This window comes from Celeribacter persicus, from assembly GCF_003050785.1.
GTDB classification, from domain to species: Bacteria; Pseudomonadota; Alphaproteobacteria; order Rhodobacterales; family Rhodobacteraceae; genus Celeribacter; species Celeribacter persicus.
The window spans coordinates 168,979-216,549 of sequence record NZ_QAOH01000007.1 but is presented as its reverse complement, the minus strand read 5'-3'; the positions used below and the strand labels follow the sequence as shown (position 1 = coordinate 216,549).

The 47,571-nt window shown below is 61.8% G+C and carries 40 protein-coding genes (1 of these 40 only partly in view); 25 read left to right on the top strand and 15 right to left on the bottom strand.

Going from position 1 to position 47,571, the window contains the following annotated elements; genetic code table 11:
• Positions 1-99, top strand: a 99-nt coding sequence (locus C8N42_RS22170; protein WP_146168266.1) for a hypothetical protein, incomplete at its 5' end; no start/stop codon positions are given.
• Between the two features lie 292 nt (positions 100-391).
• On the opposite strand, the gene C8N42_RS11465 is transcribed toward C8N42_RS22170, so the two are convergent.
• Positions 392-3,040, bottom strand: a complete 2,649-nt coding sequence (locus tag C8N42_RS11465; RefSeq protein ID WP_211309183.1) for a cation-translocating P-type ATPase — start codon at positions 3,038-3,040, stop codon at positions 392-394.
• Between the two features lie 313 nt (positions 3,041-3,353).
• Between C8N42_RS11465 and C8N42_RS11460 the strand changes: the two genes are divergently transcribed.
• Entirely contained in the window at positions 3,354-6,014 is a 2,661-nt protein-coding gene (locus tag C8N42_RS11460; RefSeq protein WP_107816716.1) for an alpha/beta family hydrolase, read from the top strand.
• A 91-nt stretch (positions 6,015-6,105) separates the two neighbouring features.
• Here the strand turns inward: C8N42_RS11460 and ftsH are convergent, their stop codons facing one another.
• Positions 6,106-8,007, bottom strand: a complete 1,902-nt coding sequence (ftsH, locus tag C8N42_RS11455) for an ATP-dependent zinc metalloprotease FtsH (protein ID WP_170109278.1) — start codon at positions 8,005-8,007, stop codon at positions 6,106-6,108.
• 198 nt (positions 8,008-8,205) lie between these two features.
• Here ftsH and C8N42_RS11450 point away from each other — a divergent pair, with 198 nt between their 5' ends.
• The gene (locus tag C8N42_RS11450) at positions 8,206-8,892 is read left to right on the top strand and encodes a GTP pyrophosphokinase (protein ID WP_170109277.1); all 687 of its coding nucleotides are present in this window, start codon (positions 8,206-8,208) and stop codon (positions 8,890-8,892) included.
• A 62-nt stretch (positions 8,893-8,954) separates the two neighbouring features.
• Here the strand turns inward: C8N42_RS11450 and C8N42_RS11445 are convergent, their stop codons facing one another.
• From C8N42_RS11445 to C8N42_RS11400, 10 genes are all read right to left on the bottom strand, one after another.
• The gene (locus tag C8N42_RS11445; RefSeq protein WP_107816698.1) at positions 8,955-9,272 is read right to left on the bottom strand and encodes a hypothetical protein; all 318 of its coding nucleotides are present in this window, start codon (positions 9,270-9,272) and stop codon (positions 8,955-8,957) included.
• A gap of 25 nt (positions 9,273-9,297) precedes the next feature.
• Positions 9,298-10,002 carry an orotate phosphoribosyltransferase gene (locus tag C8N42_RS11440; protein ID WP_211309182.1) on the bottom strand — a complete coding sequence of 235 codons (705 nt, stop codon included), beginning with the start codon at positions 10,000-10,002 and terminating at the stop codon, positions 9,298-9,300.
• A gap of 14 nt (positions 10,003-10,016) precedes the next feature.
• Complete coding sequence (locus C8N42_RS11435; protein WP_107816697.1) at positions 10,017-11,282, bottom strand: Zn-dependent hydrolase; 1,266 nt, start codon at positions 11,280-11,282, stop codon at positions 10,017-10,019.
• Positions 11,279-12,217, bottom strand: coding sequence for a dihydroorotate dehydrogenase (locus C8N42_RS11430; RefSeq protein ID WP_107816696.1), 939 nt, complete (start codon positions 12,215-12,217; stop codon positions 11,279-11,281). The genes C8N42_RS11435 and C8N42_RS11430 overlap by 4 nt, the downstream gene beginning before the upstream one ends.
• Positions 12,217-13,059, bottom strand: coding sequence for a dihydroorotate dehydrogenase electron transfer subunit (locus tag C8N42_RS11425; protein WP_107816695.1), 843 nt, complete (start codon positions 13,057-13,059; stop codon positions 12,217-12,219). The genes C8N42_RS11430 and C8N42_RS11425 overlap by 1 nt, the downstream gene beginning before the upstream one ends.
• A gap of 14 nt (positions 13,060-13,073) precedes the next feature.
• Positions 13,074-14,357 (bottom strand): TRAP transporter large permease, encoded by a 1,284-nt coding sequence (locus tag C8N42_RS11420; protein WP_107816694.1) that lies wholly within the window; start codon positions 14,355-14,357, stop codon positions 13,074-13,076.
• Complete coding sequence (locus tag C8N42_RS11415) at positions 14,354-14,845, bottom strand: TRAP transporter small permease (RefSeq protein ID WP_107816693.1); 492 nt, start codon at positions 14,843-14,845, stop codon at positions 14,354-14,356. The genes C8N42_RS11420 and C8N42_RS11415 overlap by 4 nt, the downstream gene beginning before the upstream one ends.
• Before the next feature lie 99 nt (positions 14,846-14,944).
• Positions 14,945-15,952 (bottom strand): TRAP transporter substrate-binding protein, encoded by a 1,008-nt coding sequence (locus C8N42_RS11410; protein WP_107816692.1) that lies wholly within the window; start codon positions 15,950-15,952, stop codon positions 14,945-14,947.
• Between the two features lie 142 nt (positions 15,953-16,094).
• Positions 16,095-16,976 (bottom strand): helix-turn-helix domain-containing protein, encoded by an 882-nt coding sequence (locus C8N42_RS11405; protein ID WP_211309181.1) that lies wholly within the window; start codon positions 16,974-16,976, stop codon positions 16,095-16,097.
• Positions 16,977-17,142: 166 nt separating this feature from the next.
• Positions 17,143-17,961: a helix-turn-helix transcriptional regulator gene (locus tag C8N42_RS11400; protein WP_107816691.1), complete on the bottom strand. Its 819-nt coding sequence runs from the start codon at positions 17,959-17,961 to the stop codon at positions 17,143-17,145.
• 190 nt (positions 17,962-18,151) lie between these two features.
• Between C8N42_RS11400 and C8N42_RS11395 the strand changes: the two genes are divergently transcribed.
• The 12 genes from C8N42_RS11395 (at position 18,152) to C8N42_RS11340 (ending at position 32,826) form a co-directional block, all read left to right on the top strand.
• Positions 18,152-20,299, top strand: coding sequence for a TonB-dependent siderophore receptor (locus tag C8N42_RS11395; protein WP_170109276.1), 2,148 nt, complete (start codon positions 18,152-18,154; stop codon positions 20,297-20,299).
• Entirely contained in the window at positions 20,289-21,899 is a 1,611-nt protein-coding gene (fes, locus tag C8N42_RS11390; protein ID WP_107816689.1) for an enterochelin esterase, read from the top strand. The genes C8N42_RS11395 and fes overlap by 11 nt, the downstream gene beginning before the upstream one ends.
• A gap of 164 nt (positions 21,900-22,063) precedes the next feature.
• Positions 22,064-23,503 carry an AfsR/SARP family transcriptional regulator gene (locus C8N42_RS11385; protein ID WP_245890065.1) on the top strand — a complete coding sequence of 480 codons (1,440 nt, stop codon included), beginning with the start codon at positions 22,064-22,066 and terminating at the stop codon, positions 23,501-23,503.
• A 97-nt stretch (positions 23,504-23,600) separates the two neighbouring features.
• Positions 23,601-24,833: a cytochrome P450 gene (locus tag C8N42_RS11380; protein WP_107816688.1), complete on the top strand. Its 1,233-nt coding sequence runs from the start codon at positions 23,601-23,603 to the stop codon at positions 24,831-24,833.
• Positions 24,834-24,835: 2 nt separating this feature from the next.
• The gene (locus C8N42_RS11375; protein ID WP_211309180.1) at positions 24,836-25,903 is read left to right on the top strand and encodes a PEP/pyruvate-binding domain-containing protein; all 1,068 of its coding nucleotides are present in this window, start codon (positions 24,836-24,838) and stop codon (positions 25,901-25,903) included.
• A 68-nt stretch (positions 25,904-25,971) separates the two neighbouring features.
• A complete protein-coding gene (locus C8N42_RS11370) occupies positions 25,972-27,783 on the top strand; it encodes a PEP-utilizing enzyme (protein ID WP_107816686.1) in 1,812 nt (603 codons plus the stop codon).
• 63 nt (positions 27,784-27,846) lie between these two features.
• Positions 27,847-28,452 carry an HD domain-containing protein gene (locus C8N42_RS11365; RefSeq protein WP_107816685.1) on the top strand — a complete coding sequence of 202 codons (606 nt, stop codon included), beginning with the start codon at positions 27,847-27,849 and terminating at the stop codon, positions 28,450-28,452.
• A 9-nt stretch (positions 28,453-28,461) separates the two neighbouring features.
• Positions 28,462-29,901 (top strand): aldehyde dehydrogenase family protein, encoded by a 1,440-nt coding sequence (locus tag C8N42_RS11360; RefSeq protein ID WP_107816684.1) that lies wholly within the window; start codon positions 28,462-28,464, stop codon positions 29,899-29,901.
• Positions 29,898-30,518, top strand: coding sequence for an HD domain-containing protein (locus C8N42_RS11355; protein WP_107816683.1), 621 nt, complete (start codon positions 29,898-29,900; stop codon positions 30,516-30,518). The genes C8N42_RS11360 and C8N42_RS11355 overlap by 4 nt, the downstream gene beginning before the upstream one ends.
• Positions 30,511-31,272, top strand: coding sequence for an SDR family NAD(P)-dependent oxidoreductase (locus C8N42_RS11350; protein WP_107816682.1), 762 nt, complete (start codon positions 30,511-30,513; stop codon positions 31,270-31,272). The genes C8N42_RS11355 and C8N42_RS11350 overlap by 8 nt, the downstream gene beginning before the upstream one ends.
• Before the next feature lie 9 nt (positions 31,273-31,281).
• Complete coding sequence (locus C8N42_RS11345; protein ID WP_107816681.1) at positions 31,282-31,596, top strand: 2Fe-2S iron-sulfur cluster-binding protein; 315 nt, start codon at positions 31,282-31,284, stop codon at positions 31,594-31,596.
• 3 nt (positions 31,597-31,599) lie between these two features.
• Entirely contained in the window at positions 31,600-32,826 is a 1,227-nt protein-coding gene (locus C8N42_RS11340; RefSeq protein ID WP_107816680.1) for an NAD(P)/FAD-dependent oxidoreductase, read from the top strand.
• 46 nt (positions 32,827-32,872) lie between these two features.
• Here the strand turns inward: C8N42_RS11340 and C8N42_RS11335 are convergent, their stop codons facing one another.
• Positions 32,873-34,627: an FAD-dependent oxidoreductase gene (locus C8N42_RS11335; RefSeq protein WP_107816679.1), complete on the bottom strand. Its 1,755-nt coding sequence runs from the start codon at positions 34,625-34,627 to the stop codon at positions 32,873-32,875.
• A 185-nt stretch (positions 34,628-34,812) separates the two neighbouring features.
• Here C8N42_RS11335 and C8N42_RS11330 point away from each other — a divergent pair, with 185 nt between their 5' ends.
• A complete protein-coding gene (locus tag C8N42_RS11330; protein WP_107816678.1) occupies positions 34,813-35,763 on the top strand; it encodes a LysR family transcriptional regulator in 951 nt (316 codons plus the stop codon).
• Here C8N42_RS11330 and C8N42_RS11325 read toward each other — a convergent pair whose 3' ends face one another.
• A complete protein-coding gene (locus C8N42_RS11325) occupies positions 35,764-36,435 on the bottom strand; it encodes a TetR/AcrR family transcriptional regulator (RefSeq protein WP_107816677.1) in 672 nt (223 codons plus the stop codon).
• A 302-nt stretch (positions 36,436-36,737) separates the two neighbouring features.
• Here C8N42_RS11325 and mhpA point away from each other — a divergent pair, with 302 nt between their 5' ends.
• From mhpA to C8N42_RS11280, 9 genes are all read left to right on the top strand, one after another.
• On the top strand, positions 36,738-38,384 hold the full coding sequence (gene mhpA / locus C8N42_RS11320; RefSeq protein WP_107816711.1) for a bifunctional 3-(3-hydroxy-phenyl)propionate/3-hydroxycinnamic acid hydroxylase MhpA: 1,647 nt from the start codon (positions 36,738-36,740) through the stop codon (positions 38,382-38,384).
• A 129-nt stretch (positions 38,385-38,513) separates the two neighbouring features.
• A complete protein-coding gene (locus C8N42_RS11315; RefSeq protein ID WP_245890061.1) occupies positions 38,514-39,590 on the top strand; it encodes a maleylacetate reductase in 1,077 nt (358 codons plus the stop codon).
• Positions 39,591-39,629: 39 nt separating this feature from the next.
• A complete protein-coding gene (locus tag C8N42_RS11310; RefSeq protein ID WP_107816676.1) occupies positions 39,630-40,895 on the top strand; it encodes an ABC transporter substrate-binding protein in 1,266 nt (421 codons plus the stop codon).
• A gap of 63 nt (positions 40,896-40,958) precedes the next feature.
• The gene (locus C8N42_RS11305; RefSeq protein ID WP_107816675.1) at positions 40,959-41,678 is read left to right on the top strand and encodes an ABC transporter ATP-binding protein; all 720 of its coding nucleotides are present in this window, start codon (positions 40,959-40,961) and stop codon (positions 41,676-41,678) included.
• Complete coding sequence (locus tag C8N42_RS11300) at positions 41,675-42,388, top strand: ABC transporter ATP-binding protein (RefSeq protein ID WP_107816674.1); 714 nt, start codon at positions 41,675-41,677, stop codon at positions 42,386-42,388. The genes C8N42_RS11305 and C8N42_RS11300 overlap by 4 nt, the downstream gene beginning before the upstream one ends.
• Positions 42,385-43,248: a branched-chain amino acid ABC transporter permease gene (locus C8N42_RS11295; RefSeq protein WP_107816673.1), complete on the top strand. Its 864-nt coding sequence runs from the start codon at positions 42,385-42,387 to the stop codon at positions 43,246-43,248. The genes C8N42_RS11300 and C8N42_RS11295 overlap by 4 nt, the downstream gene beginning before the upstream one ends.
• Before the next feature lie 9 nt (positions 43,249-43,257).
• A complete protein-coding gene (locus C8N42_RS11290) occupies positions 43,258-44,301 on the top strand; it encodes a branched-chain amino acid ABC transporter permease (RefSeq protein ID WP_107816672.1) in 1,044 nt (347 codons plus the stop codon).
• 28 nt (positions 44,302-44,329) lie between these two features.
• Entirely contained in the window at positions 44,330-45,166 is an 837-nt protein-coding gene (locus tag C8N42_RS11285; protein ID WP_107816671.1) for an intradiol ring-cleavage dioxygenase, read from the top strand.
• Between the two features lie 10 nt (positions 45,167-45,176).
• Positions 45,177-45,509, top strand: coding sequence for a hypothetical protein (locus tag C8N42_RS11280; RefSeq protein WP_107816670.1), 333 nt, complete (start codon positions 45,177-45,179; stop codon positions 45,507-45,509).
• Between the two features lie 177 nt (positions 45,510-45,686).
• On the opposite strand, the gene putA is transcribed toward C8N42_RS11280, so the two are convergent.
• A protein-coding gene (gene putA / locus C8N42_RS11275; RefSeq protein ID WP_107816669.1) for a bifunctional proline dehydrogenase/L-glutamate gamma-semialdehyde dehydrogenase PutA crosses the window boundary here: on the bottom strand, positions 45,687-47,571 show its 3' portion. It continues 1,523 nt past the right edge of the window; 1,885 of the gene's 3,408 nt are visible here — the last part of the coding sequence; its start codon lies beyond the right edge, outside the window — the gene reads right to left on this strand; its stop codon occupies positions 45,687-45,689.

Below are 47,571 nucleotides of genomic sequence, written 5' to 3'. Positions count from 1 at the left end.
ATGGTCCTGATCGAGGTGCAAACCGGCTCCTATGTGGGCGAGGACGACATCATCCGCTACGAAGACGTCTACGCCCGCGGACAGGGCGAAAAGGGCTGAAACCCGCACACCGCCAGCGCGGGGGGGGGGCTGACGATCAGGGGTGCCGGAAGTCACATCTCCGCCGATTGCGACGGGTTGAAAGGTGTTGGAGAGTTTTGTCATGAAGGCACGGGACAAGAGAGCGGGGCTGAAATTGTTAAGAAAAGCAGGGTAACCGACAAACTCCGATCCTACGGCGTCGCGTTACGTCAAATCGGGAATGCGCATCGTCAGTAAACGGCGCGCTGACCCAACACCCGCGCCGAGAATTTGCCTCTCCCATTTCACCTACGTCATCCCGTAGCTCAGTTTACGCTTTGGATTTCTGGGGCCGAAGGCGCATCATGGTTTGCCAGAAAACTGTCGGTAGCGCGCTCAGGCCGAGAATAAGCGTCCACATCGTCGCGTCCGGGGCCGAGAGGCCAAGAATGTTCGCAAGTGCGGGCAGATAGGCCGGGATGACCAGAAGGACCATACAAAGGATGAGTGCGGCCCATATCCACGGATTTCGGGTAATCTCGTTATTGAATAAAGGCACTCTGCCCGAATGCATATTGAACACCTGCCAAAGCTGGGCGCAGGCGAGGGTAAGGAAGGTGACGGTCACGGTTGCTTCCGGGCTGAAGCTCAGAGATGTGCTGATCCACATGGCTCCGAAAACGGCGGCACTCATCATCAGGCTTTGCGTGGCAAGCCGGACCCATTGCGCGCGTCCCAGAATGGGCTCTCGCGGGTTGCGGGGCGGTCTGTCGAGCACATCGCCCTCGCCCTCGCCGAGGGCCAGTGCAAAGGCGGGGAAAACGTCGGTGATCAGGTTCAGATAGAGGATTTGCAACGGCAGGATCGGGAGGGGCAGCGACAGCAGCACCGCGATCCCGACAACCAGCACTTCCGTGAGATTGCAGGCCAAAAGATAGGCGGCGAAACGGCGGATATTGCCGAAAATGACCCGCCCTTCGCGGATCGCGGCAACGATGGTCGGAAAGGCGTCGTCGAGCAGGATCATTGCAGCAGACTCGCGGGCCACATCTGTCCCGCGCAAACCCATCGCGACGCCGATATCCGCCTGACGGAGTGCCGGCGCATCGTTGACGCCATCTCCGGTCATCGCGACGATTTCGCCTGATGCCTGATAGGCACGCACGAGGTCGAGTTTTTCTTTCGGGCTCACCCGTGCGAAAATACCGATCCGGGCGAAGTCATCCGTGCCATTGGCCGTCAACTGGGCGACTTCGACGCCTTCGACCACATTGTCTGCCTCACAGCGGAGCCCGACCGTCCTGCCAATGCTGCGCGCCGTATCCACATGGTCACCGGTGACCATCACAACCCGGATGCCCGCACGGTAACAGGCTTCGATCGCGCCGGGCACATCGCGGCGAGCCGGATCTTCGAGCCCGATCAGTCCGAGAAACGTCAGGCCTTCATATGGCGCGGCATCCGGTCTGGTCTCCGCTTTGGCCGCGCAGGCCAACACGCGCAAACCGTGGTGCGCAAGTTCCGCAGCCCGTTCGAGCCAGATTTTTTGATCTTCCGGTCCAAGGGGTGCGAGTTGCCCCTCCGGTGAAATAAAATGGCTGCTTTGCAACACCGCCTCGGGCGCCCCCTTGATGGCGTAGAGATAGTCGTTGTCGTGCCTGTGGACCGTGGCCATTCGTTTGCTGGTGCTGTCGAAAGCCACCTTCCGCACAGCGGGGTATCGCATCAGAAGGTCCTTGCGGGAATGTCCTTCTTCGAGACCGGCACGCAGCAACGCCACCTCCATGGGATCGCCTGCGCCCTCCGCCTCGGGCGTGTCGAGGGCCGCGTCATTGCAGAGAACGGCGACTTTGACCAGAGCGGCAAGCTGTGCATCGTCTCCGGGTTTGCTCCCTTCTGACGTGCTGTTCGTGCTCACCTCTCCCGAAGGCAGCCAAAACCGGCGGACGGTCATCCGGTTCTCGGTAAGCGTCCCGGTTTTGTCGGTCAGAATGACGGTCGTCGCCCCCAGAGTCTCCACGGCTGACAGGTGTTCGACCAGCGCGTTCTGGCGCGCCATCCGCCACATGCCCCGGGCCAGGGTGAGCGTTGCGACGACAGGCAGACCTTCGGGGATGGCAGCCACGGCAAGAGCAATGGACGCCTCGGCCATCAAAAACGCATCTTTGCCGGTCAGAATGCCGATCCCGGCGATCAATAGGGTCAGGGCCACTGTGGCCCAGACGAGTTGGGAGGAGAGATGGGCCAGTTTCTTTTCGATCGGCGACGTGCCTGCGCCCGCTTCTGCGACGAGTTTGGAGACCTGACCGATTTCGGTGGCAAGCCCGGTTCCCGTCACGACGCCGAGCGCACTTCCGGCGGTCAGTGCGGTTCCCCTGAACAGCATGGAATTCCGATCCGCCAGCCTTGCGGCTTCCGGCACCGGGGCTGCGTCTTTGGCGACGGCCACGGATTCGCCGGTCAGGGTGGATTCGTCGACCTGCGGGTTTGCCCCCTCGATCAATCGCAAATCCGCGGGAATGGCATCGCCTGCATCGAGCAGAACGATGTCTCCCGGAACCAGTTCGTCGGCGGGAATCATTCTGTCATGCCCGTCGCGGCGCACGCGCGCCTTGAGGGTTTCGAGAGCTTGCAGCCCCTCGATGGAACGGGCGGCTTTGAATTCGGTGAAGAACCCGATGAGTGTGTTGAGGCCGAGGACGATCACGATGGCGACCGCTTCTTCCACTTCCCGGAACAACGCAGCGAGCACCGCCGCACCGGCCAGAAGGAAAACGACGGGGCTTTGCAACTGCCTCAGGAGGAGGGTGACGATTCCGACCTTGCGTTTGGTTGCAAGCGTGTTCGGACCGAAACGCGCGCGCCGGTGCAGGACCTCGGATTCGGAGAGCCCTTTGCCAGCCGTCACCCCAAACTCCGCAAGGACGTGCTCTCCTGTCTGCGCGTGATAGCAGACGCCTGAATCGTTTTGCCGGGGCACTTTGCGGTCTCCTGACTCGCAACATTGAGATGTGAGAAAGCTAGGAAAAAATTCGGGGTGAGCCAATAACTTCGATCAAATTTAGGCCGGTATGGTTGCGGCATATTGTATGTTGCCATCCACGTGGACAGCGAGAGCGTGTCCGCGTTCATGATCGCAGGCGCCACAAGGTATTCTCCTGTCCTCCGATCTTCCTCAGGGCTCACATTGCGCGACATCAACCGGAGGTGCCTTGCTCTGTGTTACACTTAAAAGAACTGGAATGGCGTGGGCCTGAACTGCGTGACAGGTGTCGCATGAAGGGGAGGATGGCATGTCTTATGATGGCGACCGGTTCAAAGACCGTTCTGAGGCTGGACGGTTGTTGGGAGAGCGACTTGCGGACATGGGCTTGGAGCGCCCTGTCGTTTATGCCCTTCCACGGGGCGGCATCCCCGTCGCGCTTGAAGTTGCGAAGGCGCTCGAAGCCCCTCTCGATTTGATATTCGTCCGCAAAATCGGAGCCCCGGGCGCGCCGGAGGTTGCGCTTGGTGCCATCGTTGACGGAGAAAATCCACAGACCGTTATTAACGAAACTGTCCGGCAGAGTTCCCACGCCGATGCAAGCTATCTCGAACGGATGCGGGCGCAGGAGTTGAAAGAACTTGAACGGCGGCGTGCCCGCTATCTCGGGGACCGCAAACAAATCGCGGCCAAAGGGCGCACCGCCATTCTCGTCGACGACGGTCTGGCAACCGGTGCAAGCATGAAAGCCGCTTTGCTCGGGCTTCAGAAACAAGGCGCGGCGCGTGTCGTGATCGCGGTTCCGGTCGCGCCCGTCTATGTGCTGCCGGAATTCGAAGAATTGGCGGATTATGTGCTCTGTCTCAATCCGGCGCGCCCATTTTACGGTGTCGGAGCGTTTTATGAGGATTTCCATCAACTCTCTGATGAGGAGGCGGTCAGTCTTCTGCGGGAAGGATGGGAAAGGCACTTGGATGCCGCGCCCGTCCGGTCGATGTCGATGCGCCGTACCGTGTCCGTCCCGCCCTACGGTCTGGAGGGCGAGTTGACGGTCCCGGTCGATCCGCGCGGGCTTGTGCTTTTTGCTCATGGCAGCGGGTCGAGCCGTCTCAGCCCGCGCAATCGTTCGGTGGCTGAGACGCTGAACGCATATGGTTTTGCCACGCTGCTTTTCGACCTTTTGACATCGGAAGAGGCCGAAGATCGGCGCAATGTCTTCGATATTGCGAAACTCGCCGAACGCATCGTCGATACCGTGCTCTATGTCGGTTCCGAGCCTGATGTCGCAGACCTGCCCCTTGGTCTTTTCGGCGCAAGCACCGGGGCGGGGGCCGCTCTTGTCGCCGCCGCCGAGCTTCAGGAGCGGATCGGTGCCGTCGTTTCCCGAGGCGGTCGACCGGATCTGGCGGGCGGGCATCTTGCGGATGTGACCGCCCCCACATTGCTGATCGTGGGGGGCGACGATCACGAAGTGATTGCACTCAATCGCAAGGCGCAGGGCCAGTTCTCTTGTGAGACGATGCTGAAGATCGTCCCGGATGCGGGGCATCTCTTCGATGGGGTGGGGCAACTCGAAACGGTGTCGGAGATGGCAGCGGACTGGTTCGCGCATCATCTTCGTTTGCCTCCGGAGACGGTGCATCCGAAAGAGGAGCGGCACCTGACGGACAGAGCGGATATTGTTGCCGCGATACGCCGTGCCATGCACGCTTTGCCAGCACCCGAAACACCGGAGTTCGCCGAAGTCTTCGATCAATACGCCGCAGCAAAGATCGTCCTGCTGGGCGAGGCCTCGCACGGGACTTCGGAATTCTATCGTGCACGGGCCGCGATCACACAGAGATTGATCGAAAAGCACGGTTTCACCCTTGTTGCCATCGAAGGCGACTGGCCTGACGCGGCAATCATTGACCGTCACATTCGGGATCTGCCGCCAAGACCGTCGCACAAGCCACCCTTTTCGCGTTTTCCGGTCTGGATGTGGCGCAATCGCGAGGTCGAGGATTTCATCGCCTTCCTGCGACGTCACAACACCGATTTGCCTGTGGGGGAACAGGTCCGGTTCCGGGGGCTCGATTTGTACAGCATGACCTCGTCGATGGCTGCGGTGCTGGACTATCTCGAAAGGGTTGATCCGCAAGCGGCGAAGGAGGCGCGTACCCGCTACGAATGTATCGACCCGTGGTCGCATCAGCTTGCGACTTATGGCCGGGCCTCCCTCAGTCGCGGTTATGCGCTTTGTGAGGAGCCGGTGTTGCAAAACCTGCTCGGGCTTCTGGAAGAAGAACTCAGCTATTCCGCGAGGGACGGTGATGACTTCTTCGATGCGGTTCAGAATGCGCGTCTGATTGCAAATGCCGAACGCTATTATCGTGTGATGTATTACGGCTCGCATAAAACCTGGAATCTGCGAGACCGTCATATGTTCGAAACACTCGTACGCACGCTCGATCAGATGGGCCCCGATACCAAGGCCGTCGTCTGGGCTCATAACTCCCATATCGGCGATGCGCGGTTCACCGATATGGGACGGGCCCGGAATGAGTTGAATATCGGTCAGCTCTGTCGCGAAACCTACGGGAAGGATGCTGCGCTGATCGGGTTCGGCACGCATGCGGGCACGGTGGCCGCCGCGTCGGAATGGGATGCGCCGATGGAGGTGAAAACGGTGCGCCCCTCACGATCGGACAGTTTCGAAGCGCTGTGCCATGAGGTCGGAGAACCCCGCTTTCTTCTTGATTTCGGCGAGCGGGTGTCTCCCGCACTCCGTCGTGCGCTTTCCGAACCGTATCTCGAACGCTACATCGGGGTCATTTATCGCCCTGAAACGGAACGCTGGAGCCATTATTCCCATGCAACCCTTCCGGATCAGTATGACGCGTTCGTTTGGTTCGATCAGACAAAAGCCATAACCCCGATACCGGTCGAAATGTCAGAGGGCGCTGATGAGACTTATCCTTTCGGGCTATGAGCCGGGCCGGATATGGAATGCGGTTGGCGCAGAGGCCGTCGTGGCGCCGTGATCGCTGGCATCTATCGCGAGTTTTCGCGAAAGGAAACGATCAGGTCGTTTCCGTGCAGGATACGGTCTCGGGAAGCCTTGGTGTTTCCTTGCCGCCTGAGCTGAGACAGGCCTCGATTTGTTCGAAGTTCAAGACCTCTATGGCCTCCAGTTCCCGGATCAGGACGCGCATCCCGCGCTCGTGCGCAGTGATGATATCTGTGGCTGCCTTCTCGGCGCGTTTCAAAAGCTTCATGACCTCGTCATCGACCTGAGCGGCGGTCGCGTCCGCGTGTTCGCGTGGCTGCGCAATCGACTGGCCAAGGAAGGGATGATCTTGGCTTTGGCTCAGATCGACAGGCCCCAGATCGTCGTTCATCCCCCAGCGCGCGACCATCGAACGTGCCAGCGCAGTGGCGCGCCTGATGTCATCGTCGGCCCCCGAACTCACCGTTCCCAGAAGTTTCTTTTCTGCGGCGCGCCCTGCCAGAAGGATGATCAACTGGGCGCGCAGATAGCTTTCAGACAGAGTGTGATGCTCTTCGCGCTCCAGCATATGCGTGCCGCCAAGGCTCTGACCGCGAGGAATGATCGTGACCTTGTAGAGCGGATCTGCCTCCGGCGTGAAATATGCAGCTATCGTATGGCCCGCCTCATGAACCGAGAGGCGATGTTTTTCTTCGGGCTGAATGGCCAGAGTGCGCACAGTGCCCATCAGGACTTTGTCGCGGGCCTCCTGCAAATCCTGTGCGGTGATCGAACCGGCGCTGCGGCGCGCCGCGTTGATCGCGGCCTCGTTCAGCAGGTTCTTCAGGTCGGCGCCCGAAAATCCCGGCGTGCCCCCCGCGATGTCATCGAGGTTGCCCGGATCGTCCAGAGGCAGATCGCGGGCATGAATGTCGAGAATGGCTTTGCGCGCAGCACGGTCGGGGAGGTTCAGTGTCACATGCCGGTCAAACCGCCCCGGTCGCAAGAGGGCCGGGTCAAGTACGTCAGGGCGGTTCGTTGCCGCGAGGACGACGACCGCCTCCTTACCGTCGAACCCGTCAAGTTCCGCGAGAATCTGGTTGAGAGTTTGCTCGCGCTCGTCATGTCCTCCGCCAAGACCGGTTCCCCGTGTCCGCCCGATGCTGTCGAGCTCATCAATGAAAATCACGGCGGGGGCCGCTTTGCGTGCGGCCTCGAACATTTTTCGAACCCGCCCCGCACCGACCCCGACAAAGACCTCTATGAACTCCGAGCCCGAGGTCGAAAAGAACGGGACATCCGCTTCTCCGGCAAGAGCTTTGGCCATAAGCGTCTTGCCGGTGCCCGGCGGTCCCATCAACAGGACACCGTGGGGCACTTCCGCGCCGACCTTCTGGAACCGCTCGGGCTCACGTAGGAATTCCACAAGTTCGGCGACTTCCTTTTTGGCTTGATCCTGTCCCGCCACATCGGCGAACGTCGTGCGTTTCGTCGATGTGCTGGGCTTTGAAAACCGGCCACTGAAGAGATTGCCGACCGCTCCCTGGCCAAACCCGTCGCCAATCTGGCCCATCATGCGCCGCTGAAACCAGAAATATAATGCGAGGATCAGTATCCACGGCAGGAAATAGCTGAGGAGCGATGTGCCCTTTGGTGCTTGTGCCGTGATCTCGACGTCCTGCGCTTCAAGCAAAGGCAGAAGCTCCGGGTCGCCCTGAGAGGGCGTGACCGCACGGTATTTTTGCGGGGCCTCGTCACCGGTCTCGCTCGTGTCGATTGTGATGGCATGGTCCTCAAGCAACGCTTGTCGCGCTTCGCCGCTCCGGATCATCTGTTTGATTTCCGTATAGGACACGTTTTGATAGCTGTCGGCGGGGGCGTTGAGCATGAAACTCAAGAGCACGATGATGAATAATGCCCAAGAGACAATCGTCATCCATTGTCCGGATCTGGGTGGCTCGCCATCGCCGGGCGGGTGCGGTGCTGCGTTTGCCATGCCTTCTCCTCCATGTGAGCGACATTTTCAGGAATATCCTCCCGTTGGGCGATGACCTATGTCAATGCCCTGTGCCGGTATCCGAATGCGGGCAGCATCGGTTCGCCTCGAAACGCGATGTCGCCGACGCATCACCATCCCGCTTGCGGAGCCATATCCGCAGTGCGATGTTTGGCGCGTATCATTCGAGAGACCCCGATGACCTTCAAGCTGGAACTGATCCCCGAGGCTGTCGCCCGTTATCGGCGCGAGCGGGACCGGTTTGTGAAACTCGCCGATCGTGTTTCCGAGATATGCCGGAAGGATGTGTGCGAACGATATGCCATCCGGGCTCAGGTGACGTTTCGGGTGAAAAGCGAGAAATCCTTTGAGAGCAAACTCAAGCGTTTCAGGAATGAGGGCAAACGCCATTATCAGACCGTGGATGATATTTTCGCCGATATCAGGGATATCGCAGGCGTGCGCATCTCCGCGTATCTGGAAGAGGATTGCGAAGAGATTATCGCACGACTTCCCGCCGTATTTCGCGGGCCTCATGGGCAAGGCGACATCGAGGTGGACCGCAAGGACAAGAAGACCCCCGAAAATCAGAATTTTTACTGGGCGATTCATGCCCAGGTCAGTCTGCCCGATGAGTTTCTGCCGGGCGGATACGAGAGCCTCGGGGATCTGAGTTGCGAGGTGCAGGTGTGCACATTGATCGCCAATGTCTGGAACGAGATCGAACACGGGATAGGCTACAAGTCCGAACTCGGTGCCCCTTCGGAGGAGGAGAAGTATCACCTTGCCGAGCTTGGGCGTCTGATGCGGCAAGGCGATGTGACGATTGCATCTCTCGTTGCGGCCCGAGAGCGCCGTATCCGGGCAAGGCGGGAGCAGTCGTAGGCACAACGGTCAGAGCGGTCTGTTGGCTGAGGCCGAACCGCTCTGCCGCATTGCTGTCAGGTTCAGCGGGTGCGGGCTATCCGTGCTTTCACGATCGCGTTGAGGACCGCCAGCTGTTCGGCCTTGCTGTCCTGTGCCACCGCTTCGAGCGCGCGGATGTCGTCCTGAAAGGCCATGAAATTCTGTTCGAGCTCTTCGCTGGACAAAGGCTGGCGTTCGTGACGGTCGACGAAGGTTTCGGCACTCGTGGCGAGGAAATAGAAGGCGGCGGCGTGGTCCGGTTCCGCCAGCGCGCGTTCGAATGCCGCTTTCGCGACGGCGGAATAGGCGTGAATGCCACGGCCTTTTTCGGTGATCAGATCGAGGAGGAAGGTGAACATCGGTGTCTCCTTAAAACATCGGGGGTTAAAACGTCAGGCTGCGGGCACCACCATGGGCGGCAGACCAGTCCAGCGGGGCGTCGAGAAAAGCGGCAATGGTGTCGCGCTGTTCCGGGGTGAAACGGTCATGCGCGCGGGCCACGTCGAGAATGTCTTTCCAGGTGGCCAGCGCATGAAGGCGAATGCCCGCACGCTCCATCGCGGCGCGGGTTTCGGGGAAGATGTCATACTGGAACAGCATGAACACGTCCCGCACGACAAGACCAGCAGCCCGCAGCGCCTCGCAGAACCGCAGTTTCGAGGCCCCGTCGGTGGTCAGATCCTCGACCAGAAGCACGCGCTGGCCGGGTTCCCATATCCCTTCGATATGCGCCTCGGGGCCGAAACCCTGCGCCCGTTTGCGGACATATTGCATCGGCAGTCCGGTCTCGGCGGCGATCCAGGCGGCGAAGGGAATGCCCGCGGTCTCGGCGCCGGCGATGGCGTCGATCCGGTCGCGCCCGATCTCGGCGTCGATCACCTCGGAGGCAAAGCCCATGAGTTTTTCACGCACCGCAGGGACGGAGATGACCTTGCGCACATTGATATAGACCGGGCTCGCAATCCCTGAGGACAGGATGAAAGGACGTGTTTCCGCCACTTCGACGGCGCGAATATCGAGAAGGGCAAGCGCCGTGCGTCGGGCGAAATCGGTGCGGGTTTCGGGGCTTAAGGGCATGGTTGAAGACATGATGTGAGGCTCCTTCATGATGCGGCCTCCATATAACTGGCGAGGATGTCCACGCCCACCATGAAATCGGCGATCTCCATCGCCTCGTCGGGATTGTGCGAACCGTTGCGGTTGCGCACGAAGACCATGCCGGAGGGCACGCCCGCCTGTGCGAACACCGCCGCGTCATGACCGCCGCCCGAGGCCATGGAGAACGCCTCTCCCGTGACGGACGCCATGGCGCGTTCAAGTCCCGAGACCAGTGCCGGGTCCATCAGGGCAGGGGCAACGGCGACCTCGGGACCAAGCTCGAAACGCACGCCGCGCGAGCGGGCGATGTCGGCCATTTCGTCCTTGAGATAGCGGCGCATCTGATCGAGCGTGCCTGCGTCCTGCGACCGGATGTCGAGGGAAAAGGTGATCTCGTCGGGGATGCGGGCAATCGCATGCCGCGTCGGATCGGTGCCGACGACGCCGGAGGTGAGAACGAGATCCTGGCCGGTGTTGAGCAGGTGCTGCCATGTGCTGTCGAGCCGGTGCATCAGCTCGGCAAAGGCCAGAACCGGGTCGTGGCGATAGGCGCGCGGCACCGCGCCGGAGTGACCGGCCTGACCGATGCAATGGATGTCACGATAGCGGAAATTGCCGCGAATGCCGGTGACGACGGCGGCGGGGATATTGCGTTCGACCAGAAGCGGGCCTTGTTCGATGTGCAACTCAAGATAGGCCTCGATCCGGCTCAGATCGCAGAGCGGTTCTTGCGCTTGGATCGGCGCGGTGTCGATGCCGAGGGCTTCGAGATGCGCGCCGAGCGACCGCCTGTCACCCTTGTGCGCGGCATGAAATTCGCCCTCGGGCAATGTGCCGGTCAGCAGTTTTGAGCCGATGTAACATGCCCCGAACCACGCACTTTCCTCTCCGCGCATGGCGAGAACCTTGACTGGACGGGAGAGCGCGCGCAGGCCGCGTCGTGCTGCGATCAACACCACCAGCCCGGCGATCACACCGGCCAGCCCATCGTAATTGCCGCCCATGGGAACGGAATCCACATGGCTGCCGATCATGGTGAACCTATCGGAATCTTCATGCTCTGGAAGAGAAAACAAAAGGTTACGACCCAAATCTTCAGTGACGCACAAACCTTCCGTCCGGGCGCGTTCGGCGAGATAGGACAGCGTTTCGGTTTCCCTGGCGGAAAAAGCCGGACGGCTTACCCCTGCGGCATCGGCGGAGAGGGCGCGAATGTCCTCGAACATCTCGGAGGCCAGAGCGGCCAGGTCTTCGGTGCGGTGGTGTTTCATTCGAACACCCCGGCCTCGGGGGCTTCGATGCTGCCGATGATTTCGTCCAGAGTGGCGATGCCGCGTTCCGTCATCCAGCCATGAAGCTCGGTGATGAGACGGGCCATGACGGTGGGCGACTGGAAGGTCGCGGTGCCGATCTGCACCGCACGCGCACCCGCGATGAGGAATTCGAGCACATCGTCCAGCGTCGCAATCCCGCCGCAGCCGATCACCGGAATGTCGCAGGCCCGCGCGCATTGATAGGTCATCCGAAGCGCGATGGGCTTGATCGCCGGACCCGACATGCCGCCCATGACATTGCCGAGGCGCGGACGGCGGCTGCCGATGTCGATGGACATGCCGAGCATGGTGTTGGCGGTCACGAGCGCGTCGGCGCCGGCGGCTTCGGCGGCGCGGGCCACTTCGACCGGCTCACCGGTGTTGGGCGTGAGCTTGGCCCAGAGCGGCAGATCGGTTTCCGCGCGCAGGCGGGTGACGACCTCATGCGTCGTGTCGGGCCGCATGGCGAAGGCGTTGCCGTCGGCCTCGATATTGGGGCAGGATATATTGGCCTCGATGGCGGTGACGCCCGGTAGGCTGACCTCGCCGCAAAGCCGCGCGAATTCATCGACGGAATGCGCCGAGATCGACACCACCAGAGGGGATTTGAAGGCGGCCCAGTAGGGCAGCATCTCGTCGCGGAAATGGTCGATGCCTTTCGACGGAATGCCGATGGCGTTGATCATGCCCGATTGCATGTCACAGACGCGGGGCGTCGGATTGCCGGTGCGGGTGCCGTGCATGATGGTCTTGAGCACATGCGCGCCCAAGACATCGAGATCGAACACATCCGCGAGGTCCTCGGAGAAGGTGCCGGAGGCGGGCATGATCGGGTTTTTGAGCGTCAGCGTTCCGATGTGGGCACTGAGATCGACGGGGTGCAGGTCTTTCATCAGATCGCCTCCGCAATGGGGAAGACCGGGCCTTCGCGGCAGACCCGGCGCTGAATGATGCGGTCGCCAACCCGGAAACTGCGCACGCAGGCCTGACACATGCCGAGACCGCAGGCCATTTGCTGTTCCATGGCAATCTCGCCGGGGATGCCGTGGGTGTCCCCGAGGTCTTGCAGCAGGCGCAAAAGGCGCGAGGAGCCGCAGGTGTAGAAGGCGTCGACCATGCCTTGTGCGATCCGGGATTCGATGAGCGGGCGTAGCGCTTCCGGTGTGGAACTGCCGTCCTGATCGTGGACAACGATCACCTCGGCGCCGAAGCTCTCGAACAGGCCGACGGACATGGCAAGCTCGGGGCGACGGGCGGAGCAGATCGCGGTCAGCTTGCGGCCCTTCTCCTGCGCCATTTGCGCGAGAGGGGCGAGAGTGGCAAGCCCGACCCCGCGCGCGACCAGCATGAGGTTCTGCCACTCAATGGGCATCGAGAACCCGTGTCCCAGCGGGCCGAGCACGTTGAACGCATCGCCGGGGCGCAGAGTCGCGAGACCTCGTGTCCCGGCTCCGGTAACCTTGTAAAGAAACTCCAGACGCCCCGTGGCCTTGTCATAGCCATAGATGCTCATCGGTCGGCGCAGGAACGGATGCTCGCCCTTGGGGGCGGGGCAGAGCAGTTGGAAAAACTGGCCCGGCTGGCAGTCGAGAATGGCCTCGGGGGCCTCAAGCACCAGTCGGCGGTATTCACCGTTCACGGGCGTATTGGAGCGCACGAGACAGGTGGCTTCGGAACAGCGGGGCCGGAGCCCCTGCGGCACAGGGACGGACACAACGGTCGGAATCTGGGTCATTTGTCTGCCTTTTCTCAGCCGTAGATCAGCTTGGGAATGAAGAGGGAGATTTGCGGAATATAGGTGATGAGCAGAAGCACGATCAGGTTCACCAGCACGAAGGGCCAGACCCCTCGGATGATGTCGGCCACGGGTTTATTCAGCGTCGAGGAGGCGACGAAAATATCGAGCCCGAAGGGCGGCGTGATCATCCCGAGGCTGACGTTCAGCGTCACCAGCATGCCGAAATGCACCGGGTCGATGCCAAAACTCATGGCGACCGGGTAGAGCGGGGGGACCAGAACCAGAAGTGTCGAGTTCGGGTCGATGAACATGCCCGCCACGAAGAACAGCACGTTGACCGCGATCAGAAAGGTGATCTTGCCCGCGCCGGAGGCTTCCAGAAAGGCGATGATCTCATTGGGGACTTGCGCCAGCGTGACGAAGAAGGAGATCAGTCCGCCCATGGCCAAAAGCACAAAGATGATCGAGGTGTTCACCGCACTGTCTTCGGTGATTTTGGCGAGGCCTTTGAGATCGAGCGCGCGGAACACGAACATTTCGACGAGGATCGCATAGACCACGCTGACGGCGGCGGCCTCGGTGGGGGTGATGATGCCGGAATAGATGCCACCCAGGATGATCACCGGCATGCCGAGCGCCCATTTCGCCTCCCAGATCGCTTTGAGCCGCGCGGGCCATGGCAGGCGTGTGTCGTGTTGGACACCATCGCGCGCCGCCTGAATGCGGACGTAGACGGAGAAGGCGAACCCAAGCAGCAGGCCGACGGCGAGACCGCCCGCGAAAAGCTTCGAGATCGAAGTGCCGGTGATCCAGCCATAGACGATCAGCGTGATGGAGGGCGGGATCAAAAGCGCGGTTTCCGCCGAGGACACCAAAAGTCCGAGGCTGAATTTGTCGGAATAGCCCGCCCGGCGCAATTCCGGGTAGACCATGCGGCCCATGGCGGCGACGGTTGCGGGGGCGGAGCCGGAGACCGCGCCGAAGGCCATGCTGCCGCCGACGACGACGTGTCCCATGCCGCCTTTTGTGTGGCCGACGAGCGCCTTGACGACTCTGATGAGCTGGCGCGCGATCTGGCCGGAACCCATGAGGTTGGCCGCGAAGATGAAGAAGGGGATCGCCAGAAGTGTCGAGTGGTCGATGCCGCCGACGATCTTCTGCACCACCGCTGCGTCGGGCAGGCGGGCGTAGAAGGCTTCTTTATAGGCGAGTGCCGGGATGCTCAGGACGAGCAGCATCTCGAATCCCGCGACCAGAAGGACGATGGCGAGAACGATGATGAGGGCGAAGATCATTCGGCGGCCTCCCGATAGCGGTCAATGAGGCCCAGAAGGCTCAGCCCGTAGCGCAGGCCCAGAAGCACAAAACCCACGACCGGTGCGAGGTAGATCACGCCCATGGGGACGCCGAGGGTCGGGGATTTCTGGCCGGATTTAAGGACGAACTGCACCAGATCGAGCGCCAGCCATGCGACATAGAGACTCATGCAAAGTCCAACGAAATCAATGAGTTTCAGAAGGGCCTTGAGTGCGGGTGAGGGCAGGCGGTCGCGCAGATTGGTGATCCCCACATGCTTGCCCCGCTCCAGCGCCAGTCCCAGCGCCAGAAACACAAGAAACAGGTTCATGATCCGCACGGCCTCTTCAATCCAGGCAAAACGGCTGGCGAATGTGCCACCGATTTCGCGGGTCACGACCGAGCCGGTGTAGAGAAACACCATGATCAGGAAAAGGGCGATGAGAACGGTTCTTTCGACCGTTCGGAGCAGATTGAGAGCTTGCATGAGAGGGCTTTCGATCACCGTGGAAGGAGAGCTCCGCACCCAGTTCTGAATGGGCGCGGAGCAGAGAGACCCGGAAGGGGAACCGGGTCCGTCAGGGGTTTAGAGCGCGCCGTAGGCTTCGGTATAGATGTCGAGCAGATTCTGGCCTGCTTCGCCGGTCTTGGCGACATAGGCCTCGGAGGCCGGCCCGAACATCACATCACGGAACTCGGCGCGCTCGGTTTCATCGGCGACGCGCACATTGGTGCCGGCTTCCTTGATGGTCTCAAGCGCGGCTTCGACGGCGGCAGCCTTATGCGCGGTCAGATCGGGGATCACTTCGGCAAAGGCGTCCTTGATGATGGTCTGGTAATTCTCCGGCAGGCTGTCCCAGAACATCGGGTTGAACAGGATCACATCCTCCATCGCGCCGTGATCGGAGACCACGAGGTTTTTCTGTACCTCGTAGAACTTCATTGCCTTGATCGTGTCGAGCGGGTTTTCCTCGCCGTCCACGACGCCGGTTTGCAGCGAGGTGTAAAGCTCGCCGAAGGGCAGCGCGATGGCGGAGGCGCCGAGCGCGTTGAACTGTTCGATCAGGATCGAGCTGTCCATGACGCGGAATTTCTGACCGGCGAAATCGGCGAGCGTGTCGAGCGGTTCGTTCGAGGTGAACTGTTTCTTGCCGTTGGGCCAGAGGTCGATGGCAACCATGCCCTTGTCCGAGAAACTGTCGAGCAGCGCCTGACCGAAGGGGCCGTCGCGCAGCGCTTCGGCTTTTGCGGCGTCTTCGGGGATCAGGTAGGGGATGTCGAGGATCGACACCAGCGGGTTGAAACCGCCGAGGAAGGCTGCGGGGGCGACGGTGCCCTCAAGCGTGCCGAGTTGCACACCCTCGTTCATCTGGCGTTGATTGCCGAGCTGGCCCTGCGGGAAGATCTGGAATTCCACATCGCCGTCCGTGCGTTCGGAGACAAGCTCCGCCACCTTTTCAAGATGGATGTGGCGACTTTGCTGTGTGCTTTCGAGATGGCCGATGCGGGCCACGTAGTCCTGAGCGAGCGCGGGGCTGGCGATGGCGAGCCCGGCCAGCAGCACGGCGGACAGAAGAGTTTTGGGTTGAGACATGAAGGGCTCCCGAGTTGGTTTGGTTCTGGAAATCATAGACTCCCGAAAGCGGAGGTCAGGTCAATAAAAAAGTCTAAAAAATGAGACGAAATGTGATTTTGACCGGATGATTTATTTTTCCGCTGAAATTTTGGGCTGAATTTCAGGCTTTGACGCCCTCGCGCGCGATCAGGTCTTCGACATGCTCCGCCGCTTCCCGACCTTTGAGCGAACTGTTCCACAACCGCTCCGCAATACCTTCATGCAATTCAAGCGCCTCAGGGGCGGAGGTGATCAGACCGACACCGATGCGGATATTCGGGTTGTGGCCGAGGCGAAAGGGGCTGATCGTCAGGATCGAGCGCCCGGCCTGACGCATGATCTGGAACGAGGTCGAGGGGATCGGTTCGCGGGCAACCCCGATCTGGATGCCGATGTCGGGCGCGCGCAGCATTTCAACGATATGCCGCACCTCGGCAAGCGCCATCTTGCGGCGCTGTTCGCGGATATCGGGGGCAAGCTCCGGGCTGCCTTCGAGGCCCTCGCGCAGAAATTTGCGAATGTCCGCGTCGGAAATGATCGAGGCGAGCAAGGGGCGTCTCTGGGCGAAGCGCTGCTTTCTTTTTCTGAGGATTTCGAGGATTTTCGCAATGTCCTGATGTTCGGAGGCGGGGACGGATTCGCTTAACACATCCTTGAGCACGGCGTCGTAGCGGTCGGTCGTCACCAGATAGGAGATCGGGCTGAACAGGCCGATGATCTGGTCGCAATCCTCCTCGATCTGGCGCATGCGCTCGAAAAAACTCAGCGCATTATCGACATATTCGATGCCGACGCCCAAGAGGCTCGGCAGTGACACATGAAGTTCGTTCGCGATGGCCGAGAGCATGTCGATCTTGGTGATCTCGCCCTTTTCGGCTCGATAGAGCGCGGCGCGGGAGATGTTCAATCGGGCTGCAAGGTCCTCGGGAGAGAGATTGCGGCCAAGGCGATGGGCCTTGAGGCGCGCGCCGATGTCTTGGAAATTGATGTGCGTCTCTTCCACAGTGGGCTCGCTTGAAATCTGTTTGTGTCTCGATGTGCCTGACCTAAGAGGGCGGCATGAAGAATTGTCTCAAACTTGAGACAATCACGCTTTTCCCGATGTCGCAAGGGTGATTTCGAAACCGTGTCTGGTGAAAATTTCGTCAAAATCTCAGAAAACCGGCTGTTCAGAGGGTTTGGTTGCGCAGGATACCGGGCAGGATGTCATAGGTGCGGCGAAAGGCGGTGGTGAAATTTTCCGGCGTGGTGTAGCCCGCGAGATAGGCCGCCTGGGCGATCGTGGCGCCATCTTCGCTCAGGGCGCGATACGCCTGGGCCAGACGTTCGCGCCGCAGGAAATCGCGGATCGTGAGACCATAGGCGGTTTTGAACTGTCGCTGGAGCGAGCGTCGGTTCAGTCCCATTTCGTGCTCAAGATGCGCCATGTTGAGCGGTTGTGACAAGTGGTCGAGCAGGTGTAGCCGCGTGCGCTCGGCAATCGTTGCGGGGGGGAGCTGTGCGCTTTGCTCCTGCGTCAGCAGACGCCGCAAAAGTTCCAGCCCGCGCGACATGCGGTAAAGCCCGGTCTGCGCACCGAATGCCTGCGGGGGCGGGGCGATGATCTGGGTGGCGAGCCGGACGGTTTCCTTGTCCGGACGCCAGTGCCGGATGCTGTTGCCACTCCCTTGCAGACCGCGCGGCAGTCCGCCCATCTCCGCGACCCAGCCCAGTGGCGTGGCGATGGCCAGTTTGCGATAGGGATGTCCGAAACTTTCGACATGGCGCAGCGTTGTGGGATGCCGGATGCTCATCATCAGCGCGTCGGGTGTCTGGCGGGCGTCCAGATCGACCTTCTGCTGTCCGATTGTGAACACATGCTGTCCGCTCAACAGGATGAGAAGTTGAAATTTTGGGTCCAGTTCCTGAACCGCGCCGTCTTCGACCCTGTCTTTGTTCTGGTCGAGCACGCCGATGCGAAATTCTCCGGGAAAGCGATCTACGCTCATGGTGTTGTGTTCCGCTGTTGATGTCGTTTGCGCAAAGGTGAAAGTCGCTGCGGCCAAGCTGTCCGATATGGACCTGACTCGTGTGCGACAGTATGAAGTCCGACAAAATAACTCAAGATAGTCCGCGCAGCCAGGGCAAGCTCAGGGCCAGCCCGCGCCAAAGTGCGGCCAAAACGGACAGATGCGCATCATGACACAGATGACACGGGGCGTGGCCCTGACCCTTGCCAGCCTGATGGCCTCCACCGCAATCGTCGCGCCAGCCTTGGCGCAGGAGACGGTCGAACTGGAGCAAATCCTGATAGAAGGGCTTACGGAAGAGGCCGACGGGCCGGTGGAAGGCTATGCCGCGGGGCAAAGCGCCTCGGCCACCGGCAGCGACATTGCACTGGTGAAGACGCCGGTGACCGTCAATGTGATCGGGCAGGATCAGATCGAAGATCAGGGGGCGACCTCCGTGGCAGAAGCGCTGCGTTATACCGCCGGTGTTTCCGCCGAGTATCGCGGAACCTCGAACCTGAGCGACGAAATTCAGCTTCGGGGCTTCGGCGACCGGACCTTCGTGCCGAAATTTCTCGATGGCCTGTCTTTCGGCCAGGGCATCCATGCTCAGCTCGACCCGTTCTATCTCGAACGGATCGAGGTGGTGAAGGGGCCGAACTCCGTGGCCTACGGACAGGTGACGCCGGGGGGGCTGATCGCCATGTCGTCGAAAAAGCCCACCGAGGATCAGGGCAACAGGGTGGAGCTGGCCGTGGGCTCGGACGAGTACGTGCGGTTCAGTGGCGATTTTCAGGGTGATCTCGATGACGAAGGACGTCTGAAATACCGGTTTGTCGGCTCCGCCTGGCAGAAAAACCTGCAAGGCGATTTCGATCAGAACCGCTTTTTCATAGCCCCCTCGCTGGAATGGCAAGTGTCGGAGGCCACGACACTGACCCTTTCCGCGCTTTATCAGAATGAACCGGATGCCGGGAACCGGGGCTTCATGCCCTATTACGGCATCGTTAAGCCGACCGAGGACGGCATTCTGCTGGACGACGATTTTCAGTCTTACGCCCCGGATTACGACAGCGTCGAGCGCGAGACCAAATCGCTGGGCTACGAGTTGACCCACGAGTTCGCCAATGGCTGGACGCTTGATCACAGCCTGCGCTACACGGAACTTGAGATCAGCCAGACCCAGGTCGGCATGTGGGATCCGGTTGATTACGGCACCGATGACAGCGACTTTTATCTCTACCGTTTCCTGAGCGAAGACAGCGCCCAAACCCTCGCGGGGGATGTGCAGGTTTCCGGGCAGGTGCAGACCGGTGGGCTGACCCACGAACTGACCTTCGGGATGGATTATCTCAAGAACGAGGTCGACAGCTCCTATGCCCGTTCCGCGACGGACACCTATATCTTCAGCGTTGTGGATATGAACTACCCGGATGCGGCTGACATCGCGGCGATGACACTCGATGGCTATAGCTATACCTCCACCTCGGACCTGACCCAGACCGGACTTTTTGCACAGGACCGGATCACCTTCGGCGATTGGGCGGTGCTTTTAGGCGGGCGGTATGACTGGACCGAAACCGTCGCCACGCGAAACGGGGTTCATACCGGCACTTATGAGGACGAGGCCTTCACCGGGCGCGCGGCGGTGAGCTATACCACGGCCTTCGGTCTTGTGCCTTACCTGAGCTACTCGACCTCTTTCGAACCCGTTACCTCGCTCGATGACAGTGGTGAGGCGACATTCGAGCCCACCACGGGCGAGCAATGGGAGGTCGGGGCGAAATGGCAATCCTCCGATGGGCGCTTCCTTGTCTCGGCGGCCTATTTCGACATCACGAAAAAGAACATCACCGAAAGCGATCCGGTGACCAGTGAAACCGTGCAGATCGGGGAAATCCGCTCCAAGGGCTTCGAGATCGAAGCGCGTGGCGAACTGACCGACCGTCTCTCCGTCATCGGCTCCTATTTCAACACCGATGCGACCTATGAGACGGGGGATGACAAGGGCAACACCTTCTACGCCGTGCCGACCGAACAGGCGGCGCTTTGGGTGAAATATGCGGTCAATGACGCCTTCGACGTCTCGCTGGGTGCGCGCTACACCGGCAGCAGCTATGCCAACAGCGCCAATACCCTGTCCGTGCCGTCCTATACGCTTTTCGATGCGGGTTTCGGGGTGGATCTCGGCGCGCTCTGGCCCTCGGCCGAAGGGGTGAACGCCAAACTGTCGATCCAAAACCTGACCGACGAACGTTATGTCGCCTCCTGTGTGCGCAGCTATTGCTGGCTGGGCGAGGGGCGCAACCTTCAGGCGAGCGTGAGCTATGAGTGGTAAGTTTCTGGGAGCGCTGCTGGTTCTGGCGGCGCTTACCGATCCTGTGCATGGGGAAGCCATGAAACCTATGGTCGAACCGTTTGCAGAAACGGCGCAGATCGTTTCCGGGGAAAGCTATCGCTTTCCCCTTTCCATTGCGCCCGGCAGCTATGTGATCGGCCATCTCGACAGTGGCAAAATCCCGGTCGATCTGAGCCTGATCTCGGAGACCGGAGCGCCGATCCGCCGCCTGCTCGATGCCAGCACTGGCAACGCGGGTTTTCAGTTCGTGGTGCCGGACGGAGCTGCGGGGATGCTGGCGCGCGGGCAGGAGACGGGCCCCGTGACCCTCATGATCGACAGGGTTCTTGAACAAGAAGCGCTGACCGGTATGCCACCCGCGCCTTTGCTGAGCCCCACCATGGCGACCCTGTCCGATCATCTGGCGCAGGGAGGTACGACAGGGGCCTTCTGGCAGGATCGCATGCGTGAAGGCACGCCCATGATCGAACCTTCCGGGCACGAGGGCCATGTCATCGTGACCTTTCTGTGGCGCGGGGCGGAGAAAAACGTCCGGCTCTGGGGGGCGCCCGCTTCTGATCATGTCTGGATGACACGACTGGGCGACAGTGATGTCTGGTTCGCGTCCTTCGAGGTGCCTGACAGCCTGCGCCTGACCTATGGCATTGCGCCCGATGTGCCGCAATTCGCGGGCACGGCGCGGGAGAACCGGGTGGCGCTGCTCGCGACACTTCAGGCCGACCCGCTCAATCGTTATCCGATTTATCCCGAGGCCTCCGACATCTGGGCGCAGCGTTCGGAACTTTCTCTGCCGAACGCGCCGGATCAGCCGGGGATGACTGGGGTCTTGCCTGTCGCGCGCGGTGCGATTTCGTCCTTCGATTTCACCTCCGAGGCGCTGGGCAATACCCGCCGGGTCGATGTTTATACGCCTGCGGGGTTCGATCCCTCGGACCCGGAGACCGTGTTGCTCGTCCTGTTCGATGGCCCTGCCTATCAGACTCCACGCGCGCCGGTGCCCGAGATTCTCGATCGGCTGATCGCGGCGGGGGAACTGCCGCCGGTGGTCGCGGTTCTGATCGACCCGCTCGACAGTGAGACCCGCAGACGGGAGTTGCCGCTCAACCCTACGTTTCTTGCGGCGGTGTCCGATGAAATCCTGCCGCATGTGTCCCGTGATCTGGGTCTGCCTCTAAGCCCCGCGCGCACCGTCGTGGCGGGCTCCTCTTATGGCGGGCTGGCCTCTGCCTGGTTCGTTCATGAGCGGCCCGAGGTCTTCGGCAATGCGATCATTCTCTCGGGGTCTTTCTGGTGGGCACCGGAGGGCGATGCGGGGCAGGGGGCACCCTATATGTCGCGGCTCTGGATGGAAGACGCGCCTCGGGATGTGCGCTTGTGGATGTCTGCCGGTCTCTACGAGGCGGCGCGTCTGCCGGGGGAGGTTTCGATCCTCGAAACCAGCCGTCATCTGCGCGATATCCTGACGATGGCCGGGGTCGATCTGAGCTATCGCGAATATGCCGGTGGCCATGATTACCTGATCTGGCGCGGGGCGCTGGCCGAGGGTTTGCTGAACCTGTTCGGGACCGCACCTCCCTGAGCCTGAGAAGGCCCGGTTTCCGGGGATGATGACGGCCATGGCACAGAAGGCGACGCCGAAAAGCTCCGGGCCGCGATGAAATTTCCTCTGTCGCCCCTTGTCTCCCGGCACCGTCTTCGCGCAGCATTTGCGCGGTCGGGGTCGCAAGCCGGGAGGAGGGGTGCGTGGAGAAAACCGAAGAATGTCCGAATGCCTCGGTGATCATCGGAGGGCAGGGCGGTGGATTCCTGTCTGCGGCGCTGGCGCGCCTGCCCGTGTCTCATCCGATGGTACTGGTCTCCGACGACCCGGCGTTGGCGGATTTCCTCAGCGCAGATATGCGGCTGAGCTACAATGCGGCAGGTTTCGATGGCATTCCGATCCGTTTCGCCGAAATTCGGGAGACTCTTGGGGCCACGGTGGCCGAAAGCGGCGCGGCGCTGATTGTCGTGGATATGCGCTGGGGCCATGGTACGGTCTCGGCTACGGCGAATTTCGAGAACTGGGGTACGGTTTGCGACCAGATTGCGCGGGCGGACGGGGTCGGCATCCTGTCGATCTATGACCGCGATCTGATGATCGAGGATCAGTTGCTCTCCGCCCTGCGCGCGCACAGTCATTTTCTTGCCCCCTCGGGGCTTTTCGACAACCCCTACTGGTTGCCGCCCGCCTATCTGAACGGCGCCACCCTGACGGAACAGATTCTCTATCTGATCGGACGGCTGGTGCCGGATTATCAGGAGACGGAGGTCTACACCCGCGTGGTGGACGATGCCGCGACCGGCGCGAACCCGCATTGGTTGCAGACCCCGCGCCGGATCAGACCGCCCACGGGCACGGCGGAGGCGTGGAAAATCCGCTGTTTCGGTCGGCTGCGGATTTATCGCGCCGACAGCAGCCAGATCAAATGGGACATTCCCGGCAGCGCGCCGAAAAAGTCGAAAACGCTGTTTGCCTATTTGTTGCACTGTGGAGAGCGGGGCGCGCGGGCGGATCAGCTTGCGGAGCTTCTCTGGCCGGATGAGCCGGAGGAAGACACCAAACGCGCCCGGCTGCACCACGCCATCGCCATGCTGCGCAAGACGCTCGGCGGCAAGGGCTTCGTGTTGCGCAATGGCGAATATTACAGCCTCGCCCCGCCGCCTGGGTCCTGGATCGACATTTCGAGTTTCGAACAACTTTGCAACCGCGCCAAGTCGCTGGCGAAATCGGGGCAGGACGAGGAGGCGATGACGGTGCTCAACACGGCGGCACAGCTCTATTCCGGCGATCTGCTCGAAGATATTCCCAGCGAGTACACCGAGACCGAGATGGAAGACTGGCTGATCCCGCGCCGGGTCTGGCTGCGGGATATGGCGGTGAAGGTGCAGCGCGACAAGGCGGAAATATTGCGCCGCAAGGGGCGGCTGCGCGAAGCGCTGGACTGTTGCCAGAAGGCGCTGGCGATGGACCCGATCTCGGAGATTGCCCATGCCGAGGCGATGCGGATTTTCCACGCCCAGGGGCGGCCCGAGACGGTGCTGCGGCAACATCGGCAGTATCTGGCGAATCTGGAAGGGATGGGGCTTGGAAAGGGTGCGCCGGAGGTTGCCAAACTGGCCCGGGAACTTTCTTCAAGTAATTGATTTGAAAATTTAAAATATACCCAAAGAAAAACCAAAGCCAGAGATATAATCTGATTTCAGAAACGCACACATAACGCACATCATGGGAGGATATAGGATGAGCGTTGCGGAAATGATCCGCAGGGAGGACGGGTTCGACCCGTTCGACCTCAAGGACCCGTATGATATCTGGAAACACCTGCGCGACGAGGCCCCCGTGTTCTTTCACGAACCGACCGGCTATTTCGTCGTCACCCGTCACGCCGAGATCAAGGCCGTGTTCGACGACTGGCAGACCTTTTCTTCGGAAAACGCCCAAGCGCCGATGCGGCCGATGTGCGAGGAGGGCAGGCGCATCATGAAGGAGGGCGGCTTTACCGCCTATTCCGGGCTTTCGGCCCGGGTGCCCCCCGATCACACCCGCATCCGCAAGATTGTGCAGGGCTGTTTCGGTCCGCGCCGGTTCAAGTCGATTGAGCCGAAGATCGAGGCGATCATTGACCGTCAGTTGAACAAGGTTGCACCGCAGGGCGGTTGCGATTTCTTCCGCGAGGTCGCCTATGAGGTGCCCGCGCTGGTGCTTTTTACCCTGATGGGCATTCCCGATGCGGATGTGCCGAAGGTCAAGGACTGGGCGGTAAGTCGCGCGCTTCTGACCTGGGGCAATCTCAGCGATGAGGAGCAGATCCCCCATGCGCACAAGATGGTCGAATACTGGGCCTATTGCCGGGCTCTGGTGGCGGCGCGCAAGGACGCGCCGGGCGACGACCTGCCGTCCGATCTGGTGCGGCTTCAGGACGAAGGGGCGGAGATCAGCGACGAGGAAATCGCGGGCGTGATGTATTCCGTGCTTTTCGCCGGGCATGAGACCACCACGACGCTGATGGCCAACGGGGTGATTTCGCTGATGAACAATCGCGATCAGTGGCAGGCGCTCTGTGCCGATCCGTCGCTGATCCCGAGTGCGACCGAGGAGGTGCTGCGCTATTCGCCTTCCATCGTTGCATGGCGGCGCAAGGCCAAGGCGGACACGGAAATCGGCGGCGTGGCCGTGCCGGAGGGCTCTGACATCCTGCTGATCATGGGGTCGGCCAACCGTGACGAGAGCGTGTTCGAGAACGGCTGTCAGTTCGATGTGGCACGCAAGAACGCGCGCAATCATCTGAGCTTTGGCTTTGGCATTCATTTCTGTCTCGGCTCGCAGCTTGCGAAACTCGAATTCGGCATCATGCTTCGTGAATTGACAAAACGCTTCCCGGAGATGCGACTGAAAGACGGACAGGACATCGGCTACCTGCATAACATTTCCTTCCGGGTTCCGACAAAGGTGGATGTCCAATGGGGAGCATGAGCATGACACACACGAAATTCATCCTGCCGTTCGATTGCATCACCGAGGCCGATCATGGCCGTGTGGGCGGCAAATGCGCCTCGTTGGGCGATATGACCCAAGCGGGAGTGGCGGTGCCGCCGGGCTATGCGGTGACGACGGACGCTTATGAGGCGATGCTGAACGAGACCGGGCTTAGGGCCGAGATCGAAGCCCAGCTCGCCCGGCTCAACTTCGACGATGTTGCCGATCAGGAGCGCGCCGCACAGGCGATCCAGATCCGCTTCCGCTCGCATCCGCTGCCGCCTGCGGTCGAGGCCGCGATCCGGTCTGAATATGCGAGGCTGGGCGATGAGATGCCGGTTGCCGTGCGCTCGTCGGCTACCGCCGAAGACCTGCCGGATGCGAGTTTTGCAGGTCAGCAGGACACCTATCTCTGGGTCACCGGCGCGGATGCCGTGGTCGAGAAGGTGCGCGATTGCTGGGCTTCTCTGTTCACCGCGCGGGCCATTGCGTATCGGCGCCGGAACAATCTCGGTCAGATCGAGGTGCTGATGAGCGTGGCCGTGCAGAAGATGGTCAACGCCCGTGCCGCAGGTGTCGCGATGACGCTCGACCCGCTCAATGGCGACCGCACGCGGATCGTGATCGACGCCTCTTACGGTCTAGGGGAACTTGTGGTTTCGGGTGTCGTGACACCGGACAATTACTCGGTCGAAAAGGTGTTGATGGAGATCGTGGATCGCAAGATCTCCGACAAACATCTTGAACTTCTGCCCGACCCGGCGGCCCGAACCACGGTGGAGCGCGAGATCGAAGGCCCGCGCCGCACCGCGCAATGTCTCACGGATGTGGAAATCCTTGCCGTGGCACAGCTTGCCAAGGGGCTGGAACGCATCAAGGGCTGTCCGCAGGATGTGGAATGGGCCATCGACGCCGATCTGCCGGAGGGGGAGAACCTTCTGGCGTTGCAGGCGCGACCCGAGACCGTCTGGTCGCAGAAACCCGTTGAGAAGCCGAAGATGAGCTATGCCACGGGCATGATGGGCATCGTGGGCGCGCTTAACAATCCGATTGGGTCCGGCGGCTGAACGCCGGACCCCACTCAAAACACACACGCACATACGCACACTCGGTCTTTCAGGGAGGAGATACCGACATGGACGCACAAACCCCGCTGTTTCCCAGCGCTTACGACGTCAAGGCCCCGGAGGGCGCGGAGGGCTGGGAGGAGCTTTATCCGTATTACCTGACGTTCCAGCCCAATCTTCGCGAAAAGGAGGACGCGAAATTCTGGTTCTGTGACAGTCAGCACTGGCCCAACCCTTTCAAACCGTTCGATGCGATGACGGTGGAATATGCCGTGCGCTGCCTCGGTCAGTACAACACGCGCCACTATCTCGTGCCGCCGGCCAATGGTGTCGATTACCGCATCCACAACGGCTATTGCTACATGTCGCCGATTGCGGTCGCGCCGGAGAAGATCGAGGACCGCATCCCGCAGTTCCTTGAACGTGCCGGGCATTATTTCCAGAACTGGGACAGCCTGCTCGACAACTGGCACAAGAAGGTCAAGGCGAATATCGCGGAGATGGAGGCGCTGAGTTTCGACAAACTGCCCGAGGTGGTGCCGCTGGAGTGGATCACCGAAGGCCGCGGCGTCGATCCGCACCTCGACCTGATGGCGAATTACGATGCGGCGATCCAGCTTCTCTACAAGACCTGGCAGTACCATTTCGAGTTCCTGAACCTGGGCTATGCCGCCTATCTCGACTTCTTCGGTTTCATGAAGGGGCAGTTCCCGACCATCCCCGATCAGGCCATCGCCAAGATGGTGCAGGGGGTGGACAGCGACCTGTTCCGCCCGGATGACGAATTGAAGAAACTCGCCCGTCTCGCCATCGAACTGGGTGTGACCGGCGCGCTGAAATCCGGTACGGTCGAAGAGGCGCTGGCGGCGGTGGCGCAAGAGGCCAAGGGGCAGCTCTGGCTCGACGCCTGGGAGGCGGCGCAGGACCCGTGGTTCAATTTCACCTCCGGAAATGGCTTCTACTCGACGGACAAATACTGGATCGAGCACCTCGACATTCCGATGGGCTATCTGCGCGATTACATCATCCGCGCCGAGGCGGGCGAGACCATCGAACGCCCGACGGAGAAACTTCTGGCGGAGCGCGACCGGATCACCGGCGAATACGAGGCGATGATGGACGAGGAGGCCCGCGCGGTCTTCCGTGACAAACTCGGCCTCGCACGGACCGTCTTCCCCTATGTGGAGAATCACAATTTCTACATCGAACACTGGTCGATGTGCGTCTTCTGGAAAAAGATGCACGCGCTGAGCCGGTTGTTGATGGAGGAAGGGTTCTGGCCGACCGAGGATGGCATGTTCTACCTGACCCGTCAGGAGGTGCGCGATGCGCTGTTCGATTACGGCAATGCCTGGGCCACGGGGGGCGACTGGATCGGGCCGAGCCACTGGCCGCAGGAGATCGAACGCCGTCGCGGTATCATCGACGCGCTCTCGACCCAGCCGCCGCAGCCCGCGCTGAACAACCCGCCGGAGGTCATCACCGAACCCTTCACGATCATGCTCTGGGGCATCACCTCCGAGTCGATCCAGAACTGGGTCGGGGGCGGTAGTGTCGAGGACGGTCTTTCCGGTATGGCGGCGAGCCCCGGTGCGGTCGAAGGTCTGGCCCGCGTGGTGCGCAGCCCGGATCAGCTCGGCGAAATTCAGGAGGGCGAAATCCTTGTGACCCCCGTCACCGCGCCGAGCTGGGCCCCGGTCTTCGGCAAGATCAAGGCTACCGTCACCGACATCGGCGGGATGATGAGCCATGCGGCCATCGTCTGTCGCGAATACGGGCTTCCGGCGGTGACCGGGACGGGCAATGGCTCGTCCCTGATCAAGACCGGCCAGCGCATCCGCGTCGATGGCAATACCGGCAAGGTGACGCTTCTGGACTGAGCCGTAACGGGGGCCGCCTGTGGCCCCCGTCCCTGAGAAATGAGGACCGAAACGGAGGTTCCGATGCTCGACAAAACCACCGACCTGAGCCGGTACGATGCCGTCTGGCGGGCGGCCGAACCTTATATGCGGGCGCGCAAGAACGATGTGCATATCCCGCTGTCTTTCGCCTGGGCGCAAAAGCTTCTGGCCGAACATCCCGAGGCGGATCGCGACGTCTGTTCTCTGGCGATCCTGCTGCATGACATCGGCTGGTATGCGATTGACATGGAGGACATCATCGAAAAGGGTTTTTCCGGCCCCAATATGCTCCAGTCCGACGTGCGTTACCTGCATGAGGCCGAAGGGGTGCGCATGGCGACGGAGGTCCTGCGTGAGACCGGCTGGGAGGAGGCAGTGATCGCGCAGGTTTGCGAGATCATCGACGGGCACGACACCCGTCCTGCGCCGCGTCACCTGAACGACCGGATCGTGCGCGACGCCGACAAGCTCTGGCGGTTTTCCGTGACCGGGGTCTCGGTGGCCTGCGACTGGTTCAAGACCACGCCGCATGGCTATGCCGAGCGGCTGGAAGAGCAGAAGACCGAGCTGGAGACCGAGGCGGGTGTGCGTATGGCGACCGAGACCCTGGCCGAGACCCGCAAGGCGCTGATGCTGCATGTGATTTGAGGCAAGACCATGGAAATGTTCATTGACGGAACGTGGCGAGCGGCCACGAATGGAGGACGTGTGGACGTCACCGCCCCGGCCACCGGAAAGGTTATCGACACCGTGCCGCGCGGCGATGCGACGGATGCCGATGTCGCCATCCGGGCGGCGGCGCGGGCGATGGAGGGGTGGAAACGTCGCCCGATGAGCGACCGTGTGGCGATCCAGAAAAGCTGTGCACAGGCGATGCGCGATCATGCCGAGACGGTGGGGCAGGCGCTTCATGCCGAGCTGGGCCGGCCTTTACCCGCCTGCATCGCGGAGATCACCCGCTCCGCCGATCTTCTCGATGTCTATGCCGAAGAGGGGCTGCGGCTTTCGGCCACGATGTCGCTTGGCGCCGCCCCCGGCGAGAAAACCGTGGTGACGCGGGAGCCGGTCGGCGTGGTGATCGCGATCACGCCGTTCAACTACCCGATCACGCTTTTGATGTTCAAACTGGGCGCTGCGCTAATTGCGGGCTGCACGGTGGTCGCCAAACCCGCCGAAGACACGCCGATGTCGACCCTGATGCTGGCGGAGATTTTCCACAAGGCGGGGCTCCCGGCGGGCGTGTTCAATGTGGTGACTGGCAAGGGGCGCGAGATCGGTACGGCGATGATCGAACATCCCATTCCACGCAAGATCGCCTTCACCGGCGGCACGGCGGCGGGCAAGGCGATTGCCGCGGCGGCCACGGGGACGATGAAGCGGGTGACGCTGGAACTTGGCGGGCAGAGTGCCGCCATCGTCTGTGCCGACGCCGATCTCGACAAGGCGACCACGGCCATCGCCCGCCACGGTTTCGCCAATTCCGGCCAGTTCTGTTACCGTGTGAATCGGGTTTTCGTGGAGCGTCCAGTCTATGAGGAGGTGCTGTCGCGCCTTGCGGAGAAAGCGGGTAAACTGACCCTGCAACCGGTGGGGGGCGAGGGCGACCTCGGTCCGCTGGTGAACGAAAAGATTTATTCCAACAGCGCGCTGCAATCCGACGATGCCCGCGAGAAAGGGGCGCGCATCCTTCTGGGCGGGACGCGTCGGACCGGGGAGGGGTTCGATGAGGGCTTCTATTTCCCGCCGACCCTGATTGCGGACGCGACGCAGGATATGCTGATCATGCGCGAGGAAACCTTTGGTCCAGTGCTCGGCATCGCGCCGGTGGACAGCGCGCAGGCGGCTCTGGAACTGGCCAATCAGAGCCGCTACGGGCTTGCAGGTTTCGTGTTCTGTCGCGATCTGGCGAAGGGGCTGACGCTCAGCGAAGGGCTTGAGGCGGGCTCGGTCTGGCTCAACGACATTCACCGCTCCTCGCATTACGTGCCTTTCGGCGGCGTCAAGGAAAGCGGGCTTGGGCGTGAAAAAGGCCGCTACGGGGTCGAAAGCTATCTCGAATACAAGACCATGTATCTGAGCTACGAGGTGCCGAAATGACTCCTTCGACGCTCATGCCGCTCGATCTGCCACTGTGGCGGGATGCCCGCGCCTTTCTCGATGTGCGCTCGAACGATGTGCATACGCTGATCTCCTATGGCATTGCCAAGGCGCTTTTGGCGGAGCACCCGGAGGTCTCGGAAAGCATCGTTCTGCCTGCGATCCTTTTGCATGACGTGGGCTGGAAACGCATCGACCCGGCGCTGATGGCGGATGCGGTCGGGCCGAACCCGACGCGCAAGGAACTGGTGCGCGAGCATGAAATTCATGGCGTCGAGATCGCCGGAGAGATCCTGCGCCGTCATCGTCCCGAAGGTGTCGATGCTGACGCGGTGCTTGCGATCATCGACCGGCACGACACGCTCAAGGAGGCCAGTTCGCCCGAGGACGCGCTGGTCAAGGATGCCGACAAGGGCTGGCGCTTTACCCCGCACGGGATCGCGACCATCGGCGGTTGGTTCGACACGCCCGCACATGAAACGATTGATATGCTGGAAGATTTCGTTCTGCCGCAATTTCTGACCGACACAGGCCGGGTCATGGCGCGGGGCTATCTGGCCGCCGCACGCGCAACTCTGGAAGCCCCCGATTATCTCAAGGAGACCGCTCATGTTTGATCTCGATCTGAAAGGCAAACGTGCCGTGATCACCGGGGCTGCGGGCGGTCTGGGGCGCGCCTTTGCCGAAGGTTTCGCCAAAGCCGGGGCGGAGGTGCTCGTCGCTGACATCAATGCCGGAGGCTGTGCCGAGACCGTGGCCCTCATCGAGGCGGCGGGTGGCAAAGCCCATGCCGCGACGGTGGATGTCACTGACAGTGAGAGCTGTCTCGCTCTGGCGCGCACGGCGGATGAAGTGCTCGGCGGGGTCGATATTCTGGTGAACAACGCCGCGATCTATGCAGGACTCGAACGCCGCGCGCTGGAAGAGATCGACGAGGCGGTCTGGGACAAGGTCATGGCGGTTAATGTCAAAGGCGTCTGGCAGGTCAGCCGTGCCCTCACGCCGGTGATGCGTGCGGGCGGTGGCGGGGCCATCGTCAACGTGTCCTCTGCGACCGTGTTCTCCGGCTCGCCGCAATGGTTGCATTACGTCGCCTCGAAAGGCGCTGTGATTGCCATGTCGCGGGCCATGGCGCGCGAGCTTGGGGATGACAACATCCGCGTCAACGTGCTGGCTCCGGGGTTCACCCTGACCGAGGCGAGCCTTGGGCTGATGGAGGATGCGACCTCCTACGGGGTCACGCGCGGCGCGCTCAAACGCGCGGCTGGGGCTGAGGATATGGTGGGCGGCGCGCTCTATCTCGCCTCGCCGCTGGCCGGGTTCGTCACGGGACAGACCCTGATCGTCGACGGCGGGCGTCAATTCAACTGAGGAAGAACAATGGTCAAACTGACATTCATCGAACCGTCGGGCAACCGCCGGGAGATCGAGGCTGCGCCGGGGCAAAGCGTCATGGTCGCGGCAACAACGGCGGGCATCGCGGGGATCGAGGCGGAATGCGGTGGCTCCTGTGTCTGTGCCACCTGTCATTGTCGGGTCGTCGAGGGCGGTGCGGCCCTGCCTGAGATGGAAGAGGCGGAGCGCGACACGCTGGAATTCACTTCGGACGCGATGGGGGAGACCAGCCGTCTCACCTGTCAGATCGAGGTGAGCGAGGCGCTCGATGGGGCGGTGTTCGAAGTGGTGGGGCATTGAGCCATGGCCGGGATCGTCATCATTGGAGCGGGGCATGGCGGCACGCAACTGGCCGTGTCGCTGCGGGAAGAGGGCTATGAGGGCCCGGTCACGGTGATCTCCGCCGACCCAGATCACCCCTATCACAAGCCGCCCCTGTCGAAATCTTTCATGAAGACCCCGGATGCGGCGTTGCAACCGCTGCGCGCGCCGCAGGTCTTCGCCGATCAGGACATTGATTTGCGTCTCGGGGTTCGGGTGGAGACGGTTGATCGGGCGAACAAGCGGCTCACTCTCTCGGATGGCACGAGCTGTTCCTATGACAAGCTGGTTCTCGCGACCGGCACCGAGGCGCGCAAGCTGACGGTGCCGGGGGGCGATCTGCGCGGGGTGTTCACGTTGCGCACCGCCGAAGATGCCCGCGCACTCCGTGCAGCCTTGCCGGAGGCTACGCAGGTCGTGGTGATCGGCGGCGGGTTCATCGGTCTCGAAGCGGCGGCGATGCTGGCGGGGCGGGGGCTGTCGGTCAGCGTTGTCGAACTGGCGCCACGACTGCTCGGGCGGGCGGCAAGTGCCGGGATCGCTTTCGAGGTCGAAACCATTCTGACAGGGATGGGAGTGCAAGTGCGGACGGGCACGGAACTCTGTGACATCGTTGGTGGGCAGGGGCAGGTGACGGGCGTGCGCATCGCGGACGAGACTCTGCCCGCCGATCTGGTGATCGTCGGCATCGGTGCTTTGCCTGTTGACGATCTCGCCCGTGCGGCAGGGCTTGAGATCGACAACGGGATTGCGGTCAACGCCGTCCTGCAAAGCTCCGATCCGGAGATATACGCTCTTGGTGATTGTGCGTCCTTTCCCGATCCTGAAAGCGGGGAAAGGCGACGTCTGGAATCTGTTCAGAACGCCACAGATCAGGCGCGCGCCCTGGCAAAGACGCTTGCGGGACGTGTGACGCCCTATGCGGCTGTGCCGTGGTTCTGGTCCGACATCGGCGCGATGAAGCTTCAGATCGCGGGGCTTTTGCAGGGGGCGGAAAACAGCATCGAGAGCCGTACCCCTGAGGGGCGGTTGAAATCCGTTTATCATCTCAAAGCCGGGCGGCTTGTCGCGGTCGAGACGATCAACAGCGCCGGAGAGCATATGCTGGCGCGACAGATGCTGGCGGCAGGGTTCACACCCGAGGCCGATCTGATGCGCGGGGGCGATCCGCGCCAGTTGAAGGCCGCCTTTGTCGCGGCGCAAAGCTGAGCCGAAGCCGGGCAGGAAAACGGCGCCCGAAGGCGCCGTCTCTCTCTCACTTCGCAAGCACCGCGTTCAGAACCCGGCGCAGTTCGGCCTTCGGGTCTTTTGCGAGCTTATGGCTGCGCCAGGCGACATGGTGATCGGGGCGCACCAGAAGACACCCGGTGTCGGTGATCTCGCTGGCGCGCGCCCAGTCGCCGCTGTGGTCCATATAGGGACGGCGCGGCCCAATGACGTGACAGACAATCTCCACCCCCAATTCCGCTGACAGCTCTTCGGCGGCGGCACACCAGGCTTCGCCCCCGAGCCCGGTCAGCACAGTGAATCTGCCGTGACCGCAGAGATCGAGGGAGGAGACCTCCGCCCCGTCCGTGGCGTAAAGCCAGGCATGCGGCAGGCGCGCGCCGGGCCATGTGGTTGGCTGGTAATGCAGTTCCGCGTCCAGTTCGAAATCGGGTTCCACCTGACCGTCGGTGACGACCGCATCGGAGCGGTAGCGTTGGTTCATCTCGACGCCGTGCGCGTCGAATTCGTATTTCTTGAATGCGATGGCCTTGCGGATCGCCTCGCGCTGTTTTTCCGCCGCCGAAGTACCATCGCAGCGGGCTTCCAGATTTTTCTGCATCTGTACCGGATCGACGCCTTCGCTCATGCCGAGCGCGTCGAAAATCGGGCCGGTCTCGCCGATCGACTTGTTGGCACGGGTGACGATCTGTTTCGCCACGGGCGCGCGTTCGGTGGTGTAGCTGTCGAGAAGCGCCTCACCGGCCTGACCTTTGAGCACCATGGCAAGTTTCCACGCGAGGTTGAAACTGTCCTGAATAGAGGTGTTCGAGCCGAGCCCGTTCGAGGGTGGATGACGGTGCACGGCATCGCCCATGCAGAAGACGCGGCCCTTCGACAGTTCCGTGGCGTAGTAATTGTTCACCGTCCAGGTGTTTGCGCTCAGAAGCTCGATCTTGAGTTCCGGGTCGCCGATCAACTGGCGCGCCACGCCGGTGGCGAACTCTTCGGTCACCTCGGGCTCCGGCCCGTTGATGTCATAGCCCCAGACGATCAGCCATTCGTTCCATGGCCGCACCATGCGCACCAGCCCCATGCCGATGCCGCCGACATCCGCGCCGGGCTGCATCACCCAGTAGAGCACGGAGGGGCGGTGGGCGACGTATTTCGACAAGTCCGCCTTGAACAGGATGTTCATCGAGCCACCCACACCCATCTGCCCCTCGAAAGGCAGGCCCGCGTGATCGGCGACCAGAGATTTCGCCCCGTCGGCCCCTACGAGATATTTCGAGCGGATGGTGAATTCCTTGCCCGACAGGCGGTCGAGGCAGGTGGTGGTCACGCCGTCTGCGTCCTGTTCGTGACGCAGATATTCGGTCGACATTTTCGCCTGCGTGCCGCGCTGACAGGCGGTCTTGAACAGGATCGGCTCCATGAAAGTCTGGGGCAGGTCGTTCATCAGCGAGGGAGAGGACATCTTGTGCTCCGCCGCCGAGAGAGGATGGTTGCCCCAGGCCTTCATCCGGCCGATTTCCTCGCCCGCAAGGCTTTCGCAGAAGATGTTTTCGCCCATCAGATCCTTGTGCGTGGCGTGGAGATAGGCCTCGTCTTCCACCTCGCGCCCGAGATCGCGCAGCACCTCCATGGTGCGCTGGTTGGTGATATGGGCGCGCGGCGTGTTCGCCAGCCACCGATAACGGTTCACCACCATGTTCTCGATGCCGTAGCTCGACAAAAGTGCAGCCGTGGCGGACCCGGCCGGGCCGGTGCCGATGATGAGAACATCCGTTTTATAATCGGACATATGCGTCTCCTCCCTAAGTGACGTCTTGTGCGGTTTTGTCCGTGCGGACGCCCCTTATGGCAGGATGACAGGCCGGGCTCCTCTTTCCGGGACCTGTCGAACGATCCGCTTCGTTGTGCTCCCACAATAGGGGGGCAAAATTTTTGTGGCTTTTAATCTTCTGGTGGATAATATCCCCTTTTGTTATGAAGATAGACAGCGAACATCTCGAAATCCTTGCCATGATCGTCGAAAAAGGTGGCCTGACCGAGGGTGCGGAAGCTCTGGGGAAGTCTCAGCCTTCCGTGTCCCGGACCATTTCCAATTTCGAAAAACGGCTCGGCATGCCACTGTTCGAACCGGGGCGGCGACCGCTGACGCCCACGGAATTCGGACGCACACTCGCGGAGATCGGCCTCAGGATTCACAACCTGAACCGCGAAGCCAGCGTGCTTGTCGACAATTTCAGGAAAGGGCACGCGGGGCATCTGCGCATCGGCGGTACGCCGCTGTTCATGGACGGGGTGATCACCACCATGCTTGCCGAGTTTCAGGACCGGATCGGTGGTGCGCAGTTCGAGCAGACTTATGGCTATTTCGAAAGCCTCGTCGCCAAGCTGCGCAACAAGACGCTCGATATGGCGATCCTGCCGATGCAGGTCCGGCATGTGCCGCTCGATCTGGATTTCCAGCCGCTGCTCGAAGGGCGCAATGTCATCGCCTGTCGCAAGGGGCATCCGCTGACCCGGCGCGGGCCGATCACCCTGCCGGAGATCGACGCCTATTCCTGGGTCGCGCCGCCCGCCGACAGCCCACTGTTTCGCGATCTCAAACGCGCCATCCTCTCGATCGGCAGCGAAAATTTCCAGTTCACCTTTTCGGGCGGTACGCTGGCCTCGATCTCCAGCTTTCTTGCGCGTTCCAACTGTCTGACAGTCTTGCCTTATTCCGTGGTCTACCTGATGCAGGATCAGGGCAATATCGTCTCCCTGCCGATCAAGGTGGAGCACCCGGACCGGGCGCTTGGCGTGCTTACGCGCAAGGGCGAAAATCTCGCGCCGGTGGGCAAGGCGCTGGTGAAATTTCTGGCCTCGGAATGCGAACATCTGGAGCGCCGGATGGAGCGGGAAAACCAGCTCTCCAAACGCCGTCCCTGATCAGTTCCGTTCCACCGGCGCGGGTGGCAGATCGGGCAGGGAACGCGCGGCCAGCTCATCCGCTCCCTCACCGTCGATCCCCGCCATGCAGAGCAGTCGGGCGATGATCGGCACCTTGCTGTCCGCCTCCTGTCGTCCTTCGGTGATCGCGAGGCTCATACCGATGATCGCATGGCAGGTCAGCCGCCAGACCAGCGCCGGATCGGTGACGCGAAACCGTCCGGCGGCGACGGCGTTGTTCAGGTCGCGGATCGCAAAGGGACCCATGGTGCGAAACAGTGCGTCGGCGATCACCTCGGAGCGGGGCAGCATCTGTTTCCAGCGCGGATCGGTCGTGGCGGTGTCGAGCACGGTGCGGATGCCAAAGGCATAGACCTGCGCCGGGTCTCCGAATGTGTCGGTGACCGTCTCGATCCGCATCGCCAGTTCATGCATCAGGCTCTCAAGCACGGCCACGGCGAGTTCATCTTTGGATTTGAAATAGTTATATACCGTGCCTGCGCCTACATCGGCGCGCTCGGCGATTTCCAGCATGGTCGCCGCATCGACACCCTTCTCCGCCATGATCTCACGCGCGGCAGCGATCAGCGCGGCGCGGTTGCGTCTTTGCCGCCGGGCGACGCGGCCTTCGGACTTCGGGGCGGGTTTCGGCGCGGTATGTGTGTCGGGCATCGGACCTCTCGCGTTCATACCCGAATCATATTCACTTTTGCTGCGGGGCTCAACACGTGGCTGGATGTGCTTCGCAGTCCACCGTTTCCACGTCGCCTCGTGAAAAGTCAGTGCAATCAAGCCCCTGGCGGCAAAATAAATGACGAAAACTCAAAGTTGACGAACATTCATTTTATTGCAACGCTAAAGACACTGGCGGAAAAGCCCACAGGAGGATGGGGCGCCCGCCGAAAGAAAATCGCATTTCGGCACGGATGTGCCACGGCGGGAAACCGCCTCAGGAGGAATTCAGGGAGGAACTCATGACTGCATCGACCCAACAGGTCGGTCACCAGACCGATGTCGCCATCGTGGGCGCGGGGCCCGTGGGCACGCTTCTGGCCATTCTGCTCGGGCAGAGGGGCAAGAAGGTTACGCTGATCGAGCGCTGGTCAAAGCATTATCCATTGCCGCGCGCTGTGACCTTCGATCACGAGATCGCCCGCATCCTCGCCACGCTAGGGATTAACTCCGAGAACGACGACGCGATCAATTATCACGACGAGCTGTATTACTGGAGAAACCGCGACGGCGAGAACATCCAGATCGTCGACTGGCAAAGTCAATCGGCCTCCGGCTGGCGGGTGCGTTATTGGTTCAATCAGCCGGAACTGGAAAAGCGCCTCTTGGCGATTGCCGCGGAACTGCCGACGGTGACGATCCTGCGTGGCTGGAGCGGTGAGGCGTTGGAGCAGGACGCGGAAGGTGTGATCCTCACCCTGCGCCGCACCCCCGAAGAGGTCGGCCCCGATGGTGAGACACATGTGATCCGGACAAAATTTGTCGCCGGTACGGACGGGGCGAACAGTTTCGTGCGCGAGGCTCTGGGTATCGGGAACGAGGACAAGGGCTATTTCTTCGACTGGCTGATCCTCGATATGATCCCACATTTCGACTACGTCGCCGCGCATCCGGAACAGCCGGCGCAATGGCAGCTTTGCGATCCGAAGCGCCCCACCACCGTGGTGCCGGGCGGACCGGGACCGGTGATCGGCGGGCCGGACCGGCGGCGCTGGGAGTTCATGGTTCTGCCGCATGAGGACGGGCAGGAACTCCAGAAGCCGGAACAGGCCTGGAAACTCATGGAGCCCTGGGGGCTGACGCCGGAGAATTCCGAGCTGGAACGCGCTGCCGTCTATCGGTTCCAGGCCCGCTGGGCGAAGGAATGGAACAAGGGGCGTTGCCTGATCGGGGGAGATGCCGCCCATCTCATGCCGCCCTTTGCGGGCGAAGGCATGTGCGCCGGGGTGCGCGATGCGGTGGCGATGGCCTGGCGGCTGAACGGTATTCTGGAAGGCAAATTCCCGATGGATGTGCTCGACAGCTACACCACGGAACGCATGGCGCATGCGCGGCATTACATCGACTTCAGTCAGATGCTGGGCCAGATCATTTGCATCGACGACGAGGCGCAGGCCGCCGCGCGGGATTCGCAGATGAAGGCGGAGCTTGAGGCGCGCGGTCATACGCCGGTGCCGACCGACATTTGCCAGTTGGGGCAGGGGATTTGGGACGAAGGTAGCGCCCATGCCGGGGAATTGTCGGTGCAGGGGATCGTGGAACACGCGGGCCATCGCGACCGGTTCGACCAGGTTGTTGGGCAGGGCTGGGTGCTCATCGGTTATGAAGAGGACCCGGCGGAGGTTCTCACCGGGGCGCAGCGGGTGCAGTTCGACAGCCTCGACGGGGTGAGCGTGAAGCTGGTGGCCGAAGGTGGTGCGGCGGATGTGGTCGATGTCGAAGGTCGTTTCGCAACATGGCTCGATGCTATCGGGGCGCGTTACGTGTTGATCCGACCGGACTTCTATGTCGCCCTGACCGCGCGAGATGCCGAGAATTTTCGCAATAAATTCAGTAAAATCATGGATTTGCTGATGGTCTCCGAACCTGAGGGAGTAGCGGCACAATAGGGGTTCGCCTGGCTCCTGAAGGCCGGAAATGTGCTCGGAAATACTTAACATAATGTTATGTAAAACTGAGCGCATGCGATCCATTTTCCGGATTTTCTCTCTATCGTCGGTGCGGGAAGAGGACAGACCATGACAGATCAGATGACGGCATTCACCTGTACGCTCAACCCGGCGCGGATCGTGTTCGGGGCGGGCAAACGCAGCGAGATCAAGGCCGAACTCGACCGGCTCGGCGTGACGAAGGCGCTGGTGCTTTCGACCCCGTTCCAGCAGGCGGATGCGGAGGCACTGGCCTCGAAACTTAATACGAAAGCTGCGGGGGTGTTCGCGAATGCGACCATGCACACGCCGGTCGAGGTGACGGAAACCGCCATGGCGGCCTATGCGGCGGCAGGGGCCGATGGGGTGATCGCGCTTGGCGGTGGCTCCACCATCGGGCTTGGCAAGGCTATCGCCTATCGCAACGACTGCCCGCAGCTCGTGGTGGCGACGACCTACGCGGGCTCCGAGGTGACGCCCATTCTCGGCCAGACCGAGAACGGCGTGAAAACCACGGTGCGCGCCGCGTCGATCCTGCCGGAAACGGTGATCTACGATCCGGAACTCACGCTTGGCCTGCCGGTCGGCATGTCGGTGACTTCGGGTCTCAACGCCATGGCCCATGCGGTCGAGGGCGTTTATGCGCAGGATCGCAACCCCATCGCCGCGATGATGGCCGTCGAGGGGGTACGGGCGTTGCGCGACGCGCTGCCTGTGATCGTGAAGACGCCGGGCGATGCAGCGGCGCGCGGCGGGGCGCTTTACGGCGCGTGGCTCTGTGGCACGGTGCTGGGCTCCGTCGGCATGGCGCTGCATCACAAGCTTTGTCACACGCTGGGCGGCTCTTTCGATCTGCCCCATGCGGAGACCCATTCGGTCATGCTGCCCCATACGGCAGCCTATAATGCCGGGGCGGCGAAGACGGCTCTGCAACCGCTCGCCGATCTGTTCGGCGGCGATCTGGGGGCGGGGCTTTGGCTGTTTGCCAAGGACCTTGGCGCGCCCATGTCCCTGCGCGATCTCGGCCTGGAGGAGGCCGATCTCGACCGTGCAGCGGATCTCGCGGTGAAGAACCCCTATTGGAACCCGCGCCCGGTGGAGCGGGAGGCGATCCGTGCCCTTCTGGGGCGAGCCTGGGAGGGGGCGCCGCCCGAGAACGGGACATAACATAAAGATAAGAAAAGCATAACCTTAGGGAGGAGACACATGCTTTCACGACGCACATTTCTGAAAACCGGGGCGGCCACGGCCGCGAGCGCGCTGGCGATGCCGGCGCTCGCCAAGGGCAGTTCCATCAAGATCGGCTATGTCAGCCCGCAGACGGGACCCTTGAGCGGTTTCGCAGCCGCCGACGCCTATGTCATCGAGAGTTTTGTCAAGACCGCCAAAGCACAGGGCGTCGATGTCGAGGTGATCGTCAAGGACAGCCAGTCGAACCCGAACCGCGCCGCCGAGGTCGCCCGCGAACTGATCGTGCGTGACGAGGTCAATCTGATCTGCGTCGCCTCGACGCCGGAAACCACGAACCCCGTCTGTACCATTGCGGAGGCCGAAGAGGTGCCGGTGATCTCCACCGTCGCGCCCTGGCAGCCGTGGTTCATCGGGCAACAGGGCAATCCTGCCGATCCGGCGAGTTGGCAGGCTTTTGACTACGTGCATCATTTCTTCTGGGGGCTTGAGGACAATGTTCAGGTCTTCATGAACATGTGGGACATGATCGAGAGCAACAAATCCGTCGGTGCGCTCTGGCCCAATGACGGGGATGGCAATGCCTGGGCCTCGGACGTGGGGATGCCGCCTGCGCTCGCCGAAGCGGGGTACAAGCTCACAGACACGGGGCGGTATCAGAACCTGACGGACGATTTCTCCGCCCAGATCAACGCGTTCAAACAGAATGACGTGCAGATTCTGACCGGCATCCCGATCCCGCCGGATTTCACCACCTTCTGGACCCAGGCGAAACAGCAGGGGTTCACCCCAAAAATGGTGTCGGTCGCCAAGGCGCTTTTGTTCCCGGAAAGCGTCGCGGCCTTGGGTGAACTCGCACATAACCTGACCTGCGAGGTGTGGTGGTCGCCGATGCACCCGTTCACCTCGTCGCTGACCGGGCAGAGCTGCGCCGATCTGGCGGGCGAGTTCGAGGAGTATGCGGCGCGTCAATGGACCCAGCCGCTCGGCTTTATTCACAGTCTTTTCGAAGTGGCAATGGATGCGATCAAGCGTGCGGACGATCCGACCGACGGGGATGAGATGGCCGAATTGATCGGGTCGACGAATATCGACAGTGCCGTGGGCAAGATCCAGTGGGGCCGGGACAATGTGCCGCCGTTTGCGCAGGCCAATGTGTCGAAAACCCCGCTGGTGGGCGGCCAGTGGCGGATGCAGGACGATGGAAGTTTCGATCTGGTGATCGTGGAGAACGGGCTTGCGCCCGAGATCGCGCTGACCGGTACGCTCGAAGCGTTGAGTTGATCCCAATCCGAGACGGAACCGGCTGGTGGCCTCGGCCTCCAGCCAACCCATTAGAGGCAAAACATGTCCCTTCTCACACTCGACCATGTGTCGAAATCCTTCGGTGCGCTCAAGGTTACGGACGCGGTCTCTTTCGAGGTCGCGCCGGGCGAGGCTTTGGGCATCATCGGGCCGAACGGCGCGGGGAAATCCACGTTGTTCAACCTGATCACCGGCAATATCGCGCCCGATGAGGGGCGTGTTCTGTTCGACGGCGTGGATGTCACACGCAAACCGCCGATGAGCCGGGTGGCGGCGGGGATCGGGCGGTCGTTCCAGATCCCGCAGCCCTTCACCCATCTGAGTGTGTTCGAAAACCTTTTGGTCGCGGCGAATTTCGGCGGCGGGCATCATGGCCACCATGCGGGGGAATTCTGCATGGATATCCTCGACCGCACCGGGCTTGCGGGCGTGGCGGATGCCACCTCCGGCGGGCTGTCTTTGTTGCAGCGTAAACGGCTTGAACTGGCGCGCGCCATGGCGACCTCGCCCAAGCTCATCCTGCTCGACGAAATCGCGGGCGGGCTGACCGAAGCGGAATGCGGCGCGCTGATCGACACGATCAAATCCATCCATGCAGAGGGCACGGCGATCATCTGGATCGAACATGTGCTTCATGCGCTCACCTCCGTGGTCGAACGGCTCATGGTGTTGAACTTCGGCAAGATGCTGATGATCGGCGAACCGGATGAGGTCATGGCCTCGCCGGAGGTGAAGGAAATCTATCTGGGGATCGAAGTATGACCGACACGGTGCTTTCCATCCGAAATCTGACTGCCTTCTATGGCGATTTTCAGGCGTTGTTCGGCGTCGATCTGACGCTCCAACGCGGGCAGGCGCTGGCGATCATCGGGGCCAACGGTGCGGGCAAGTCGACGCTGATGCGGGCGATCACCGGCATTCTGCCGAGCCCCGCCGAGGCGATTCTGCTGAATGACCGGCCCATCGGCGCGCTTTCGGCGCCCGAGGTGCTGGAGGTCGGCATTTCCATGGTGCCGGAGGGGCGACGGTTGTTTCCCTCGCTGACGGTTGAGGAAAACATCCTGATCGGCGCGCACAGCCGCACCGGCAATGGCTATTGGACGCTGGAGGCGATTTACGATCTCTTCCCGATCCTCAAGGAGCGGCGTCACAATCCAGGCACAGCCCTGTCGGGCGGACAGCAGCAGATGGTCGCCATCGGGCGGGCGCTGATGTCGAACCCGGATGTGCTTTTGTGCGATGAAATCTCTCTGGGCCTCGCCCCGGTGATCATCCGCGACATCTACGCCTCCTTCCCGCGTATCCGTGAAAGCGGGGCCTCGGTCATCGTGGTGGAACAGGACATCGGGCAGGCGCTCAAGGTCGCCGATCATGTCTGTTGCATGATGGAAGGCCGGATCACCCTGAGCGGTGCGCCAGAAGAGTTGTCGCGCGATGCGATCCACGACGCCTATTTCGGAGTGAGCGCATGATCTGGGTCGATACCATTGTTCAGGGCATCCTTTTGGGCGGGCTTTACGCGCTGTTCGCGGCGGGGTTGAGCCTTGTGTTCGGGATCATGCGGCTGGTGAATCTGGCACATGGCGATCTCATCGTTCTGGCGGCGTTTCTGATCCTGACGGTCGTGAACCTTTTAGGCCTGTCGCCTTTCGTGGCGGTGCTGATCGCCGCTCCAGTGATGTTCGCCGTCGGATGGGCGCTTCAGACCTATGTTTTGAACCGGGTGTTGGGCGACGACATCCTGCCGCCGCTTCTCGTTACCTTCGGGCTGTCCGTGGTGATCCAGAACGGCCTTCTGGAAGGCTTTTCCGCAGACAGTCAGAAACTCTCCGCCGGTCCCATCGAAGCGGCTTCCCTGCCGCTCGGGCCCATCACCGTGGGGGTGATGCCTCTCCTGACGCTGATCTCCGCCGTTGCGGTGATCTTTGCCCTCAACCAGTTGTTTTACCGCACCAAACTGGGCCGCGCCTTTCGCGCCACCTCGGACGATGCGGTGACAGCGGGGCTCATGGGCATCCGACCGCGCAATGTTTTCGCCATTGCCACCGGCATCGCCATGGTCGTCGCCACCATTGCCGCGCTGTACCTCGGCATCCGCGCGAATTTCGATCCCTCGATCGGTCCCGCACGTCTGATCTACGCCTTCGAGGCGGTGATCATCGGCGGGCTGGGTTCGCTCTGGGGCACGCTCGCGGGAGGCATCCTGATCGGTGTGGCGCAGGCTTTGGGGGCCGCCGTCAATCCCGAATGGCAAATCCTCGCGGGCCATATCGCCTTCGTGCTCGTCCTGCTGATCCGTCCCCGCGGGTTGTTCCCGCGCGCCAATGACTGAGGGCTCAAGATGACCAACTCTTCCAAATCCACCCTCTCACGCGTGATCGCGGTCCTGGCTGTCCTGGTGCTCGCGCTCGTGCCGGTGATCGGCTCGCGCGCCATGGTGCAGGACCTCTTCATGGTGCTCACCCTTCTGGTGCTCGCGCTCAACTGGAACATGCTCGCGGGCTTCGCGGGGCTGGTCTCGGTGGGGCAACAGGCTTTCGTCGGCATCGGGGCCTACGCGATGTTCGGTGGCGTGATCCTCTGGGGCTGGGACCCATTGCCTGCGATCCTTCTGGGAGGCGTCGCGGCCATGCTCCTGTCGCTCCCGATTGCGTTTTTCACCTTTCGCCTGAACGGGGCCTATTTCGCCATCGGTACATGGGTCTCCGCCGAAATCGTCCGTCTCTCCATGGCGCAGTGGAAGGCTCTGGGGGGAGGCACGGGCACATCCCTGCCCAAGGGCACCACCAAGGAGATGATCGGTGTGGCGCAGATCAAGGAACTCTTGGGTGTGTCCTCCTCGGCGGCGTCGGATGCGCTGACTTATTGGCTGGCGCTTACGCTGGCCGTGGTGACGCTTCTGGTCGGCTACCTGTTCCTGCGCTCGCGTATGGGGCTTGGGCTTCAGGCGATCCGCGACAATGTCGAGGCGGCGCGTTCCGTCGGCGTCGATCCCCTGCGGCTCAAGGCGCTGGTCTTCGTGCTCACCGCCTTCGGCACCGGGCTGTGCGGCGCGCTTCTTTTCATCCAGATCACGCGGGTCAGCCCGGATGCGGCGTTTTCCGTCGTGGACTGGACCGCCTTCGTCATCTTCATCACCGTGATCGGTGGCATCGGCACGCTGCCGGGGCCGGTCGTGGGAGTGCTCGTCTTCTACATCCTGCAACGCGTGCTCGCGGATTACGGCACGGTCTATCTGATCGTCCTCGGCCTGATCGGCATCGTCATCATGCTGTTCGCGCGCAAGGGGCTTTGGGGGATGTTCACCGAAAAAACGGGGATCGAACTTCTGCCGCTGCGGCACCGTTCCCTGCAACACAGGCCATCGCAGCGTTCCGGCAACTGACATTCCAGACAACAGAAAGGGGAAACCCATGACCGATTATTTTACCGAGGAAGGCTCCGTCGAGACCGTTAACGCCCGCATGGGGGACGATATCGACCCACGTCTGAAAACCGTGATGGGGGCGCTGGTCAAGCACTTGCACGCCTTCGCCAAGGAGGTCGAACTGACCCAGGAGGAATGGGATTTCGGCATCGACTTCCTGACCCAGACCGGCCAGATCTGTAGCCCGGAGCGGCAGGAATTCATCCTTCTGTCCGATGTGCTGGGCTTTTCCATGCTGGTCGATGCGATCAACAATCGCCGTCCGGCGGGGGCGACCGAGAACACGGTGTTCGGCCCCTTCCACGTCGCCAATGCGCCGATCCGCAAGATGGGAGACAATATTTGCCTGGACGGCAAGGGCGAGAGCTGCCTCTTCACCGGTCGCGTCATCGACATTCACGGTGAGCCGATCAAAGGGGCCTGCGTGGACGTGTGGTCCGACAATGCCGAAGGCTTCTATGACGTGCAGCAGCCCGACATCCAGCCGAAGTTCAACAACCGGGGCCGGTTCATCACGGAGGCGGACGGGGCCTACAGCTTTGTCGGTATCAAACCGGTGAGCTATCCGATCCCCGATGACGGGCCGGTGGGCAAGATGCTGGGCCAGCTCGGACGGCATCCTTACCGTCCGGCGCATATGCATTTCATGGTTACGGCACCGGGGTTCAGGACCATCGTCACGCATACTTTCGTGGGCGATGACCGCTATCTGAACGATGATAGCGTTTTCGGCGTCAAGGAAACACTGGTTGCGCCGTTCGAACATGTCAAAGCCGAGACCGAATGGCGCTCGCCTTTCGATTTCGTCATGGTCGCAGAGTAAGGAGGGCACGATGCCATTGCTGTCCATCGCCATCGACCACGGCCTCTGGCAGGTGCGGCAGGGCGCGCTCATGGCGGCCTTGCCCGATCTGCGCGTCATGCTGTGCGAACGGCTTTCCGTCGGAGCGGAGTTTGCCCATCTGACTGTCTCCCCTGTGTTCGGTCTGCCGGACCAGTCGCAGGTCAATGCCGATCTGCGGGTGCTGGGCAAGGCGGAGCGGGGGCGAGAGGTGCTCGAAGAGGTGGCTGAACGGTTGCAGGCGATGCTCAGCACAACCTGTGACAGCCCTGCCAGCGTGCGGATCACGGTGATGGACCCCAAGGGCTATTTCGCCCGGCGCTAAAGCGTTTCGCATAAATCTGAATCACAGATTTAATGTGAAGCGCTCGCAACGCTCATACGATGCACTGCGTTTTGCTTTTTCCCTGTTTCAGATAAAAAGCAAAACGCTTTAAACGGTTGGGGCGGCAAGAAGAGCGCGGTTTCCCGCGCTCTTTGCCGTTTCTTTGCTCTGAAGGTCTCAGCCCGCCAGCAATGCCGCGTTGCCACCCGCCGCCGTGGTGTCGACGCAGAGATGGCGTTCATGGACGACATGGGCCTTGTCGGGACGTGCGGTGATCAGGGGTATGATTGCCCCGTCACATGAGGCCAGCGCCCGGGCGAAAGTACGCGCCGTTTCCGCGTCCCCCCACCACAGGGCTGCGGAAAAGTCGTCGAGCGCGACGAGGTCTTTCGCGGACAGCGTGCCGTCGAGCGCGATGGCGACACCACCCAGAGCTTCGACGGCGGCGGCCTGCGCCTTCGCCGCCTCCACACCCGGCCCGAGGCAGAGCACCGGCGGGCGGGTGTAGAAGGCGAGGCGGTTCATCTCGCCGGTCGGTCCGGGCATCAGGCGCTCTTCGAGCTTGGTTTCGGCCGGATTGCCCAAGACTTCCCGAAGTGCCTTGAGATCGGCGCCGCGCTCGAACCGTCCCGCTTCCGCAAGCCCCGGCTCGGGGGCGAAGAAACGGTTCAGGTAGAGCGGGCCACCGGCTTTCGGACCGGTGCCAGAAAGGCCTTCGCCGCCAAAGGGTTGCGAACCGACGACCGCGCCGATCTGGTTGCGGTTGACGTAGATATTGCCGACATGGATGGCGTCCGAGATGCTCTGCACCCGCTCGTCGATCCTTGTGTGCAGCCCGAAGGTCAGGCCGAACCCGCGCGCGTTGATCTCGGTCACGATCTTGTCGAGATCGCGGGCCTTGAAGGTTGCGACATGCAGGACCGGGCCGAAAATTTCGCGCTCCAGATCGTTGATCCCGTTCACCTTGAGCAGGGTGGGCGCGACGAAGGTGCCCTCAGTCGGAGCCTCGATCCGGTGCAGGATGCTGTTGGCTTTCTGTGCAACGTAACCTGCGATCTCGTCGCGGGCCTCGCGGTCGATCACCGGACCGACATCGGTACTCAGGGCCCAGGGATTGCCGACAGTGAGCTGATCCATCGCGCCTTTGATCATCTCGATCACCTGCGGCGCGCTGTCCTCTTGCAGGTAGAGACAGCGCAGCGCGGAACAACGCTGACCGGCGGATTGGAAGGCGGAAGCTACGACATCGCGCACGGCCTGCTCAGAAAGTGCGGTCGAGTCGACGATCATCGCGTTCAGCCCACCGGTTTCCGCAATGAGCGGCGTGCCCGGATCGAGATGTTCGGCCATGGTGCGGTTGATCCGCTGCGCCGTGTCGGTGGAGCCGGTGAAGACCACGCCCTTGACGCGCGGATCAGAGGTGAGAGCTGCGCCGACGGTCGGTCCGCGCCCGGGCAGGAGTTGCAGAACCTCGCGCGGCACACCGGCCTCATGCATCAGCTCGACTGCCTTGGTGGCGACGATGGGCGTCTGTTCGGCCGGTTTGGCGAGCACGGCGTTGCCCGCCATCAGCGCGGCCGAGATTTGCCCGGTGAAAATCGCCAGAGGGAAGTTCCACGGGCTGATCGCGGTAAAGATGCCGCGTGGGGCGCGGGTGTCGTTTTCGCCTTCCTGTGCGTAGTAGCGCAGGAAATCGACTGCTTCGCGGACCTCGCCCACCGCATCGGGCAGGGATTTCCCGGCTTCCTGCGCCAGAATGGCGAAGAGTACGCCATAATTGGCCTCATAAAGATCGGCCACGCGGCGCAGTACGTCAGCGCGCTCAGTCGCGGGGGCGCTCCATGTGCGGGCGTCGCTCAGCGCGGCTTCGACCGTGGCCTTGTCCGCCTCGATCACCTCGCCGATTTTTTCTCCTGTGGCCGGGTTGGTTACCGGCTGCGCGGTGCCGGAGGGTTCGGAGACGGTCAGGGGGCGGGCTTTCGGGAGGGATACATTGCGGGCGGCGTCGATCTCGGCCAGCACACCATCGTCGGTGAGGTCCCAGCCTTTCGAATTGACCCGT

Excerpts from the sequence above, each read along its gene's own strand:
- C8N42_RS11410 (WP_107816692.1), bottom strand. The coding sequence starts at position 15,952 with ATGTCTCAACCCAAAACTCTTCTGTCCGCCGTGCTGCTGGCCGGGCTC.
- C8N42_RS11370 (WP_107816686.1), top strand. The coding sequence starts at position 25,972 with ATGGACGCACAAACCCCGCTGTTTCCCAGCGCTTACGACGTCAAGGCC.
- C8N42_RS11395 (WP_170109276.1), top strand. The coding sequence starts at position 18,152 with ATGACACAGATGACACGGGGCGTGGCCCTGACCCTTGCCAGCCTGATG.
- C8N42_RS11335 (WP_107816679.1), bottom strand. The coding sequence starts at position 34,627 with ATGTCCGATTATAAAACGGATGTTCTCATCATCGGCACCGGCCCGGCC.
- C8N42_RS11290 (WP_107816672.1), top strand. The coding sequence starts at position 43,258 with ATGACCAACTCTTCCAAATCCACCCTCTCACGCGTGATCGCGGTCCTG.
- C8N42_RS11330 (WP_107816678.1), top strand. The coding sequence starts at position 34,813 with ATGAAGATAGACAGCGAACATCTCGAAATCCTTGCCATGATCGTCGAA.
- C8N42_RS11345 (WP_107816681.1), top strand. The coding sequence starts at position 31,282 with ATGGTCAAACTGACATTCATCGAACCGTCGGGCAACCGCCGGGAGATC.
- C8N42_RS11450 (WP_170109277.1), top strand. The coding sequence starts at position 8,206 with ATGACCTTCAAGCTGGAACTGATCCCCGAGGCTGTCGCCCGTTATCGG.
- C8N42_RS11340 (WP_107816680.1), top strand. The coding sequence starts at position 31,600 with ATGGCCGGGATCGTCATCATTGGAGCGGGGCATGGCGGCACGCAACTG.
- C8N42_RS11380 (WP_107816688.1), top strand. The coding sequence starts at position 23,601 with ATGAGCGTTGCGGAAATGATCCGCAGGGAGGACGGGTTCGACCCGTTC.
- C8N42_RS11295 (WP_107816673.1), top strand. The coding sequence starts at position 42,385 with ATGATCTGGGTCGATACCATTGTTCAGGGCATCCTTTTGGGCGGGCTT.
- C8N42_RS11445 (WP_107816698.1), bottom strand. The coding sequence starts at position 9,272 with ATGTTCACCTTCCTCCTCGATCTGATCACCGAAAAAGGCCGTGGCATT.
- C8N42_RS11400 (WP_107816691.1), bottom strand. The coding sequence starts at position 17,961 with ATGAGCGTAGATCGCTTTCCCGGAGAATTTCGCATCGGCGTGCTCGAC.
- C8N42_RS11300 (WP_107816674.1), top strand. The coding sequence starts at position 41,675 with ATGACCGACACGGTGCTTTCCATCCGAAATCTGACTGCCTTCTATGGC.
- C8N42_RS11360 (WP_107816684.1), top strand. The coding sequence starts at position 28,462 with ATGGAAATGTTCATTGACGGAACGTGGCGAGCGGCCACGAATGGAGGA.
- fes (WP_107816689.1), top strand. The coding sequence starts at position 20,289 with ATGAGTGGTAAGTTTCTGGGAGCGCTGCTGGTTCTGGCGGCGCTTACC.
- C8N42_RS11350 (WP_107816682.1), top strand. The coding sequence starts at position 30,511 with ATGTTTGATCTCGATCTGAAAGGCAAACGTGCCGTGATCACCGGGGCT.
- C8N42_RS11325 (WP_107816677.1), bottom strand. The coding sequence starts at position 36,435 with ATGCCCGACACACATACCGCGCCGAAACCCGCCCCGAAGTCCGAAGGC.
- C8N42_RS11355 (WP_107816683.1), top strand. The coding sequence starts at position 29,898 with ATGACTCCTTCGACGCTCATGCCGCTCGATCTGCCACTGTGGCGGGAT.
- C8N42_RS11365 (WP_107816685.1), top strand. The coding sequence starts at position 27,847 with ATGCTCGACAAAACCACCGACCTGAGCCGGTACGATGCCGTCTGGCGG.
- C8N42_RS11425 (WP_107816695.1), bottom strand. The coding sequence starts at position 13,059 with ATGACCCAGATTCCGACCGTTGTGTCCGTCCCTGTGCCGCAGGGGCTC.
- C8N42_RS11440 (WP_211309182.1), bottom strand. The coding sequence starts at position 10,002 with ATGTCTTCAACCATGCCCTTAAGCCCCGAAACCCGCACCGATTTCGCC.
- C8N42_RS11435 (WP_107816697.1), bottom strand. The coding sequence starts at position 11,282 with ATGAAACACCACCGCACCGAAGACCTGGCCGCTCTGGCCTCCGAGATG.
- C8N42_RS11310 (WP_107816676.1), top strand. The coding sequence starts at position 39,630 with ATGCTTTCACGACGCACATTTCTGAAAACCGGGGCGGCCACGGCCGCG.
- C8N42_RS11460 (WP_107816716.1), top strand. The coding sequence starts at position 3,354 with ATGTCTTATGATGGCGACCGGTTCAAAGACCGTTCTGAGGCTGGACGG.
- C8N42_RS11315 (WP_245890061.1), top strand. The coding sequence starts at position 38,514 with ATGACAGATCAGATGACGGCATTCACCTGTACGCTCAACCCGGCGCGG.
- C8N42_RS11305 (WP_107816675.1), top strand. The coding sequence starts at position 40,959 with ATGTCCCTTCTCACACTCGACCATGTGTCGAAATCCTTCGGTGCGCTC.
- C8N42_RS11430 (WP_107816696.1), bottom strand. The coding sequence starts at position 12,217 with ATGAAAGACCTGCACCCCGTCGATCTCAGTGCCCACATCGGAACGCTG.
- C8N42_RS11280 (WP_107816670.1), top strand. The coding sequence starts at position 45,177 with ATGCCATTGCTGTCCATCGCCATCGACCACGGCCTCTGGCAGGTGCGG.
- mhpA (WP_107816711.1), top strand. The coding sequence starts at position 36,738 with ATGACTGCATCGACCCAACAGGTCGGTCACCAGACCGATGTCGCCATC.
- C8N42_RS11420 (WP_107816694.1), bottom strand. The coding sequence starts at position 14,357 with ATGATCTTCGCCCTCATCATCGTTCTCGCCATCGTCCTTCTGGTCGCG.
- C8N42_RS11285 (WP_107816671.1), top strand. The coding sequence starts at position 44,330 with ATGACCGATTATTTTACCGAGGAAGGCTCCGTCGAGACCGTTAACGCC.
- C8N42_RS11375 (WP_211309180.1), top strand. The coding sequence starts at position 24,836 with ATGACACACACGAAATTCATCCTGCCGTTCGATTGCATCACCGAGGCC.
- ftsH (WP_170109278.1), bottom strand. The coding sequence starts at position 8,007 with ATGGCAAACGCAGCACCGCACCCGCCCGGCGATGGCGAGCCACCCAGA.
- C8N42_RS11415 (WP_107816693.1), bottom strand. The coding sequence starts at position 14,845 with ATGCAAGCTCTCAATCTGCTCCGAACGGTCGAAAGAACCGTTCTCATC.